Here is a 55959-nt window from a genome sequence, read left to right on the forward strand (position 1 = left end):
TGGTCGGTTTCAAAAACGTCGCTTTCAAAAACGCGGCAGGTCCGCGAACGGCAGCGCGCCGCCGCTCACCCGCATCTTGCCCATCTCGGCGCAGCGCTGGAGCGTCGGCACCGCCTTGTTCGGGTTCAGCAGCATGCCGGGATCGAAGGCGCGCTTGACAGTGAAGAAGGCTTCCAGCTCCTTCGCGCCGAACTGCACGCACATCGAATCGATCTTCTCGACGCCGACGCCATGTTCGCCGGTGATGGTCCCGCCCACTTCCACGCACAGGGCCAGGATGGCGGCGCCGAAGTCCTCGGCGCGCTGCAGCTCGCCCGGCTTGTTGGCGTCGAACATGATCAGCGGGTGCATGTTGCCGTCGCCGGCATGGAACACGTTGGCGCAGCGCAGGCCGTAGGTGTCCTGCATTTCCTCGATGCGGGTCAGCACATGCGCCAGGTGCTTGCGCGGGATGGTGCCGTCCATGCAGTAGTAGTCGGCCGAGATGCGGCCCGCGGCCGGGAAGGCGTTCTTGCGGCCAGACCAGAAGCGCAGGCGCTCGGCCTCGTTCTGCGACACCGCGATGGCGCTGGCGCCGGCCTGCTGCAGCACCTCCGTCATGCGTTCGATTTCCTCGGCCACCTCGAGCGCGGTGCCGTCCGCTTCGCACAGCAGGATCGCGGCGGCGTCGAGATCGTAGCCGGCCTTCACGAAAGGCTCGACCATGCGCGAAGAAGTCCGGTCCATCATCTCGAGGCCGGCGGGAATGATGCCGGCCGCGATCACGCTGGCCACCGCGTTGCCGCCCGTGACCACGTCGTCGAAGGAGGCCATGATCACCTGGGCCAGCGCCGGCTTCGGCACGAGCTTGACCGTGACTTCGGTGACGATGCCGAGCATGCCTTCCGAGCCGATGAAGACGGCCAGCAGGTCCAGGCCCGGCGCGTCGAGCGCTTCGCCGCCCAGTTCGATGACCTCGCCCTCGATCGTGCAGACGCGCACGCGCAGCACGTTGTGCACCGTGAGGCCATACTTCAGGCAGTGCACGCCGCCCGAGTTCTCGGCGACGTTGCCGCCGATGGTGCAGGCGATCTGCGAAGACGGGTCCGGCGCGTAATACAGGCCGAAGGGCGCGGCCGCTTCCGAGATCGCCAGGTTGCGCACGCCGGGCTGGACCACGGCCGTGCGCGCATACGGCTCGACGCGCAGGATGCGGTTCAGGCGGGCGGTCGAAATCACCACGCCATCGGCCAGCGGCTGGGCGCCGCCGGAGAGGCCGGTGCCGGCGCCGCGCGGCACGATCGGCACGTTCAAATCGCGGCAGACTTTCAGGATCGCCAGCACCTGCTCCTCGTTGTCGGGCAGCGTGACGATCATCGGCAGTTGGCGGTAGGCCGCCAGGCCGTCGCATTCGTAGGGCCGGGTGTCCTCGGGATCGTGCAGGACACAGCGCGCAGGCAGGACGGCGCGCAGGGCTGAGGCCACTTGTTGGCGGCGCTGGGGGTCGACGGGAATCGCAGAGATCATAAGCCGATTGTAAGCACTATTGCAGCATTTTGTCGTATGCTCGCGCTATCTTTTTTTATAGGCAGGGCATAGCCATGGGCAATCGACTCTCGAAAATCGCAACGCGTACCGGCGACGACGGCAGCACCGGACTGGGCGACGGCAGCCGCACCGGCAAGGACAGCGCAAGGATTGCCGCGCTGGGCGACGTCGACGAGCTCAACTCCTTCGTCGGCCTGCTGCTGTGCGAGGACATGCCGGCCGAGCTGCGCGAAGAGCTGGTCTCGATCCAGCACGACCTGTTCGACCTGGGCGGAGAGCTGTGCATCCCGGGCTACCAGATGATCAAGGACGAACACGTGGCGCGCCTCGACGGCCTGCTCGAGAAATACAATGCGGACCTGCCGGTCCTGAAGGAGTTCATCCTGCCGGCCGGTTCGCGCGCCGCTTCGCTGTCCCACGTGTGCCGCACCGTGTGCCGGCGCGCCGAGCGCAGCATCGTCGCCCTGTCGAAGTCGGACACGATCAATGCCCAGCCGCGTCAATACGTGAACCGCCTGTCGGACCTGATGTTCGTGCTGGCGCGCGTGCTGAACCGCCATGCCGGCGGCAGCGACGTGCTGTGGAACCACGAGCGCAAGCGCGGCTGAGAATGACGCTGGGTGTCCAGGAAAAGGCCGAGGTGTTCGCGGTCCGCTTTTACCGTGGCGGGCCGAACTGGCCGTCGAATCCCTTCCGCCTCCAGGGCCCGGGGCAGCTGGCGGTCGAGGCCGACTTCCTGCTCCTGCGCGGCAGCATCCACCGCAGCTTCCGCTTTCCGAAGAAGGCGGAGCAGCGCCTGCGCAAGGCCGACGTCGTCAACGTGCGGACCTGGGGCGAGGATGTCATCTTCGACCTGGTGGGTGTGGATGGCGCACAGGAAGTCGGTTTTTCCGCCGCCGGCCGCGAGGCCGCGAAAACCATCGCCGCCGCCCTCCCCAGCCGCCGCACGCCTGCATTCGAAGCGGAAGCGCATGCCGAACGTGTCGCCTTCCATGACCGCATCGACTACTGGAGCCCGTCGACGCCGGTGATCTGGACGCTGCTGGGCGCGAACATCGCGATCTTCGTCCTGATGTGGCTGGAGCGCCAGGGCTATGGTGCGCCCTCGTTCAAGCTGCCGGGCTGGAACTCGGCCGCCGCCATGCAGGGACACCTGCAGCTATGGAAGCAGGGCCTGCTGAACGTGGCCGGCGGCGGGCATTGGAAGCTGCAGCTGGCTTCCTTCACCGGCTGGGGCCCGGAAGTGCATCCCTTCCTGCCCCAGCTGCAGCTGGTGAACTGGGGATCGAACCTTCCGAGCCGGACGCTGCGCGCCGGCGAATGGTGGCGCATCCTGACCTCGGCTTTCCTGCACGGGAACCTGCTGCACCTGGCGATGAACATGTTCACGCTGTGGCAAGTGGGCCAACTGGTCGAGCGCATCTTCGGCAGCCTGCGCTTTGCCGGCCTGTACCTGCTGGCCGCGATCGGCGGCAGCGCGGGCAGCCTGCTGTGGGGCTTGCTGTCGCACCACCCGGTGAACAGCGTCGGCGCCTCGGGCGCGATCTTCGGCATCATCGGCGGCCTGTTCGCCTTCATCGGCCGCGAGCACAGCGGCGTGCCGCCGACCGTGGTGCAGGACCTGCGCGCCTCGATCGGGCCGTTCCTGCTGTTTAACATCGGCGCCGGCTTCCTGTATCCGCACACCGACAACGCGGCCCACATAGGCGGCCTGGTCGGCGGTTGGCTGGCCGGCCACCTGCTGGCGCGCTCGCTGCACGTGCCTGGGCAGCGAGCGGCTTGAGGACAGTCGCTCAGGTCACCAGTTGCTTGCGGTGGCGCTTCGAGGCGTACATGTCCTGGTCGGCCTGGTGCAGCAGCTCGCCGGCGCTGGCGGCGTCGTGCGGGCACAGCGCCGCGCCGATGCTGACCGTCACCCGCAGGTACTGTCCCTGGTAATCGACCGGCTCGGCGATCGCGGCACGCAAGGCGGCGCTCATGCGGCGCACCACCAGGTCGCCGTTGGCGTCGGCCAGCGGGACCGCCACCACGAACTCGTCGCCGCCCAGGCGCGCGGCCAGGTCGGAGGTACGGATCGCACCGCGGATGCGCTCGGCGATCACGGCCAGCATGTGGTCGCCGGCGGCATGGCCGTGGCGGTCGTTGACCGGCTTGAAACCGTCGAGGTCGAGGAACAGCACCGCCACCGCGGCGGCGCCCTGGCGCGCCGCCAGTAATTCATCCAGCCTGCGCAGGAAGCGCACCCGGTTCGGCAGGCCGGTCAGGGGATCGTGCTCGGACCGGTGCTGGCTCTGGCGCTTGGCTTCTTCTTCGAGTTTCAGGTCATGCGCCAGCGCGTTCTTGAGCAGGAAGGCCTGGCGCGAGAAGCGTTCGCGCAGGATCAGGGACATCATCCCGACCAGGTTCGCGCCCGCGAGAAAGAAGCTGTTCTGCACCAGCAGCGGCCATTGCCCGCGCTCGATCATCCCTTGCACGAAGACGGCTTCCGCCACATAGCTGCCGACCACGGCGATGCCGGTCATGGCCGCGTACAGCGGGCGCAGGTAGGTCCAGGCATACAGCGCCATCGACACGATCAGCAGGCCGGCGTAATACGTGCCCCAGGCCAGGTCGGTGGGACTCGACTGCATGATGATGGCCTCGATGCCGAGGCTCCAGCCGATCGCAGTCCCGCACATGGAGAGCGTGTAGTGGCGCAGGAAGACCTGTGGGCGCAAGCGCACGGCGGCCGTAATCGCCAGGGCGGAAAGCACGACGATGGCGCGCGCCGTCCAGGCGCCGGCCACATTGCTCGGCAAGGTGACGGCGTCGAGGCAACCGAAGCACAGCACCAGGACAGAGCACAATATACTGGCGACATACAGCATGCGCACCTTGTCGCCGGCCAGGTCGGCCTGGCAGGCATCTTCGAGCGCCGGCGCAAACCGCGCGGGGATAGCAAATGACTGGATGAACCGGAGCACGGGTAAAGGCATGTCGGCATGAGGGGAATCCCCAAGCGTAACGCATAGCGAACATGCAAGCTATCTCAACCGGCCTGAACGTGACGTTTCCGATACAACACTTATAATTCTTGAAATAATCATGACCGACGACTTCATCGGCATCTACGACCATGCGCTGAGCGCCGAACAGTGCGCCCACATCCTCGCGCGCTTCGAGTCCAGCGACAAGGTCGTGCGCGGGCGCACCGGGAACGGCGTCGACGTGGCGAAAAAAGACAGCTGGGATCTCACTCTCACCCAGCACCCCGAATGGCAGGACGTGGCACAGCTGATGTCGGCCGCCGTGCGCCGTCACCTTGCACAGTACGTGGACCGCTACCGCGCGCTGGTGCTGGGCGCGCTGTCACCGATGGTCGCGCATCCGGAGACCGGCCAGCCGGTTGCGCTCTCGCTCGACAACTTCGACGCATGCGGCCGCCCGCACCTGGACGCGCTGGTGCAGGCGATGTACCGCTGCGGCCCGATCAACCTGCAGAAGTACCTGCGCGCCAGCGGCGGCTACCACCACTGGCATTCCGAGATCTATCCACAGAACGCCAGCTGCGAGACCCTGCACCGCGTGCTGCTGTTCCAGTTTTACCTGAACGACGTGCTCGATGGCGGGGAGACGGAATTCCTGTACCAGGGCAGGAAGCTTGAAGCAAGAGAGGGCCGCCTGATCATCGCGCCGGCCGGTTTTACGCACACGCACAAGGGGCATGTGGCGCTCAGCGGGGACAAGTATGTGGCGACTTCGTGGATTCTTTACCGGCGGGCGGAGGAGCTGTTCAAGTGACGCCGTCCCCGCGCAGGCGGGAACGACGAACTACTCGACTTCCTTCAGCGCCTGCAGCGCCATCGCATAGATCCCCTCATACGACTTGGCAGCGGCAATGAAACGCCCGTTGTGGCAAAAGCCCGCGTCCGCCACGCCGGTGACGGCGGCCAGGTCGGCATCGCGCAAACCGGCCCAGGATGCCGGCAGATCGGCGCGCGCCTCGAAGGTGTCGACCGTGGCCGGCACCGTGTGCAGCATGTAGCGCTGCTCGCCGATGTTGTGGCTGATGACGAACAGGACCTTCGGCATTTCCTTGCGCACCACCGAACTCCAGGGCAGCGCGCCGTTCTTCAGGTACAGCAGGCGCCCGCCTTCCAGCGTCGCGGCGCCGCGCACCTGCTCCAGCGCCAGCATGGCGCCGACGCGGTACTTGACGGCGTTGGCCATCACGTCGGTGAGGAAGTCCATCGCGCGGTGGAACTGGCTCAGGCGGTAGACGTCGGCGGCCTCGCCGTAGCCCAGCCTTTCCTCGTCCATCCAGTTCGGGTTGTAGCCGGAGACCACCGCCGACATGCCGTAGCCGCCGGGCGCGTTCTTGGCCGCGCCGACGTCCGACAGGTCGAGGTACTGCACGATGTCGGCATCGATCGCGTTGGCCATCTGCTGGGCCGCATCCATGCTCAGCTGGTGGCCGGTATGCTTCGCCGCCAGCGCTTCGACGCAGCGGCCGCCGTATTCGCGCCAGACCAGGCCTGCGCTGGCATACGGCACGCCGCTGGTGCGCGCGCCGCTGAAGCCCTTCTGGTGGTGGTCGAAGCGGCCGCTTGCCGGATCCCAGATGCCGCCGACGTCGATCACGATATCGCCGCGGTCGATGATGGCCTGGTCGCGCGTGCGCACCAGTTCGGCCCCGGAATGCAGGACCTTGATGACGGCGACGGCCCAGGCGTCATCCGCATGGAATTTGCCGCCGTGGGTAACAATCAGCATGATCGGCCGCCGCTCTTTGTTGCTCAGTTGTTGACCACGAGGCGCGGCTCGCCGATCCCGAAGCGCTCGCGGATCGATTTGGCGATGCCGTGCGCGTCCAGGCCGACGGAAGCCAGCAGCACGCCCGGGTCGCCCTGGTCGATGAAGGCGTCCGGCAAGCCCAGGATCAGCAGCGGCTTGACGATGCCCTCGGCAGCCAGGGCTTCGGCCACGGCCGAACCGGCGCCGCCCATGGTGCAGCCCTCTTCCACCGTCACCAGGTAGTCGTGCTCCTTCGCCAGGCGTTTCACCAGGTCGACGTCGAGCGGCTTCACGAAGCGCATGTCGGCCACGCTCGCGTTCAGGCCCTCGGCCGCCTTCAGGCTCGGGGCCACCATCGAGCCGAAGGCCAGGATGGCGACGCCCTTGCCTTCGCGTTTCACCAGGCCCTTGCCGATCTCGATCGAGCTCAGTTCCTGCTGCAGGGCTGCGCCGACGCCGGCGCCGCGCGGATAGCGCACCGCTGCCGGCCCCGGGTAGTGGTAGGCGGTGGTCAGCATCAGCCGGCATTCGTTCTCGTCGGACGGCGCCATGACGACCATGTTCGGGATGCAGCGCAGGTAGGCCAGGTCGTAGTTGCCGGCGTGGGTCGCGCCATCGGCGCCGACCAGGCCGGCGCGGTCCAGGGCGAAGGTCACGTCCAGGTTCTGCAGGGCCACGTCGTGGATCAGCTGGTCGTAGCCGCGCTGCAGGAAGGTCGAGTAGATCGCCAGCACCGGCTTGACGCCTTCGGTCGCCATGCCGGCGGCGAAGGTGACGGAGTGCTGCTCGGCGATGCCGACGTCGAAGTAGCGTTCCGGGTATTGCTGGTGGAAGCGCACCATGCCCGAGCCTTCGCGCATCGCCGGCGTGATGCCGATCAGGCGCTTGTCGACGGCCGCCATGTCGCACAGCCAGTTGCCGAACACCTCGGTGTAGGTGATCTTCGAAGGCGCGGTGGCCGGCTTGATGCCTTCGCTCGGATTGAACTTGCCGGTGCCGTGGTACAGGATCGGCTCGGCTTCGGCCAGCTTGTAGCCCTGCCCTTTTTTCGTCACCACGTGCAGGAACTGCGGGCCCTTGAGCTTCTTGATGTTCTGCAGGGTCGGGATCAGCGAGTCGAGGTCGTGGCCGTCGATCGGGCCGACGTAGTTGAAGCCGAATTCCTCGAACATCGTGGCCGGGACCACCATGCCCTTGGCGTGTTCTTCCAGCTTCTTCGCCAGTTCCAGCATCGGCGCCGGCAGCACGCTCTTGCCGACGTTCTTGGCGGCGGCGTAGAACTGGCCCGACATCAGGCGCGCCAGATAGCGGTTCAGCGCGCCCACCGGCGGCGAGATCGACATGTCGTTGTCGTTCAGGACCACCAGCAGGTCGACGTCTTCCTCGACGCCGGCATTGTTCAGGGCTTCGAAGGCCATGCCGGCCGTCATCGAGCCGTCGCCGATCACCGCGATCGCCTTGCGCTTCTCGCCCTTGATCCTGGCCGCCTGCGCCATGCCCAGCGCCGCCGAGATCGAGGTCGACGAGTGGGCGGTGCCGAAGGTGTCGTACTCGCTTTCGTCGCGCTTCGGGAAGCCGGACAGGCCGTGATGCTGGCGCAGCGTCGGCATGCGGCCGCGGCGCCCGGTCAGGATCTTGTGCGAATAGGTCTGGTGGCCGACGTCCCACACGATGCGGTCTTCCGGCGTGTTGAACACGTAGTGCAGCGCGATCGTCAGCTCGACGGTGCCGAGGTTGGACGACAGGTGGCCGCCGGTCTTGGACACCGAATCCAGCAGGAACTGGCGCAGTTCGGTGGCCAGCGGGGTCAGCTGGGTGCGCGGCAGCTTGCGCAGGTCCGCGGGGTCGTTGATGGTATCTAACAGTTTCATTTAGGCCTTCCGCTGCACGATCAGGTCCGCGAGTTCGCGCAGCCGCAGTGCTTGTTCTCCGAACGGCATGAGCGCCTCATGCGCCTGCCGCCGCAGTTGTTCGGCCAGCGCCTTCGACGGCGCCAGCCCCAGAATCGATACGTAAGTCGGTTTGTTCGCCGCGGCGTCCTTGCCCGCGGTCTTGCCGAGGGTCGCGGAATCGGCGGTCGCGTCCAGCACGTCGTCCACCACCTGGAAGGCCAGGCCGATGGCGCGCGAATAGTCCTTCAGTGCGTCCAGCTCCTGCGGCGAGAGGTCCTTCCCGCAGAGGGCGCCCAGCAGCACCGACACGCGCAGCATGGCGCCCGTTTTGAGCTGGTGCATGCGCTCGAGTTCTTCCAGGGTCAGGCTGATGCCGACGCTGTCGAGGTCGATCGCCTGGCCGCCGCACATGCCGGCGGATCCGGCCGCCTCGGCCAGCAGGCGCAGCATCGTCACCAGGCGGGCCGGGGGGACATCGCCGGCGCCGGCCAGCACCTCGAAGGCCTGGGCTTGCAGCGCATCGCCGACCAGCAGCGCGGTCGCTTCGTCGTAGGCCACATGCACGGTCGGCTTGCCGCGGCGGAGCGCGTCGTCGTCCATGCAGGGCATGTCGTCGTGGACCAGCGAATACACGTGGATCATCTCGACCGCGCAGGCGGCGCGCGCGACCGCGTCCTCGCCGGCGCCGAACAGCGCACCGGCCGCATGGACCAGCAGCGGACGCACGCGCTTGCCGCCGCCCAGCGTGGTGTAGCGCATCGCTTCATGCAGCTTGGCGGGGCGCGACGCCGCCGCCGGCAGGAAGCGGCCGAGGGCATCCTCGGTGCGGGCCTGCACGCCCTCCATCCAGGCGCGGAAGTCCGGCTGCGTGCTCACGGTCGTGCTCATTCAGCGTCCTCGGCGTCCGTGCTGAAGGGCTTGAGCATCTCGCCTTCCAGCACCTTGACCTGCGATTCCACCTTTTCCAGCTGGGCCGCGCAATAACGCACCAGTTCGGAGCCGCGCGCATAGGCGGCAACCGACGCTTCCAGCGGCAGTTGGCCGCCTTCCATCTGCGTGACCAGTTGGGCAAGCTCGGCCATCGCCTGCTCGAAAGACTCGGGCGGGAGGCTCGCTGGCGCTACGGCGCTCTCCGCGCTTGTTTTATTTGGCATAATGGTTCGATCGGTTCGGGGCGAGGCGCAATAGTCTAATCGCTTATTGTAAACAATCCTACCCCTGCATGACGCCGCAACGACGTCCGGCATCTTGTAAGCAAAGACACATTTTATCGCAAAGCGCCACCCGATTAATGAAAACGATGCCTTCCAGGCAATTTTTATGCACGCACGCACCACAAGCACGTGCGGGACCGCGCCCCAGCTGAGCCTTTACAGGCTATAATCTCCGGTTCTGTCTCCGAAATACCGTATTCCATCTTTAAGTGGGCGAGAAAAACCGTAGCGAGCGGAAGCAATGGTGGCCGAGAAGCGCAGCCGTACTTGAGTACGGCGAGCATCGCAGGCCGCCAGTGCGACGCGCAGTAGGTTTTTCGACGCCCAAAATACTGGTTCTCGGATTCTTTCTCTTCTTTGGCTGAAATCTGTAAAGGGGGGTTGGGATGTCCGATCTGGCTACCCACGCCAAGCTGGCGCGCTCGTGCGCCCAGCTTCCGGTAAATGTCTACTTCGACCAGGCGCTGTTGCAGCGCGAAATGCAGGAACTGTTCCTGAAGGGGCCCCGCTACGCCGGGCATGAGCTGATGGTGCCCGAAAAGGGCGATTTTTCGACCCTGAAGTCGGAAAACGAAGGCCGCATGCTGGTGCGTAACGCGCAAGGCATCGAACTGATGTCCAACGTCTGCCGCCATCGCCAGGCGCTGATGTTCAATGGCCGCGGCAATGCCAAGAACATCGTCTGCCCCCTGCACCGCTGGACCTACGACCTGAAGGGCGAACTGATCGGCGCGCCGCATTTCGCCGACACGCCCTGCCTGAACCTCTCGAAGACGCCGCTGCAGAACTGGAACGGCCTGCTGTTCGAGCAGAACGGCTACAAGGTCATGGACAAGCTGGCCGGGATGTCGGTGACCAAGGATCTCGATTTTTCGGGTTACATGTTCGACCATGTGGAAGTGCACGAGTGCGACTACAACTGGAAGACCTTCATCGAGGTCTACCTGGAGGACTACCACGTCGAGCCCTTCCACCCGGGCCTGGGCAACTTCATCAGCTGCGACGACCTGCGCTGGGAATTCGGCAGCGACTACAGCGTCCAGACCGTCGGCGTGCACCGCGGCCTGCAGAAGTCCGGCTCGCCCGCGTATAAAAAGTGGCAGGAACAGGTCCTGAAGTTCAACAATGGACAGGCGCCGAAGTATGGCGCGATCTGGCTGACCCTGTACCCGAACATCATGGTCGAGTGGTATCCGAACGTGCTGGTGGTGTCGACGCTGTGGCCGATGGGCCCGCAGAAGACCCGCAACGTGGTCGAGTTCTATTACCCGGAAGAGTTCGTGCTGTTCGAGCGCGAGTTCGTCGATGCCGAGCGCGCGGCCTATATGGAGACCTGCGTCGAGGACGACGAGATCGCCCTGCGCATGGATGCCGGCCGCAAGATCCTGCTGGACCGCGGCGTCAACGAGGTCGGCCCCTACCAGTCGCCGATGGAAGACGGCATGCAGCACTTCCACGAATGGTACCGAAGTAAACTGGACAAACTCGACCTCATCGCACCAGGAATGTAATGCCGCCAGCTTTATGGATGCTGTTTGCCAGCTTCGCGTTCGCCGCCATGGGCGCGGGCGTGAAGCTGGTTTCCCCGTACTACGCCACTTCCGAAATCGTGATGTACAGGGGCCTGGTCGGCACCCTGCTCCTGTTCCTCATGATCCGCCTGCAGGGCGGCAGCCTCAAGACCCTCTTCCCGAAGCAGCACCTGGTGCGCAGCCTGGTCGGCGTGACCTCGCTGTGGATGTGGTTCTACGCGATCGGCAAGCTGCCCCTCGCCACCGCCGTCACCCTCAACTACATGGCGCCGATCTGGCTCGCCGCCTGGATGTTCCTGATGGGCTGGTGGCATGCCAAGGGCCAGACCGAATGGCCGCTGGTGGTGGCGATCGGCATGAGCTTCGTCGGCGTGACCCTGGTGCTGCGCCCTGCCGTCGAGATGAATGCCTGGCTGGGCGGCGCGGTGGGCGTGATGTCCTCGATTATCTCGGCGATGGCCTATATGCAGGTGCGTAACCTGGGCCAGATGGGCGAACCCGAATACCGCGTGGTGTTCTATTTTTCGCTGACCACGACCGTGGCCGGCTTCTTCGGCACCCTGCTCGAGAACGGCGTCGCCGCGCCCTTCCATGCGCATTCCTGGCCTAGCTTCCTGCTGCTGCTGGCGATCGGCATCCCCGCGCTGCTGGCCCAGATGGCGATGACGCGCGCCTACCGCCTCGGCAAGGTGCTGGTGGTGGCCAACCTGCAGTACACCGGCATCATCTTCTCCAGCCTGTGGGGCATGCTGCTGTGGGGCGACGTGTTCGACTGGCACGTGTGGCTGGGGATGGGCGTGATCCTGGCCTCCGGCATCGCCGCGACGTTCTACAATACGAAGAGCACGGCGCGCGGCGCCGTCGTCGAGGATACCGATCCGATCGCCAGCGAACTGTAAGCGAACTTTAAGGAGACCGCCGATGTACACGACCCTGATCGAAGCCGCCGCCCTGGCGCCGCATGTCAATGACGCCGGCTGGGTGATCGTCGACTGCCGCCACGACCTGGTGAACCTGGCCGCCGGGCGCGCGTCCTATGCGGCCGGCCACCTGCCGAACGCGCTGTTCGCGGACATGGAACACGAACTGTCGGGCGCCAAGCGCGATATCAATGGTGCGTTCCGCGGCCGCCATCCGCTGCCGGAAAAGGATGCCTTCATCGAACTGCTGCGCGGCTGGGGCGTGAACGAGGGCACGCAGGTCGTTGCCTACGACGCCCACGGCGGCATGTATGCGGCGCGCCTGTGGTGGATGCTGCGCTGGGTCGGCCACGAAGCCGTGGCGGTGCTGGATGGCGGCCTGCCGGCCTGGCAAGCGGCCGGCCTGCCCTTGTCGACCGATGCGCCCTCTTCACGCGCCCCCGGCACGATCGCGGCGCGCGAAGCGCTGGTGACGACGGTGGACGTGAATACGGTCCTGCACAACGTGGAGCATGGCGGCCGCCAGGTGGTCGACGCGCGCGCGCCGGACCGCTTCCGCGGCGAGAACGAGACCATCGACCCGGCGGGCGGCCATATCCCGGGCGCGAAAAACCGCTTCTTCAAGGATAACCTGCAGGCGGACGGCCGCTTCAAGGCGCCGGCGCAGCTGAAGACGGAACTGGAGGGGGTCGTGGGCGATCCGGAGAAGGCCATCATGCAGTGCGGCTCAGGCGTCACGGCCTGCCATAACCTGCTGGCGCTGGAAGTGGCAGGCCTGCCTGGCGCAGCTTTGTATCCGGGATCGTGGAGCGAGTGGAGCGCGGACTCGGCGCGCCCGCTTGCGACGGGCGCTTAACGGCTCATATCGTAGGGCGCTGGCAGGAAGTCCGCCAGCGTAAATACGAGGACCGACAACACCAGGATACCGAGCACAAAGCCGAACCGCGACGGCTTCTCACGCAGTGCCACAACCACTTGATTGACCAGCCTTGCCATTGCTGCCTCCACATAGCGAACGACTCAGCATAGGCCGGTTCGAATTCCCATGTCAATATGGGAGTGCAACAAACCTCAATGACCGTGTGTCAGGAGCAGCACGATAACCACACCCAATCCGATCAGCAGCACCTGCGGAATCGACTCGCGCACGGTGGCGCGGCGCTGCATCTGCGGCATCAGGTCGCTCACGGCGATGTAGATGAAGCCCGAGGACGCGAACACCAGCACGTAGGGGATCAGGCCGCTCGCCTTGTCGAGGGTGTAGTAGCCGAGCAGGCCGCCGACCACCGCCAGCAGGCTGCACAGCAGGTTGAAGACATAGGCGCGCAGGCGCGAAAAGCCCGCGTTCAGCAGCACGATGAAGTCGCCGATCTCCTGCGGGATCTCGTGCGCGATGATGGCGACGCCGGTCACGATGCCCAGCTGCGGATTGGCGAGGAAGGCGGCGGCGATCAGGATCCCGTCCGTGAAGTTGTGCATGCCGTCGCCGATCAGGATCATCCATCCCGCCTTGCCCGCCTGGTGCGCGTCATGCCCGTGCGCGTGGTGGTGGCCGTCGCCCTCGTGGTGGTGCGAATGGCGCAGCAGCGCCACCTTCTCCAGCAGGAAGAAGGCCAGCAGGCCGCCCAGCAGGGTCGCGAACAGGCCGCGCGGATCGACGCCAGACTCGAAAGCCTCCGGCAGCGCGTGCAGCAGCGAGGTCGCGAGCATGATGCCGACCGACAGGCTGACCATGCGCTCGACGACCTTGGCCAGCAGCGTGAAGGAAAACACCGCGGCAGCCGTGATGCTGACGACGCCCGCCAGGCCGGTTGCCAGCAAAATGGAGATGAGTACAGGATCGATCGTGAAGCCTCTTCTTGTTAGGACCTAGCCAAACCTACTGCGCGTTGCCCTGTCGGTTTGCGATGCTCGCTGTACTCACGTACAGCTGCGCTTCTCAACCAACATGGCCGCCGCTCGCTACGGTTTTGCGAGGTCCTTTTGGTGCGCCGCGTGCGGGCGCCAGCCCGGCATTTTACCGTGCCGGGCCGTAAGCCGTGCGAATCAGGCCACGCCGTGCTGCCTGAACCAGGCCAGCGCACGCGTCCAGCCGTCCTTCGCATCCTTCTCGTTGTAGCTCGGACGGTAATCGGCGTGGAAGGCGTGGCCCGCATCCGGGTACACCACGAATTCCGACTTGCTCGACCCCTTGGCCAGGGCTGCCTTCATCTTCTCGACGGTGTCGAGCGGGATGCCGGTGTCCCTGGCGCCGTACAGGCCGAGCACCGGTACGGTGAGCGCCGGGGCGATGTCGACCGGATGCTTCGGCGTGTTCGCGGTCGTGTCGCCCAGCAGGCGTCCGTACCAGGCCACGCCGGCCTTGACCTTCGGGTTATCGGCCGAGTACATCCAGGTGATGCGCCCGCCCCAGCAAAAGCCGGTGATGCCCAGCTTGTCGACGTTGCCGCCATTGTTCGCGGCCCAGGCCACGCAGGCATCGAGGTCGCCCATCACCTGTGCGTCCGGGGTCTTCGAGATGATGTCCTTCATCAGGGTGGCGATGTCGCCGATCTTCGACGGATCGCCCTGGCGCACGAACAGCTCCGGCGCCAGCGCCAGGTAGCCCTGCTTCGCGAAGCGGCGGGTGACGTCGGCGATATGCTCGTGGACGCCGAAGATCTCGGAAATCACCAGGATGACGGGCAGGTTCGATTTGCCTTCGGGCTGGGCGCGGTAGACCGGGACGGTCTGGCCGTTCACGTTCAGGTTGATGGTGCCGGCGGTAAGGCCCGCGGTATCGGTCTTGATCACGGACTGCGCCGCGACCGGCAGCGTGGCGGCGGCGAAGCCGGTGCCCAGCGCGACTTTCAGGAAGTCGCGGCGGTCAATGACGAGATCGTTCATGGGCAATCCTCCGGTCGGGTTATCAAAGGATTGCAATATTAACGTAGGGCGGCGGATGATGCGTGCGCGTGGGCACGCGGTGCCCACGCGGCATTTAGTGCGCAGTTTCCCAGTTTGGCCCCACCCCAGTCTCCGCCACCAGCGGCACCTTCAAGGTCGCCACCCCCGCCATCAATTCCGGCAGCTTCTGCTTCACCAGGTCCAGCTCCGCTTCCGGCACGTCCAGCACCAGTTCGTCGTGCACCTGCATGATCATGCGGGTGCCGAGCTTTTCCTGCTCGATCCAGTCCTGCACCGCGATCATGGCCAGCTTGATCAGGTCAGCGGCCGTGCCCTGCATCGGCGCGTTGATCGCCGCGCGCTCGGCGCCAGCGCGGCGCGGGCCGTTCGGCGAATTGATCTCCGGGAGCCACAGGCGGCGGCCGAACACGGTCTCGACGTAGCCGCGGGCCTTGGCCTGCAGGCGGGTCTCGTCCATGTACTGCTTGACGCCGGCGAAGCGCTGGAAATAGCGCTCGATGTAGTTGCTGGCGGCGCTGCGCTCGATGCCCAGGTTCTGGGCCAGGCCGAAGGCGCTCATGCCGTAGATCAGGCCGAAGTTGATGACCTTGGCGTAGCGGCGCTGCTCGCTCTCGACGTCTTCCGGCGCGATGCCGAAGATCTCGGCGGCGGTGGCGCGGTGGATGTCCTCACCCTGGGCGAACGCGCGCAGCATCGCTTCGTCGCCCGAGATGTGGGCCATGATGCGCAGCTCGATCTGCGAATAGTCGGCCGACACCAGCACGCTGCCCGGATTCGCGATGAAGGCTTCGCGGATGCGGCGGCCTTCGGCGTTACGCACCGGGATGTTCTGCAGGTTCGGATCGTTCGAAGCCAGGCGGCCGGTGATGGCGACCGCCTGCGCATAATTGGTGTGCACGCGGCCCGTGTTCGGGTTGACCATCTTCGGCAGCTTGTCGGTGTAGGTCGACTTCAGCTTCGACAGCCCGCGGTGCTCGAGCAGGATCTTCGGCAGCGGATAGTCTTCGGCCAGCTTCTGCAGCACCTCTTCGTCGGTCGACGGGGCGCCGGTGGCGGTCTTCTTGATCACCGGAAGCTGGAGCTTGCCGAAGAAGATCTCGCCGATCTGCTTGGGCGAACCGAGGTTGAAGGGGCCGCCGGCCAGTTCGTAGGCCTGCTGCTCGAGTTCCGCGATGCGCACCGCCAGTTGGTTCGATTGGGTTGCCAATTTGTCGGCGTCGATCAGCACGCCGTTGCGCTCGATCTTCTGCAGCACCACGGAGGTCGGCAGCTCGATCTTGCGGTAGATGAAATTCAGGCCCTCGTCGCTCTCCACATGGCCGATCATGGTCTGGTGCAGGCGCAGGGTGATGTCCGAATCCTCGGCCGCGTATTCGGTGGCGCGTCCCAGCTCGACCTGGTCGAAGCAGATCTGGTTCACGCCCTTGCCGCACACGTCGACGAAGGGAATCGTGGTGTAGCCCAGGTGGCGCATGGCCATGGTGTCCATGTCGTGCGGCTTGTGCGATTCGAACACGTAGGATTGCAGCAGGGTGTCGTGGACGATCCCGCGCAGTTTCACGCCGTGGTTCTCGAAGATGTGGGCGTCATACTTCAGGTTCTGGCCCAGCTTCGGCTTGTCCGGGTTTTCCAGCCACGGCTTCATGCGTTCGAGGACTTCCTCGCGGTTCAACTGCTCGGGCACGCCGGCGTAGCGGTGGGCCAGCGGGATGTAGGCGCCCTTGCCCGCTTCGACCGACAGCGAGATGCCGACCATCTCGGCCATCATCGGGTCGAGCGAGGTGGTCTCGGTATCGACCGAGGTCAGGTCGGCCTTGTCGATCAGGTCCAGCCAGCGCTCCAGCGCCTCCGTCGTGGTGACGGTCTCGTACTCGCCCTTGATGACGGCCATGCCGGGCAGCGTGCCGTTCGGGTCGGCCGCGCCTTCCGGCGAATTGAACAGCGGCGCCTGGGCCGGCTGGGTGCCCGGTGTGACGAAGCGTCCCGGGTTGCCGCTGTTCGGCCCCAGTTCCTTCAGCATGGTCTTGAAGCCGTAGCGCTGGAAGAAGTCGCGCAGCGCGTCCTTGTCTTCCGGGCGGCCGATCAGCGATTCCTCGATCGACACCAGGTGATTCGTCAGGTCGCAGTCGCACTTCACGGTGATCAGCTCGCGGCCTTTAGGCAGCCATTCCAGGGCCGCCTGCAAGTTGGCGCCGACCGCGCCGCCGATGGTGTGGGCGTTTTCGATCACGCCGTCCAGCGAACCGTGCAGGGCCAGCCACTTGACCGCGGTCTTCGGGCCGCACTTGCTCACGCCCGGGACGTTGTCGACCGTGTCGCCGATCAGGGTCAGGTAGTCGATGATGCGGTTGGGCGGCACGCCGAATTTCGCGACCACGCCGGCTTCGTCGAGCTTCTCGTTGCTCATCGTATTGATCAGCATGACCTTGTCGTTGACCAGCTGGGCCAGATCCTTGTCGCCGGTCGAGACCACGGTGTTCATGCCGCGCGCCGTGGCCTGGGCGGCCAGGGTGCCGATCACGTCGTCGGCCTCGACGCCTTCGACCATCAGGATCGGCCAGCCCATGTGGCGCACCACTTCGTGGATCGGTTCGATCTGCTTGCCCAGGTCTTCCGGCATCGAGGCGCGCGTGGCCTTGTACTCGGGGTAGAGGTCGTCGCGGAAGGTCTTGCCCTTGGCGTCGAACACGCAGGCGATGTAGGCGGCCGGGAAGTCGGCGCGCAGGCGGCGCAGCATGTTGACCATGCCGTGCATCGCACCGGTCGGGTGGCCGTCGGGGCTGCGCAGGTCGGGCAGCGCGTGGAAAGCGCGGTACAGGTAGCTGGAGCCGTCAACGAGAAGCAGGGTGTTGTCCATGTAGGGTCGAGATGAGCAAAGGTGGGCCATTATCGCAGAATCGGCATCCCCTCCATATGGGGCCGCTTCACACTTTTCACATGCTTTTTACTGGCAGACAGCGCCGTTTGTTACAATGAACCAAACGACAAAGGTGACCATCATGCCACGCATCTCTTCCCGCCTGTCCCTCCTCGCTCTGCTTCTGGCCGCGCAGGCCGCGCTGGTTGGCCCAGCGTCGGCCCAGCAGGCTACGCAGCCAGCGGCTCCGCAATCGAATCAGAACCAGGCCCCGCCCAAGCTCGAGCGCGTCGAACCGGGCAGCGATGTACCGGCCACCAATATCCCCTCGCGCACCCGTACCCAGATCAGGGAAAAGCGCGACGGCGGCCAGGTCACCGAAGTGGAAGTCAACAGCAGCGGCAGCCACTACACCTTAAAGCCGAACAACCCGCCCGGCGCCGTCCCGGCCGGCCCGGGCGCCACTGCAACCCGCGCGCCGCAATGGAAAGTGGGCGAATTCGACCTGTCGGGCAAGCGCAAGGCCGCCAGCGAGACCGGGACCAACACCCCGGCCCCGGCCGATGCACCGCCGCCACCGCCCTTGCCGCCTGGCACCGCGGACAAGAAATAAGGCCCGGCCGCCTTCGCGGCGGCCGCCACAGCACCTCCTACTTTTCGTGAACGATGGCAGTTTTCACCTCGGTCACACTGGACGACCTCAGCCAGTGGATCAAGCAGTTTCCCTTAGGTAAAGCCCTGGCGCTCAAAGGCATCGCCAGCGGCATCGAAAACAGTAATTTCTTCCTGACGACCGAGCGCGGCGAATTCGTCCTGACGATCTTCGAGAACCTCGATTTCGCGCAGCTGCCCTTCTACGTGCAGCTGATGCGTCATCTGGCCGAACGCGGCGTGCCGGTACCGGCGCCCGTGCCGAACGATCGTGGAGAACTGGTGGTGGCGCTGCACGGCAAGCCGGCCACCATCGTCAGCAAGCTCGATGGCAGCTCGCAGATGGATCCGCAGCCCGTGCATTGCGCCGAAGTGGGCGCCACGCTGGCAAAGATGCATTTGGCCGGCCAGGACTTCGCGCTGCGCCAGCCGAACCTGCGCGGCCTGGACTGGTGGATCGAGACCGTTCCCAAGGTCCTGCCCTTCCTCGACGCCGACAAGGCCGCGCTGCTGCAATCGGAGCTGGCCTTCCAGCGCGCGTTCGCGGGCGGCCCCGTCTACGCCGAGCTGGCCCATGGCCCGGTCCACGCCGACCTGTTCCGCAACAACGTGATGTTTGTCGGCGAGCGCCTGAGCGGCTGCTTCGACTTCTATTTTGCGGGCTGGGACAGCTGGCTGTTCGACATCGCCGTCACCGCCAACGACTGGTGCATCGACCTGGACAGCGGCAGGCTGGACCACGACCGCGTGCTGGCCCTGACCCGCGCCTATCACGCCGTGCGTCCGTTCACCGACGCCGAAGCCCAGTCCTGGCAGACCATGCTGCGCGCCGCCGCGCTGCGCTTCTGGCTGTCGCGCCTGTACGACCTGCACCGTCCGCGCGAAGCCGAGATGCTGACGCCGCACGACCCCACTCACTTCGAACGCGTGCTGCGCGAGCGCATCGCGGTTCCCGCGCCGGATCTCACCGCATGAACAATCTGCCCGCACTCACCGGCTGGGCCTGGCTGAAACGGGGCATGGCCCTGTTCCGCAAGCAGCCCGCCGCCCTCATGTCCCTGCTGTTCGCGAACATCCTGCTGGCGATCGGCATCAGCGCCCTGCCCTTCATCGGCCCGATCCTGGTGGTGGTCCTGATTCCCTCCTTCACGATGGCCTTCATGCAGGCCTGCCTGATGATCGACAATGGCGATCGCGTTACCCTGGGCGTGCTGCTGACGGGCTTCCGCAAGCCGGTGCTGGGCGGCCTGTGCAAGATCGGGGTGATCTACCTGGGCGTGTTCCTGATCCTGGCCCTGGCGACGCTGCTGATCGCGCCGGATTCGCTGCGCCAGTTGCCGGCCGACATCAAGATCGGCCCCGGCGACAAGCTGCCCTTCACGGCGTCCGACTTCATGGCCGCCTTCGGCCTGCTGATCCTGGAGACGGTGCTGCTGCTGGCGCTGTGCTTTACCGCCCCGCTCACCTACTGGAAGCAGATGAGCCCCGGCAAGGCCACCTTCTACAGCTTCTTTGCCGTGCTGCGTTCGGCGCGCGTGTTCGGCGTGCTGGTGCTGTGCTGGTTCGGCATCTTCCTCGCCGCCACCTTCCTGGTGGTGAACCTGTTCAGCACGATCATGTTGGCGCAGGTCGTGCTGATGTGGCTGATGTTTTTGTTTATCCTGTTCTGGCAGTGCGCGATTTATGCCGGTTACCGGGATATTTTCGGCAAGCCGGGCGACAAGGATTTGCAGCCGGCGTAAAACGTGGGCACGGGGTGCCCACCCTACGTATACGTCGTCGATGGCACACCGTTTTCATGCCACGTACGTTCGTAGGGTGGGCACCCTGTGCCCACGTCATATCACCTGGCCACTTTCTCCAGCTTGGCCACCGACAGGTCCAGCATCTTCATCCCCGCGCCGCCGAAGTTGATCAGCGCGCGCGGGCTGCCGGCGCCACCCTCGATATTCACGATCACGCCCTCGCCGAAGCGCGCGTGCGCCACCTGCTCGCCGATGCGCCAGCCGATGCCCTTGTCGCTGCTCGACTTTTGCGTGATCTGCCGGGCGATCTGGTTGTCGCTGCCATTCTCGCGGAAGTTGGCGTCGTCCCAGGCCGTGGTCGAGTTGCGGCCGCCGAACCACTTGGTCTGCACCCGCGGCGACAGCCATTTCAGCGACTCTTCCGGCAGCTCGTCGAAGAAGCGCGACTTCATGTTGAAGCGGGTCTGGCCATGCAGCATGCGCTGCTGGGTGAAGCTCATGTACAGACGCTTGCGCGCGCGCGTGATCGCCACGTACATCAGGCGCCGTTCCTCGTCCACGCCATCCAGCTCGCGCGAGCTGCTCTCGTGCGGGAACAGGCCTTCTTCGAGGCCGGTGATGAAGACGGCGTCGAATTCCAGGCCCTTGGCCGAGTGCACCGTCATCAGCTGCATGGCGTCCTGGCCGGCCTGGGCCTGGGCGTCGCCGGCTTCCAGCGAGGCGTGGGACAGGAAAGCCGACAGCGGCGACATCACGGCCGCCAGCGGCGCGTCGGCGTCCAGCAGTTCGATGCCGTCGAGATTGACGATCGCCGCGCCGCTGCTGGCCGCCGCCTGCGGTCCCAGATGCGCCGGCGCCGTCACGCCGAAGCCCTCTTCCTGCACGAAGTGGGTGGCGGCGCTGACCATCTGCTCCAGGTTCTCGATGCGCTCGGCGCCTTCCTTTTCCTTGCCGTAGTGGTCCAGCAGGGTGCTGCGCTCCAGCACCACCTTCACCATCTCCGGCAGCGGCAACTGCTGGGTCTCGAAGCGCGCGCTTTCGATCAGCTTGACGAAGTTGGACAGCACGGTACCGGCCTTGCCGGTCATGTGCGGCACCGCCGCGTACAACGACACGCCGTAGCTGTCGGCCGCCATCTGCAGCTGCTCGATCGAGCGCGCGCCGATGCCGCGGGTCGGGAAGTTCACCACGCGCAGGAAGGCCGAATCGTTGTGCGGATTGTCCATCAGCTGCAGGTAGGCGATCGCGTGCTTGACCTCGGCGCGCTGGAAGTAGCGCAGGCCGCCGTACACGGTGTACGGGATGCCGGCCGCGAACAGCGCGTGCTCGATCACGCGGCTCTGCGCGTTCGACCGGTACAGGATCGCGATCTCGCTGCGCGGCACGCCCTCGCCCATCAGGCTCTTGGCCTCGTCGATGATCCACTGCGCCTCTTCCAGGTCGGAGGAAGCTTCGTAGATGCGGACCGGCTCGCCCTGGCCGGCGTCGGTACGCAGGTTCTTGCCGAGACGCTGCTTGTTGTTGGCGATCAGGAAGTTGGCGGTGTCGAGGATGTGGCCGTGCGAGCGGTAGTTCTGCTCCAGCTTGATCAGGTTCTTCACCTCGAATTCGCGCTCGAAGGCCTGCATGTTGCCGACATTCGCGCCGCGGAAGGCGTAGATGCTCTGGTCGTCGTCGCCCACCGCGAAGATCGCGCCGCCGGCCGGCTCATGGTGTCCCGCCAGCAGCTTCAGCAGGTTGTACTGCAGATCGTTGGTGTCCTGGAACTCGTCGACCAGGATATGGCGGAAGCGCATCTGGTAATGCTGGCGCAGCGGGTGGTTTCGCTGCAGCAGTTCATAGGCGCGCAGCAGCAGCTCGGCGAAATCGACCACGCCTTCGCGCTGGCACTGCTGGTCGTAGGCATCGTACAGCTCGACCATGCGCTTCTGCACGTGGTCGTAGGCCTCGCAATCGGCGGCGCGGCGGCCGTTGTCCTTGGCGTTGTTGATGAAGTACATCAGGTCTTTGGCCGGGTACTTCTCGTCATCGACATTCAGCGCCTTCAGCATGCGCTTGATCATCGACAGCTGGTCCTGCGAATCCAGGATCTGGAAACTCTGCGGCAGCGCGGCGTCGCGGTGATGCGTGCGCAGCAGGCGGTTGCACAGCCCGTGGAAGGTGCCGATCCACATGCCGCGCGTGTTAATCGGCAGCATCGCCGACAGGCGGCTCAGCATTTCCTTCGCCGCCTTGTTGGTGAAGGTCACCGCCATGATGCCGGCCGGCGAGACCTGGCTGGTCTGGATCAGCCAGGCGATCCGGGTCGTCAGCACGCGCGTCTTGCCCGAGCCGGCGCCGGCCAGGATCAGGGCGCTCTGGGACGGCAAGGTGACCGCGGCGAGCTGTTCGGGATTCAGGTTGTCGAGGAGATTCATGCGGGCATTATAAACGTCGGAACGGGCCGGGGACGGCTTTCCGCGCCAAATTTACTGGTTATATATACAGTATCACAACAGTTTCCTGTAGGCTCGCTAGCGCCCTCGAAAGCCGACTTACCGTAACGTGGCTGCAGATGTGTTTTCAATCTTTACTCGTAACAAGGAGGCAATAATGCTGAATCGAGTCGTTACTGTGGCCGCGCTGGCGGTGGGCGGCATGATGCTGTCGAAGAAAATGAAGAACCGCGCTTCGGGCATGGATTCGTCCATCGTCGAAACCATCGAGATCAATGTGCCGGTGCGCACCGCCTACAACCAGTGGACCCAGTTCGAAGACTTCCCGCAGTTCATGGCCAGCGTGAAGGAAATCCGCCAGCTGGACGACAAGCACTTGCACTGGAAGGCCAATGTGGCCGGCGAAGACAAGGAATGGGATGTCGAGATCACCGAGCAGATCCCCGACAAGCGCATCGCCTGGCAGAGCACGACCGGCGTGCCGAACGGCGGCGTCGCCACCTTCCACAAGATTTCCGACGACGTCTGCCGTGTGGCCGTCCAGATGGACTACCAGCCGGAAGGCGCGCTCGAGCAGATCGGCGATGCCTTCGGCGCCGTGCGCATGGAATTGCGCGGCAACCTGCAGAAGTTCAAGGAAATGCTGGAATCGCGCGGCAAGGAAACCGGGGCCTGGCGCGGTAGTATTGCTCAGCACTGATTCTTTCCTGATCGTGCAAACGCCGCCCGCCGAGGCGGTGTTTTTTTTCCGCGCCTAAATGGATCGGCGCTGTTTTCCGCCAAGAGTAGGATGGCATTCCTTTTCAGGAGGAACCCATCATGGACAATGCCGACGATCCGATCCAGATGCTGGTGCGCGACCACGACACGGTACGCAAGCTGGCCGACAAGTATCTCAACAGCAGCGACATGGAAGTCAAGAAACAGGCGGCCACCCAGCTGCTGCAAGCCATCCACACCCATTCACGGCTGGAGGAATCGATCTTCTATCCGAACGTGCGCTGCCTGGACGACAAGCTGGTGCGCCATTTCGAACAGGACCATCTGAAAGTCGACGACCTGCTGGCCACGCTGCAGGGGATGGCGCCGGACGAGCCGCGCGCGGAACCGATGATGCGCGAGATGCTCAAATCGGTGCTGAACCATATCGAGGAAGAGGAAGGCGAGCTGTTCCCGCGGCTGCGGCAGTCGAATGTGGATATGGCGGATATCGGTTTGCAGATGCAGGCTTTCGAGGCGAACCTGGTGCATATGCAGGGGCAGGCCAGCGACCGGGGGTCGCGGCGGCGGTGAGCGGCCACGTGAAGGAGGACACGCACGTGTCAACGTCGCCCCCGCGAAGGCGGGGGCCCAAGTTTGCATGAGTAATCGATACGCACGCAAACTTGGATTCCCGCCTTCGCGGGAACGACGTTCATACGTTTACCAAACGCGGCAACGCTTTTCCTTCACCATCGGCTGCCCGGCCTTGCACTGGAAAGCCTGCTGGAATTGCGGCATGTTCACCACCAGGCCGTTCACGCGGTAGCGGCCCGGCGAGTGGGGGTCGGTCATGGCTTTCACGCGCAGGTTTTCCGGGCGGTCGTTTTCGCAGGCCCATTGGGCGTTGCCGACGAAGAAGCGCTGCTCGGGCGTCAAGCCGTCGCGGAGCTGCTGAGGCTGGGCCTGCTGCGGCATGCTGGCCATCTCTTCCTTCCACGCCATCCAGCCCAGGATCAGGCCGCCCAGGTCGGCGATGTCCTCGCCCAGGGTCAGCTTGCTGTTGATCTTGATGTCGTCCACCACCGTGTACTGCGCGTACTGGTCGACGATGCAGGCGGCGCGTTCTTCGTATTCCTTGGCATCCTTCTTGGTCCACCAGTCCTTCAGGTTGCCTTTGGCGTCGAACTGGCGGCCTTCGTCGTCGAAGGCGTGGGTCAGTTCATGGCCGATGGTGCCGCCGGTGTTGCCGTAGTTCGGCGCGTCATCCATCTTCGGGTCGAACAGCGGCGGCTGCAGGACGCCGGCCGGGAAGTTGATGTCGTTCATCTGCGGATTGAAGTAGGCGTTCACCGTCGGCGGCGTCATGCCCCATTCGCCGCGGTCGAGCGGCTTGCCGATCTTGGCCAGGTCGCGGCGCGTCTCGAAGGCGTTGCCGCGCTCGACGTTGCCGGCAAAGTCGTTCGGCTTCACCACATAGCTGCTGTAGTCGCGCCACTTGTCCGGATAGCCGATCTTGTTGACGATCGCGGCCAGCTTTTCCTGGGCGCGCTTCTTGGTCTCAGGGCTCATCCAGTCCAGCGACTCGATGTCCTTCTGCATCGCCTCTTCGACCTGGCGGGTCATGTGCAGCGACTTTTCCTTCAGCGCCGGCGAGAACGCGCGGCTGACGAATTCCTGGCCCAGCGCTTCGCCCAGCTGGCGGTCGACCAGGGTCACGCAACGCTTCCAGCGCGGCTGCTGTTGCTGCACGCCGCGCAGGGTCTTGCTGAAGAAGTCGAAGTGTTCCTGGTCGAAGTTCGAGGCCAGCGCCGGCGACATGTTGCGCGCCACGTGCCAGCGCAGATAGGTGCGGGTGGCGTCGATGTCGGACGTCTTCCACATCTTGGCCAGCGCCTTGAAGAAGGCCGGTTCGGTGACGTTGAAGCTGGTCTGCTTGCCCTGGCCGATCTCGCCCAGGTAGGCGGGCCAGGAGAAGCCCGGAGTCAGCGCCTGCAGGCCCTTCGCATCGACCTTGTGGAAAAGTTTATAGGGGTCGCGCTTGTCGACGCGCGACAGCGAGGCCTTGGCCAGCCCGGTCTCCATCGCCATGACGCGCTCGGCCTGGCGCTGCGCCTGCTCCGGGCTGTCGCCGAGGAGCTTGAAGGTGTTGGCGATGTGGGCCACGTACTTGGCGCGGATGTCCTTCGACTTCGCGTCTTCCTTCAGATAGGAATCGCGGTCCGGCAGGCCCAGGCCGCCGGCGGTGGCGAAGGCGATCACGCGGGTGGAGTCGCCGAAGTCCTGGCTCGAGCCGAAGCCGAAGAACAGGCCCTGGTCGGCCAGCGCCAAGTGCAGGTGCGCCAGCAGGCGCGGCAAGTCCTTGTTGGATTTCAGCGAGGCGATTTCGTCGAAGTAGGGCTTGAGCGGCCCGGCGCCGCGCGCTTCGATGGTGCGCTCGTCCATGCAGGCGCCGAAGTAATCGCCGATCTTCTGCTGGGTGGCGCTGCGGCCATCCTGGCGCTTGGACAGGTCTTCGAGGATGCCCCACAGGAAGCGCTGGTTGTCCTGGGCCAGCTTGCCGTAGACCGACCAGCGCGCCTGGTCGGCGGGGATCGGATTGTTCTTCATCCAGCCGCCGCAGGCGAACTGGTAGAAGTCGACGCAGGGATCGGCGCTGCGGTCCATCGCGCTCGGGTCCAGGCCCGGGGTGTAAGGGAACTCGGAGGCCGGACGCTCGGCCTTGGCGGCGGGGGCGGAGGCGGAGGCGGGTGCGGGGCTGGTCTGGGCACTCGCCAGCGCGGCCGCGCCGGCGAGGGACAAGAGAACTGCTAAGCGGGCTGGGCGCATATTCAGGCTTTATAAAAGATTAACCTGCGTATGCTGCCACATGGGTGCCCGCCCGGCAATCCTTACGCTGCCGGCTGGGCCACTCAGCCCTGCCCCGGCGCCTGCTGGGCCAGGCCCCTGGCCATCGCATCGCGGATCAGGCCGCGCATGGCCTTGTCGGCGGCCTTGCTCTCGCGGTCCATCTGCTTGCCGAGCACGTCCATCTTCTTGCCCAGCTCGTCCATCGGCTTGCCGGCTTCGTTCATGCGCTTGCCGACCGCATCCATGCTGGCCTGCGCGCGGCGCTGGCCTTCGCTTTCGTGGGCGGCGCGCATCTGCTCGCCCAGCTCGTTCATTTGCCGGCCCAGCTTGTTCATCTGCTCGCTCAGGCGGTCGCGCTCGGCGTCGCTGCCGGCCTTGCCCATCTGCTGGCCCACGCTGCTCATTTGCCGGCTCAGCGCGTTCATCTTGCGTTCGATCTCATGCACCTTCGCTTCGTCGGGCCGCATGCCGGTGGCTGCCTGCTCCATCTCCTTGCCCAGCGATTCCATCGCCTTGCCGTGCGTGTCCATCTCCTTGCCGTAGACCTCCATCTGCTTGCCCAGCTCGTTGACCGGCGCCCAGGCCGCATGCGCCTTCGCCAGGGTGTCCGGGTCCTGCACGATCCAGGACTTGCCGCCGTCGCGGAACCACAGGAACTCGCCCTGGATGCTGCGCTTGAGCTGCTTGATGGACTTCCAGTCGGCGCTGTTGCCGGTCATGTTGAAACTGTCCTTGCCGTCGCCGACCAGGGCGTAGGCATCGCCGCGCTCTTCGCGCAGGGTCACCTGGACCGAGGATTTCGCCTGCGCGGCGGGTTTCGCCTGGGCTGCGGGTTTCGCCTGCGCCGCGGGGACGGCCTGGGCCGCAGGAGCGGCAGGGCTTGCGGGAGCTGCCGGCGCGGTGCCGGCGTGGGCGTGGATGGCCGCGCTCAGGGCCAGGCCGAGTGCCGGCAGGGCCAGCTTCCAGCCGGATGATGAACTGAAGGGTTCCGCTTGCGGGCGAACCAGGCGTTTGATGCGAGACATGAGCTTTCCTTTCTCTCCAATTGCCCCAGGGGCGAGTGGTGGGGATGAGAGCTGGAACAAATCCAGCTCGGATAATGCAAGCGCGAGACGCCGCGGTTCGCCCAGCGCGCTTGCAGCCAGATCGTCGGCAATCAGTTCCCGCTCGACCCGGATGCGGTGCGACAGCCACCACACCACCGGGTGATAGAACAGCAGGATCTCGATCGCACTCTGTATCAGGTTGATCAGGTAGTCGTGGCGCCGCACATGGGCCAGCTCATGCGCCAGCAGCGCCTCCAGCAGCTGCGGCGCCATGCCGGTCGCCAGCGAGGCCGGCACCAGCACCAGCGGCCGCAGGCAACCCGCCGTCACCGGGCTGGCGAGATCGTCCACCAGTCCCAGGATGACCCTGCGCTTGACACCGAGACGCGCCGCCAGGCGGTCCAGCACGGCCTGCCATTCGGGGTCAAGCCGGTAGGCGCCCGGACGGCTGCGCCGGCGCACCCAGGCGAGGCCCAGCAGCAGGCGCAGGGCCATCAGCGCGGCGCCCGCCGACCAGCACAGGATCACCAGCGGCAGGCGCGGCTGCGCCAGCTCGCGCCAGCCCTGCATGCTCCAGGCTGCCGGCAGGGCTGCGCTGTGCACCGGCTCCGGCGCCGCCATGGACGGCAAGACCTGCAGCAGCGCAGGCGGCAGCATCGTCGCGCCTTCAGCAATGCCCTGCCCCATCACGCGCGCCAGCATGCCGGCCATCGGCAGCGCCGCGCACAGCAGCAGCGCGGCGCAGGCGACCAGGTAGCGCCACTGCGGACGCGCCTTGCCGAGCAGGCCCAGCAGCACGGCGGCGACGCAGCCGAGCAGCGCCCCTTGCCAGACGAAGTCCAGCAGCGCCCAGGCCAGGCCGGACATCCAGGCTGCGGCGCTCATCGCGGGTCCTTCCAGTGCAACTTGCTCATGCGGTTTCCTTTCGACGAATCCAGAATAGGCCAGCTAGAAAAATTTGTCTAGAACTTTTTTTCTAGATGCGGGCGAATGATCGATGAAGGCAGGATAGGGATTGCAGGGGACGGGGGCCAGCTTGCTGCGACAGGCTGCGGTTTTGGGGGAGTGGGCGGGAAAAGAACCGATCCGTAGGGTGGGCACCCCGTGCCCACGATTGCATGCGGATCACTGCACATCGTGGGCACGGGGTGCCCACCCTACCGAAATAGGTTATTAGTACACGACGACCGAGCGAATCGATTCGCCCCGCTTCATTAGGTCGAAGCCCTCATTGATTTGATCCAGCGACAAATGATGGGTGATCAGGTCGTCGATGTTGATCTTGTTCTCCATGTACCAGTCGACGATCTTCGGCACGTCGGTACGGCCGCGCGCGCCGCCGAAGGCCGAGCCTTTCCAGACGCGCCCGGTCACCAGCTGGAACGGACGGGTCGCGATTTCCTTGCCGGCTTCCGCCACGCCGATGATGATCGACTGGCCCCAGCCTTTATGGCAGCACTCCAGCGCCTGGCGCATGGTGGTGACGTTGCCGATGCACTCGAAGGAGTAATCGGCGCCGCCGTCGGTCAGCTGGACGATGGCGTCGACCACGTTCTCGACCTGGGTCGGGTTCACGAAATGGGTCATGCCGAACTTGCGCGCCATCTCTTCGCGGCCCGGGTTGATGTCCACGCCGATGATCTTGTCGGCGCCGACCATCTTCGCCGCCTGGATCACGTTCAGGCCGATGCCGCCCAGGCCGAACACCACCACGTTGGCGCCCGCCTCCACCTTGGCGGTGAAGATCACGGCGCCGATGCCGGTGGTGACGCCGCAGCCGATGTAGCAGACCTTGTCGAACGGGGCGTCGCTGCGGATTTTCGCCAGCGCGATTTCCGGCACCACGATGTAGTTCGAGAAGGTCGAGGTGCCCATGTAATGGTAGATCGGCTTGCCGTCCAGCGAAAATCGAGAAGTAGCATCAGGCATCAGGCCGCGGCCTTGCGTGGAACGGATGGCCTGGCACAGGTTGGTCTTCTGCGACAGGCAGAATTTGCACTGGCGGCATTCCGGGGTGTACAGCGGGATGACGTGGTCATCCTTTTTGAGGCTGGTGACGCCGGGGCCGACGTCGACCACCACGCCGGCGCCTTCATGGCCGAGGATGGCCGGGAACAGGCCTTCCGGGTCGGCGCCCGACAGGGTGTACCAGTCGGTGTGGCAGATGCCGGTGGCCTTGATCTCGACCAGCACCTCGCCCGCCTTCGGTCCTTCGAGCTCGACTTCCTCGATGGTCAGCGGCTTCCCCGCCTGCCATGCAATCGCTGCCTTGGTTTTCATGTCGCCTTGTCCTTCCAGTCGCTTGATAAATGGTTTGCCATCATACCAAGCCAGAAGGGATCGCGTGGCGGCCCTACTTCCTTAGCCGCGCGGCAAACGCCCCATGCAGGCCATTGAGCAACTCCTCGGCCGCCACGATCTGCTCGGCCACTTCGTTGACCTTGCGGCGGCTCGAGCGCGCGTGGTCGCGCAGGACTTCGAAGGCGGTGTTGCGGTCGGTCTGGTAGCGCGCCATCAGCAGGCCCACGGCCAGGCTGGTCTCGCGGCCGGCGGCCAGGGCCGCGTTCAGATTGGCCTCGGTGCGGCGCAATTGGCGAATCTCGTCGGCGCGCGCCAGGCCGGCCTCGAAGGCCGGCAGCAGGCGGCTCGCGTCGACGGGCTTGACCACGAAGCCGACCGCGCCATGGCTGGCGGCCTGGCGCGCGGTCTCGGCGTCATCCACCGAGGACAGGAACATGAAAGGCACCTCGGTATGGTCTTTCAGGCGCTGCGCGAGTTCGAGCCCCGACATGCCGGGCATGGTGATGTCGAGCAGGGCCAGGGCGATGTCCGCGCCCCGCTCCTGCACGCGCTGCACGGCTTCGGGCGCGGAGCCGGCGCCGACGGTGTCGTAACCGGCGTGCTGCAACACGGTGGAAATGAAGTCGAGCAGGAGGGGGTCGTCGTCGACCAGCAGGATCAGCCGGCGGGGGGGAACGGGTGCGCTCATGGACTTTTTACTTTCTTCACGAAATCTTCACAACTCCGCTTTCGGCGGCCAAAAATATAGCATGTACATTTGTGACAAATCTAGATTTTCATCAATTGAATCATATGCACAGACGATCACGCAACACTCCCCGCGCACGATTGAAAATGTTTTGCATATGCATAAGTTCCCTTCATAAACTGGCTCGGCTGTTTTTACGGGACGCTGGGCCCGGCCTCCTGCGAGAACAGTGATGTATCGGTCGTTAAGGCAGTAAAACCACAAGGCGCCCGGCCACGAGCCGCGCTCTATAACGATAAGTATTAACGGAGAAAACACCGATGAATCAGAAACACACTCGCGCAGCAAAGAAGTTCGTTCCTGCCCTCACCCTCTGCGCTGCGGCGTTGGCAGTGGTTTTTGCAAGCAGCGCCTCGGCCGCCGCGCCTGACACCACCCGCGTGATCGTCGCCTTCAAGCCGGGCGCCAAAGCGGCCATGAAGTCGGTGGTCGCGGCCGCCAAAGGCTCGGTCAAGCAAGAAATCTTCGGCATGGATGCGATGGCGATCGAAGTGCCGGCCGTCGCCCTGAAGGGCCTGGAAAACAACCCGAACGTCGAGTATATCGAGGAAGATGTGGTTCGCAAGCCGTTCGCGCTGACCACCCCCTCGACCGGCACCCCCTACACCCTGGGCCAGCAGGTCCCCTACGGCATCAAGCTGGTGCAGGCCGACCAGCTGCCGGACACCAACACCAGCAACCGCAAGATCTGCATCATCGACTCGGGCGTCGACTTCAACCATGAAGACCTGAAGGACAACGGCGCCAACGTCACCGGCGAGTACGACGCCGGCACCGGCTGGTGGTACACCGACGAAACCCACCACGGCACCCACGTGTTCGGCACCATCGCCGGCGTCAACAACGGCATGGGCGTGGTCGGCGTGAACCCGAACAAGCACCTCAAGCTGCACATCGTGAAGGTATTCGGCAATGCCGGCGCCTGGACCTATTCGTCGACCCTGGCCTCGGCCGCCAACAAGTGCGGCGCGGCGGGTGCGAACGTCATCACCATGTCGCTGGGCGGCGGCGCCAAGAGCATGACCGAGCAGCGCGCCTTCGACAGCTTGCAGACCAAGGGCGTGCTGAGCATCGCCGCGGCCGGCAACGACGGCAACGCCACCACTTCCTACCCGGCCGGCTACGCCAGCGTGATGTCGGTGGCGGCGGTCGACGAGAACAAGACGGTCGCCAGCTTCTCGCAGTACAACAGCGATGTCGAGATCGCCGGTCCGGGCGTGGCCGTGCTGTCGAGCGTGCCGATGGGCGTGGGCCAGGACCCGGTGCTGTCGGTCGGTTCGTCCACCTACGCGCCGACGGCGATGGAAGGCTCGCCGGTCAAGATCGCGACCGCCCCGCTGGCCGACTTCGGCATCGGCGACACCGTCAACACCGCGGTCTCCGGCAAGGTCTGCCTGATCCAGCGCGGCACCGTCGACTTCGCGACCAAGGTCTCCAACTGCCAGAACAGCGGCGGCGTCGGCGCGGTCGTCTACAACAATGTCGCCGGTCCGCTGGCGGGCACCCTGGGCACCACCGTGATCAGCATCCCGTCGGTCGGCGCGTCGGATACCGAAGGCGCGGCGATGAAGGCGCAGCTGGGCCAGAGCGCCACCGTCGGCGTCAAGGCTTCCAACTATGCCTACTTCGACGGTACCTCGATGGCGACCCCGCACGTGTCGGCCGTGGCTGCCCTGGTGTGGAGCTACTTCCCGACCTGCACCGGCGCCCAGATCCGTACCTCGCTGAACAACAGCGCGCTCGACCTGGGCACCGCCGGCCGCGACACCAAGTACGGCTACGGCCTGGTGCAGGCCAAGGCTGCCTACGACCGTATCAAGTCGCTGGGCTGCGGTAAGTAAAAGGCGCTCGCGCCTTTCGTAGGGTGGGCACCCCGTGCTCACGCGTGACGTTTGTGGCATCTTTAAGTTACGCGTGGGCACGGTGTGCCCACCCTACTTTTTTTCAAACCACCAAAAGAAAACATGGACACCAAGGTCATCGATTCCTGGCACAAGAACGCGGCCCCCTGGGTTACCGCAGTACGCGACAACGAAATCGAAAGCCGTACCCTGGTCACCAACCAGGCCATCGTCGACGCCGTGCGCAGCCTCGCGCCCACGACCGGCCTGGACATCGGCTGCGGCGAAGGCTGGCTGGTGCGGGCCCTGCCCGGCATCGCGATGACCGGCGTCGACGTGGTGCCGGAACTGGTCGATGCCGCGCGGCAGGCCGGCGGCGGCGACTTCCATGTCATGTCCTACGAAGACATCGCGGAGGGGCGGCTGGCGCTCGAGGTCGATGTCGCGGTGTGTAACTTCTCGCTGATCGGCGAGGATGCGGTCGCCGGCCTGTTCCGCGCCGCGCCGAGCTATCTGCGGCCGGGCGGCGCCCTGGTCGTGCAGACCATGCACCCGCTCACGGCCTGCGGCGACGCGCCCTACCAGGACGGCTGGCGCGAAGGCAGCTGGGCCGGTTTCAATGCCGGCTTCACCGATCCGCCGCCCTGGTACTTCCGCACCCTGGGCAGCTGGATCAAGCTGTACGCCGGCCACGGTTTCCGGCTGCTGGAAATGCGCGAGCCCCTGCATCCGCAGACCGGCAAGCCGGCCTCGCTGATCCTGGTGGGCCAGTTGACTTAATATAAATAAGCGTAGGCGATGCCAGGTTTCAGCTGTATATTGATTTCCAGCCTCCTTTCAAACCGCATCATTGCCGGTTTCTTCTCCAGCCTTCGTTCGTCCCAGCGAACCATTCCTGTATGACTTGCCGCCGGCCGCATGCCTGATTGTGCTGCAGTCCGTGCGTCCGCACGGGCTTTCCCGCTAATGACAAGGCCCACGTGCTCACCAAAAACGCCATGCGACTCGCCGACTTCATCCTCGACAACATGGAGCCGATCCTGCAGGCCTGGCAAGACTTTGCCCGTACCATCGAGCCCCCTGCCCTGACCATGGACGATATCGAACTGCGCGATCACGCGCGGCTGATGCTGACGGCCATCGCCATCGACCTGAAGACGCCGCAATCGTCCTTGGAACAGTCGGAAAAGTCGCAGGGAAGAGGCCCGCGCGGCGCCGGCGACACGGCCGCGGAAACCCATGCCGAAACGCGCCTCCTGTCCGGCTACAGCGTCGAGCAGCTGGTGTCCGAATACCGGGCATTGCGATCGAGCGTGCTGCACCTGTGGACCTCACGCACAAAAACCGGCCAGGCGACCGACATGGACGACGTCACCCGTTTCAACGAGGCGATCGACCAGTCGCTGGCCGAATCGGTGGCGCGCTACGCCCTGCTGATCAAGCAGTCGGAAAACATGTTCCTCGCCATCCTCGGGCACGACTTGCGCAACCCGCTCGGCACGGTGCTCACCGGTGCGACCCTCATCATGCGCGCGACCGAGATCCCAAGCAAATACGTGCTTGCGGCGACCCGCATCTTCAACAGCGGCCAACGGATGAACAAGCTGATCGGTGACTTGATCGACTTCACACGCACCCACCTCGGCTCCGGCATCCCGATCAAGCCCAAGCGGATGAACCTTGCCGAAGTCTGCCTGAACGTCGTCGACGAACTGCGCACCTCCCACCCGGAGCGCATCATCGACTATCAGGCGCCGGCGCGCGAAGACGTCCACGGCGACAACGACCGCCTGGCGCAGGTGCTGTCCAACCTGATCGGCAACGCCCTGCAGCATGGCGCGCACGACCATCCGGTCAGCGTACGCGTTTCCGGCACCGGGGAGGATGTCAGCGTGGCCGTGCACAACTTGGGCCCGGCCATCCCGGCCGACAAGATCGGCAGCGTGTTCGATCCGCTGATCCGCTTCGCGGCGCGCGACGCGACGGACGACACACGCGACACCAGCCTGGGCATCGGCATGTTCATCGCGCGCGAGGTCGCCAGTGCGCACGGCGGCGCGATTGCGGTGGCCTCGAGCGCGGACGAGGGCACGACCTTCCGCATGACCCTGCCGCGCCGCCTGCCGCCGCGCTCGCGCGCCGGGGACCGCTGATGGGCGCACCGCTCTTCCGCAAGGTCCTGCTGATCGACGACAACGATGACGCGCGCGAGCTGCTCGGCATGGCGCTCGAGCTGCGCGGGCACAGCGTTGCCACTGCCGGCGACGGGCCCGCCGGGCTGGAACGCGCCGCCGCGTTTTCGCCTGAGGTCGTGTTCCTGGACCTCGGCATGCCGGGCATGGACGGCTACGACACCGCCCGCGCCCTGCGCCGCCTGCCGGGCCTGGCGCTGGTGTGGATCGTCGCCCTGAGCGGCTGGAACGACCAGCAAACCATCGCGCGCACGGTCAGCGCCGGTTTCGACCGTCACCTGAGCAAACCGGCCGACTTCGCGCTCATCGACGCTGTTTTAAGCGCGGATCTGGTCCGTACCGGACTGGCACCGTTGCGGGGGCGGGCCAGTCAACTATAATGGTTCTTTTCGAAAATTCACCTGCCAACACAGCCATCATGGAATTAGCCAAGTCTTTCGAGCCAGCCGATATCGAACAATTCTGGCGCACCGAATGGGAACAGCGCGGTTACTTTGCCGCCACCACGGACCCCGACAAGCCTTCGTTCAGCATCCAGCTGCCGCCGCCGAACGTGACGGGCACCCTGCACATGGGTCACGCCTTCAACCAGACCGTCATGGATGGCCTGACCCGCTACTACCGCATGCGTGGCTTCAACACGGCCTGGATCCCGGGCACCGACCACGCCGGCATCGCGACCCAGATCGTGGTCGAGCGCCAGCTGGACGCCCAGAAGATCTCGCGCCATGACCTCGGCCGCGAAGCCTTCGTCGAGAAGGTCTGGGAGTGGAAGGAAAAGTCGGGCAGCACCATCACCGGCCAGATGCGCCGCCTGGGCGCCTCCGCCGACTGGAACCGCGAATACTTCACGATGGACGAGCCGCGGTCAAGCACCGTGTCAGAAGTCTTCGTGCGCCTGTACGAGCAGGGCCTGATCTACCGCGGCAAGCGCCTGGTCAACTGGGACCCGGTGCTGGGCACCGCCGTCTCCGACCTCGAAGTGGTGTCGGAAGAAGAAGACGGCTCGATGTGGTACATCCAGTACCCGCTGGCGGACGGCAGCGGCCACCTGACGGTCGCCACCACCCGCCCTGAAACCATGCTGGGCGACGTCGCCGTCGCGGTCGATCCGACCGACGAGCGCTATACCCACCTGCACGGCAAGATGATCAAACTGCCGCTGGTCGGCCGCGAAATCCCCGTCATCGCCGACGAATACGTGGATAAAGCCTTCGGCACCGGCTGCGTGAAGATCACCCCGGCCCACGACTTCAACGACTACGCCGTCGGCCAGCGCCACAAGCTGGCGATGCCGAGCATCATGACGCTCGACGCGAAGATCGCCGACGAGGCGCCGGAAGCCTACCGCGGCCTGGACCGCTTCGAAGCGCGCAAGAAGATCGTCGCCGACCTCGAAGTGCAAGGCCTGCTGGAACAGGTCAAGCCGCACAAGCTGATGGTGCCGCGCGGCGACCGCACCGGCGTCATCATCGAGCCGATGCTGACCGACCAGTGGTTCGTCGCCATGAGCAAGCCGGCGCCGGAAGGCACTTTCAACCCGGGCAAGTCGATCACCGAAGTGGCGCTGGAAAAGGTCGCCAGCGGCGAGATCCAGTTCGTGCCCGAAAACTGGACCACCACCTATAACCAGTGGCTGGGCAACATCCAGGACTGGTGCATCTCGCGCCAGCTGTGGTGGGGCCACCGCATTCCGGCCTGGTACGGCCCGAACGGCGAAATCGTGGTCGCGCGCAGCGAAGAAGAAGCGCAGCAGAAGGCCAGGGAGCAAGGCATCGCCGGCGAGATCAAGCGCGACGACGACGTGCTCGACACCTGGTTCTCCTCGGCCCTGGTGCCCTTCTCGACCATGGGCTGGCCGGAACAGACCAGGGACATGGACCTGTTCCTGCCGTCCTCGGTGCTGGTGACCGGCTTCGACATCATCTTCTTCTGGGTTGCGCGCATGGTCATGATGACCGCGCACTTCACCGGCAAGGTGCCGTTCAAGACCGTCTACGTGCACGGCCTGGTGCGCGATTCGGCCGGCCAGAAGATGTCCAAGTCGAAGGGCAACACGCTGGACCCGATCGACCTGATCGACGGCATCGACGTCGAGTCGCTGGTCGCCAAGCGCACCACCGGCCTGATGAACCCGAAGGCCGCCGAGAAAATCGCCAAGGCGACGCGCAAGGAATTCCCGGAAGGGATCGCGGCCTACGGCACCGACGCCGTGCGCTTCACCATGGCCAGCTACGCCTCGCTGGGCCGCAATATCAACTTCGACCTCGGCCGCGCCGAAGGCTACCGCAACTTCTGCAACAAGCTGTGGAACGCGACCCGCTTCGTGCTGATGAACACCGAGGGCAAGGACTGCGGAAAGCCGGAAGCCGCCGACCTGTCGCAGGCCGACCGCTGGATCATCTCGCAGATGAACCGCGTGGAACTGGACGTGGCCAAGGGCTTCGCCGACTACCGCTTCGACAACATCGCCTCCAGCATCTACAGCTTCGTCTGGGACGAGTACTGCGACTGGTACCTGGAACTGGCCAAGGTGCAAGTCCAGCAAGGCACCGAGGCCCAGCAGCGCGCCACCCGCCACACCCTGCTGCGCGTGCTGGAAGTGATCCTGCGCCTGGCGCATCCGATCATTCCGTTCGTGACCGAGCAGCTGTGGCACGCGGTCGCGCCGCTGGCCGGCAAAACGGGCGACACCATCATGCTGCAGCCCTACCCGGTCGCCGACGAATCGCTGATCGACGCCGGCGCCGAGAGCTGGATGGACCAGTTCAAGAAGCTGACCGACGCCACCCGCAACCTGCGCGGCGAGATGAAGCTGTCGCCCTCGGTGCGCGTGCCGCTGATCGTCGAACCGGGTTCGGATGCCGACCGCGCCGCCGCCCAGAGCTTTGCGCCGTATGTGCAGCTGCTCGGCAAGCTGTCGGAAGTGCAGATCGTCGACACCCTGCCGGAATCACCGGCCGCGGTGTCCATCGTCGGCACCACCAAGCTGATGCTGAAGGTCGAGATCGACGTCGCCGCCGAGCGCGAACGCCTGTCGAAGGAGATCGCGCGCCTGCAGGGCGAGATCGCCAAGGCCGAGGGCAAGCTGTCCAGCGAGAGCTTCGTCGCCCGCGCCCCGGCAGCCGTGGTGGCCCAGGAACGCGAGCGCGTCGAGAACTTCGGCGCCACGCTGGCCAAGATGCGGGAGCAGTTGGGCAAGCTGCCGCCGGCCTGATTTTTTGCCGTTTGTAAAAAAAGCCGCGCCCGGGTCTTGCCTGGCGCGGCTTTTTTTCGTCTTCGCGGGCACGTGACAAAGTGCGCGTATTTCGTGTCGTCCGCCCTGCTATCCTCGGACGCATCCCGTCGACCGAGAACTTCGCATGAAAGCTGTCATTCCGCTGGCCCTGACCCAGGCCCTGGCCTGGCATCTGCCGATCCACGCGGCGGACGCGCTGCCATCCCACCTGACCGGCGTCTGGGGCACGGCAGAGTCTTTGGACACTGGCGCCGTCGCGCAGTCCTTCCTGCATCTCGCTGCGGACGGCTATGGCTTCGCAGTCGGCTCGGCCCCGGTGAAGCGCATGGACGGCACCGCGAAGCAGATCGAGGCGGTGCGCTCGCCGCCGGAGTTCAGCCAACCGGGCCGCTAGCGCCGGCGCGCGCGGCGGCCGTGCAGCAGCAGCCCGGCCAGTCCGAGACCCAGCATCGCCACCTGCCCCGGTTCCGGCGCCGGTGAGATGTTCGTCACGAAATTATCGATCTCGCCCCACTGCGGGTCGGGCGTACTCAGGTCGCCGGGGTTGGGCATGAACCAGTCGATGTAAGTCACGTGCTGGAAGGCCGCCGGCATGGTGAAGGTGGCCAGCGGCTGGTCGCCGAGGATGCTGAAGGTGGCGCCGGTATCGCTGACGAACACCGAATCGCCGCCGAAATAATCGAAGGCGACGAAGTCGAAGCTTTCGCCGTCGAGGCGCTGGAAACGGTAGGGTTGCGAGCCCTCGCGGCTGTGCAGCACCAGCGAGTCGGCGCCGGCGTGCAGGTGCGGGCCATTCGGTTCGAGCGAGGTGACGCTGAAGCCCGATTCGGTCCACGAATCCGGGTAGGGCCCGAGCTTGCCGATGTTGTCGAAGGTGAGCGTCACGGTCTGGGCGAAAGCCGGGGCACAGGCCATGCCGAAGGCGCAGCAGAGCGCGACGATGCAGCGTTGGATCCAGCTTGATTGCGTCATGGTAATCCTCAATGCGGTTGAGGGACGACGACCGTCCACCCTCACAGCATAGGGATGGGCCGCAAGGCCATATTGATCAGAGCCAGCCCGCGTTACGCGCCATCCGGTAAGCCTCGATGCGATTTCCCGCATTCAGCTTGCTGATCGCCTCCGACAGGTAGTTGCGCACCGTGCCCTCGGACAAGTGCACCAGCCTGGCGATCTCGCCGCTGGTCTTACCCTCGCCGGCCAGGCGCAGCACCTGGCGCTCGCGCTCGGACAGCGGATCCTGGCCCGCGCTCCAGCTTTCCAGCGCCAGCTCGGGCGCGATCGCCCGGCCGCCGCCGTGCACGACGCGGATCGCCGCCGCCAGGTTCTCGGCCGGCGCATCCTTCAGCAGGTAGCCGCGCACCCCGGCCTCCAGCGCACGGCGCAAATAGCCGCTGCGCGCGAAGGTCGTCACGATCACCACCCTGGCTGGCAGGCCGAGTTCCTGCAGATGGGCCGCCAGTTCTAGGCCGGTCATCTGCGGCATTTCGACGTCGGTGAGGACGATGTCCGGCCGCAGCGCGCGGCACAGCGCCAGCGCATCCTTGCCGTTGCCGGCGGTGCCGACCACGTCGAGGTCGTCCTCGAGTTTCAGGAGCGCCGCCAGTGCGCCCAGCACCAGCGCCTGGTCTTCGGCGATCACGATACGAATCATGCTGCTTCCCCTTCCATGTCTTTTACAGGCAGGCGCAGCTCCAGCCGCAAGCCCTTGTCGACGCTCACCAGGAGCTGGCCGCCGACCGATGAAGCGCGTTCGCGCATGCCCGTCAATCCATTGCCGACGCGGAGCTCGTCGCCGGCGCGCAGGCGGTCGCCGTCGTCCAGCACGCGCAGCACCGCGCTGCCCTGCTCCAATGCGAGAGCGATCGTGCAGCGCGTGGCGCCGGCGTGGCGCACCACGTTGGTCACCGCTTCGCGCAGCGCCAGGGCCAGCACGTGTTCGGGCGCCGGCGCCAGCGCAAACTGCTGGATGTCCTCGCGCAGTTCGACGCCGGCGGCGGCCAGGCTGGCGCGGGCGCTGGCCAGGGCGCCCGGCAGGCCGCTGTCGCGGTAGCCGGTCACCGCCGTCCTCACCTCGGCCAGGGCGCGCCGGGCGCTGGTTTCGATGTCCGCGATCTCGCGCTTGCAGGCCTCGAGGTCGCGCCCGGCCAGCTTGCCCGCCAGTTCGGCCTTCAGGGCGATCAGGGACAGCGAGTGGCCCAATAAATCGTGCAGATCGCGCGAAATACGTTCGCGTTCGGCGATGCGGGCGATGTGCTCGACCTCCTCCTGCTTGCGCAGCAGCTGCTTGCGCGAGGCGCGCAGGCCGCCTTCCATGATCGAGGCCACGCCCACCGACAGCCCGACCAGCCATGGGGCCAGCAGGAAGGACGAGGTGTTCTGCGCCAGCAGGTAGCCGGTGGCGGTGGCCAGCGCCAGCACCAGGGCCAGCATGCGCGGGGCGTTGCGGCCAGGGGCCAGGCGGCCGCACATACCGGCCGCGAAGATGAAGAAGGTGCCGGCGCCCTGGTTGTACGGCGCCCACAGCATGCCGAACAAACAGGCTGCCAGGATGCACAGGACGGCGGTGCGGCCGCCGGACCAGAAGCTGTACAGGTAGAGCGGCAGGAACAGCGCGATGCTAAGCCCCAGCATCGCCAGCTCGAAGGGGCCGACCGTGCTGTAGAAGTACTTGAACAGCAGGAAGGCCAGGGACATCGCCCACAGGTAGGGCAGCTTGCCCAGGTCGGCCGGGACCCAGGGCCCGGCCAGCACGCGTTTGAGTGTCTGCATCGCTCTTTGTGTTTATGCTTATCAGCGGTCGACCAGGCGAACGTCGGCGATCTCGAAGCGGTAGTCGCCGGGTTGCGGTCCTGCGTTAAATCCTATCATGGTCACCGCCGACGGATCGACCCCGGCAAAGTCGCTGAACGGAATCGTCACTTCCTTCCACTCGGCGCCGGTGTCGAAGGCCACGCTGCGCGGGATCGTCATGCCGCTCGAGGCCATCGACACCGTGTACTTGCGGCCGTCGCCGCGCACGCGGAAGCGAACCATCTTGGCGGCGCTCAGGTCCGCGCCCAGCATCGGCTGCGCGCCCGGCAGGAAGGCCGCGCCGGCCCAGGGATAGGCGAAGCCGGGCTTGACCTGGGCGTCGATGGCGATGGCCGCGCCGCCTTCGCTTGCCGATTGCGCGCCCAGGTTCACGGTCGAGACGCCGCCCGCGAATTTGTCCGTGGACGGGAACCAGCCGGTGCCGAAGGGGCTGGCCAGCTTGCCGTCCTTGAGCAGCGAGATCCTGCCGTCGGCCGGCAGCGCCAGCGGCTGCGTGCCCTTGACCGCGTTCTGCTGCGCCACGTGCCTGAGCTGGGCGTCGCGGACCGGCGCCGTGCTCTCGCCGTCCTTCCACACCTCGACGATGCGGCGGGTGGCCGCGATGTCCTGCAGCGGATTGCCCTCGACGAGCACCAGGTCGGCCTTGTAGCCCTTGGCGATCTGGCCGCGCCGGCCCAGGCGGAAGGCCCTGGCCGGGGCGCTGGTGGCGGCCACCAGGGCTTCGCGCGGGCTCAGGCCGGCGTCGACCAGCGCCGCCAGTTCATGGTGCAGGCTGGCGCCGTACTGGGTACCGGCATTGCCGGCGTCGGTGCCCGCCAGCAGCGGCACGCCGGCGCGGCGCATGGCGGCGGTCACCATCTTCGGCGCGGCCAGGATGGCGGGACGCGGCGACGGGCCGTAGCCGGTCTGCAGGGCGCCGCGTTCTTCGCGGTCGAGCAGCGCGGCCACCTGCGGATCCTCGAGCAGCTCGCGCGGCTTCACGCCGGCGATGCTTTCCAGGACCGAGAAGGTCGGCACCACGAAAGCGCCTTTCGCCTGCGCCAGCCGGGCCAGGCTGTCCGCCTGTTCCTGCGAGAGCTTGTCGGCGACGAACAGGTGGGCCAGGCCGTCGGCGCCGGCTTCCAGCGCGGCGCGGGCGTTCTCCAGATTGCTGATGTGGACCACGGCCAGCTTGCCGCGCTTGTGGGCGGCATCGATGACGGCCTTCACGGTGGCGCGGTCGAGGCTGTTGAAATGGTGGTCGCCGAAGCCGTCTTCCATGACCACCTTGATGAAGTGCGAGCCCTCGGCGATGCGGGCGTCGACGAAGGCCTGGGCGTCGCCGCCGTTTTCCAGGGTCGGGATCTTGACCGGGTATTCGGTGCCGTGGCCGCCCGGCGCGGTGACCAGGGTGCCGGCCGAGAACACGTCGGCCTCGCCGCCGTTGCGGCCGGCCGCCATCTGCTTCTGGATGCGCTGCATGACCTCGACGCCGGTGAACATGTCGACCTGGGTCGTCACGCCGAACACCAGCGGCAGTTCGAAATGCTGCCAGGTGTGGACGTGGGCGTCGATCAGGCCCGGCAGCAGGGTGCGGCCCTTGCCATCCACCACGCGGCTGCCTGCCGGCGCCTTGCCGCGGTAATCGCTGTCGGCGATCAGGCCGTCGCGCACCAGCACCGAACGGTGTTCGTGCGCGCTCCTGCCGTCGAAGACGCGCACGTCCTGGACCAGCGTGGTGCCGGCGAAGGCGGTGGAAGAGCAAGCCAGGGCGGCGGCGAGCATGAGGGCGGTCGGTTTCATGTGTGTTCCCCTATTCCTTGTTGGTTGTCGATGGCGATCTGCCATTGACGCCAGTATCGGGAAAGGCCGGCCGCCGCAACAGGCGCGACCGCCATCAGTTTCAGGTGACAAATGTCATCTGCAAGAATTTCCGCCGGGCTTTTTACCGAACGACCGTACTGTTTGCTACACTCAGCTTGCAGACAACCATACTGGAGACCCCATGCGCACCCTCATCAACGCTACTCTGATTGCCGCCGTCCTCGCCTCCCCGCTCGCGTGGGCGCAGGACGGTTCGCCGACCGGCCTGTGGAAGACCATCGACGACAGCTCCGGCAAGCCGAGCGCGCTGATCCGCATCACCGAAAACCATGGCGAGCTGACCGGCAAGATCGAGAAGCTGTTCCGCACTCCGGACGAAGACCAGAACCCGAAGTGCCAGCTGTGCACCGATGCCCGCAAGGACCAGCCCATCGTCGGCATGACCATCGTCTCGGGCCTGAAGAAAACCGGCGACGAATACACCGGCGGCGAGATCCTCGATCCGAAGAACGGCAAGGTCTACAAGAGCAAGCTGACGGTGCGCGACGGCGGCAAGAAGGTCGAGGTGCGCGGCTTCATCGGCATGCCGATGTTCGGCCGCTCGCAGGTCTGGCTGCGCCAGGAATAATCCAGCCTGGCGGCCCCGGCCGGGCGAACCCGGCGCGGGGGTGTGCGGCTTGTGCGCTACACTGCCTCCAGGTAGAACAGGGAGGAAACGATGGCCCAGCCGCCAGGCACGCCACCGGTCGTGCAGCCGCCGCCGCAGGATCTGGCATCCAGCCAGGTCGCGCGCTATCTGGCCGCCGATGCGCCGCCGGTCCCCCTGCATTACCTCACCTATCTGTTCGAACACGTTGCCGACGTCATCTTCTTCCTGGAGGTGCTGGACGGCGAGCGCTACCGCTTTTCCGCGGTCAACGAGCGCTTCACCCTCGCCACCGGCCTGCCGGTCGGCGCGGTGGTCGGCAAGGAAGTCGACGAGATCATCCCGCCCGACTCGCTGGCGCTGGTGAAGTCGAAATACCGGGAAGCGATTGCCACCCGCAATGTGGTGCGCTGGCAGGAGGTGTCGCACTACCCGAGCGGCACCAGGACCGGCGATGTGACCGTCTCGCCGGTGATCGATGCCGACGGCGGCTGCCGCCTGCTGATGGGCGTCGTGCACGACATCACCGAACATGTCCGCAACCGCCACCAGCTCGAGCTCGGTTCGCTGGTGTTCCAGAACAGCCAGGAGGCGATCGCCGTGCTCGATGCGGACGGCCGCGTCGAAGCCATCAACCCCGCCTTCACCGCCATGCGCGGCTACACGCTGGAGGAGATTGCCGGCAAGGCGCCGCGGGTCTACCACGCCGGGCTGGACGAGGCCGATTTCGACGATGCCTTGTGGGCGCAACTGCGCGCCAGCGGGCAATGGCAGGGCGAATTGTGGAGCCGCCACAAGGACGGCCAGGTGCTGGCCGAATACCGGAGCATCAGCGCCGCCTACGGCCCCGACGGGCAAGTGCGCAACTATATCGAGATCGGCACCGACATCAGCGACTCCAAGCGCGCCGAGGAGTTTGCCTGGCGCCAGGGTAACTACGATGCCCTGACCGGCTTGCCGAACCGCCAGATGTTCATGGAGCACGTGGCCGAAGCCATTCGCCGCGCCGACGGCGAGGCCGGCAGCTTCACCCTGCTGGTGATCGACCTCGACCGCTTCAAGGACGTCAACGAAACCCTGGGCCATTCTTCCGGCGACGAGATCCTGAAGGAAGCCGCCCAGCGCCTGCTCGACTGCACGCGCGACGGCGACACCGTGGGCCGCCTCGGCGGCGACGAGTTCACCGTGCTGCTGGCCGCCAGGCCGGAACGGACCGAGCAGGAAGCCTTCGCCGTCGACCGCACGGCCCAGGCCATCATCCAGGCCATGGCCAAGCCTTTCGTGATCGCCGACGAAGACCTGCACCTGTCGGCCAGCATCGGCATCACGCATTACCCGAAGGACGCCGCGGACATGGAAAGCCTGGTCAAGCACGCCGACCAGGCCTTGTACGTGGCCAAGCAGCAGGGGCGCAACCGCTATGCCTACTTCTCGCAGACGATGCAGGAAAGGGCGCAGGCGCGCCGCCGGCTGATCAAGGATTTGCGCAGCGCGCTGAGCGAACGCAAGCTCGAAGTCCATTACCAGCCCATCGTCGATCTCGCGACCGGCGCCCTGGAGAAGGTCGAGTCGCTGGTGCGCTGGACCCATCCGCAACGCGGCATGATCGGCCCGGCCGAATTCATTCCACTGTGCGAAGAGACCGGCATGATCGTGGAATTGGGCGAGCAGGTCTTCGAGACGGTGGTGCGCGACGCCGTCTCCTGGAAAGAGGCGTACGGCGCCTGCCTGCAGCTCGGGATCAACGTCTCGCCGGTCCAGCTGCTGTCCGGGCGCGAGGCCTGCGAGCGCTGCTTTCAACTGGCCAGGCGCGCCGCGCTGCCCGAGCACACCCTGGTCATCGAAGTCACCGAGGGCATGCTGCTCGATAACAATCCCTTCGTCATCCAGCAGCTGCGCCAGATGGACGAGAACGGCATGGACCTGGCGCTGGACGATTTCGGCACCGGCTATTCGTCCCTGTCCTACCTGAAGAAATTCAGCTTCCAGTTCCTCAAGATCGACCGCGCCTTCGTGATGCACCTGGAAGCCGGCACCACCGACTACGCCTTGTGCGAGACCATCATCACGATGGCCCACAAGCTGGGCATGCGGGTCATCGCCGAAGGCATCGAAACGCCGGAACAGCTGGCCCTGCTCAAGCAGGCCGGCTGCGACTACGGCCAGGGTTATCTGTTCTCGAAAGCGGTGCCGCGCGAGACGATCGCGCACTGGCTCGCCCGCGGCGCCATGCCCTGGATGCGCGCCGGCTTTGCCCAGCACGCGTTCAAGCGCGCGACAGGAAAATTATCGCAATGATAATCTCGCGTCAGCTATCTTGAACAATCGAACCAAGCATCAGTAACGAAGGATCCGCCTCAATGATTTTCCTGCGTCTGCTTGCCCTCCTCGCGGGCAGCCTCGTCCTCATCCTGCCGCCCATCGTTGCGGCCGGAGATTCCCATCCCGGCATGCCGGGCTGGATCGCCGTCGGCGGCCTGGCCGGCCTGGTGCTGATTGCGGCCAGCTTCCTCTACATCGCCGCGTTCGGTGACCGCATGCGCCGCTCCACCCCCGCGCGCGCCGTCGGCGGCCTGCTGCTGCTGATCCCGGCCGCCGCCGCCCTCACCATGCTGGCCACGCGCACCGACGAAGCCCTGCTGTGGGCCAGCGGCACCCTGCTGTCGTTCACGGTCCTGATGGTCCTCAGCTTCGTGTTCCCGGTCTCGCACGACCGCCGCCAGCGCCCGATGCGCCAGCGAGAACGGCTTGAACCCGCGCTGGTGCTGGTCAAGCGTCATCCTTCGGCCGGGCGGCGCCGCGCGAGATAGCGGTCGAGGGCATTGCCGAACTGCTGCCGGTCGGCCTGGCTGAAGGCGCTGGGGCCGCCGGTGTCGACGCCGCCGCTGCGCAACTCTTCCATGAAGGCCCGCATCGTCAGCTGCTGGGCGATATTGTCCCTGGTATAAAACTCGCCGCGCGGATTCAGCGCATCCCCACCCTTCTCGAGCACGCGCGCCGCCAGCGGAATGTCGCCGGTGATCACCAGGTCGCCCGGCGCCAGGCGCTCGACGATTTCAGTGTCGGCCACGTCCGGCCCGCTCGGCACCTGGACCGCGCGGATGAAGCGCGAGCCCGGCACCCGGATCAACTGGTTCGCAATCAAGGTCACCTGCAGCTGCAGGCGCTCGGCCACGCGGAACAGGATGTCCTTGATCACACCCGGACAGGCATCGGCATCGACCCAGATTTCCATCTACGCTCCCGCCTTATGCCGGCGGCAGGTTGTCCCACAGATCGCCGGTGGGGCTGATGCGGGGTGCGGCGACGCCGAAATGTTTGTAGGCCAGCGGCGTCGCGATGCGGCCGCGCGGGGTGCGCTGCAGATAGCCCTGCTGGATCAGGTAGGGTTCCAGCACGTCCTCGATGGTGTCGGCGGCCTCGCCGATCGCCGCCGCCAGGTTGCCGATGCCGACCGGGCCGCCGGCAAACTTGAACAGCACCGCCTCCAGCAGCTTGCGGTCCATGACGTCGAAGCCGACGGTGTCGACGTCCAGCATCTTCAGCGCGCGGTCGGCCATGTCCTTGGTGATCTCGCCGTTGCCCTTCACTTCCGCATAGTCGCGCACGCGGCGCAGCAGGCGGTTGGCGATACGCGGCGTGCCGCGCGCGCGCTTCGCGACTTCGCGCGCGCCCTCCTCGTTGATCGGCGCCTCCAGCAGCGCCGCGCTGCGGGTCACGATCCTGGTGAGCTCATCGACGTTGTAGAACTCGAGGCGCGCGACGATGCCGAAGCGGTCGCGCAGCGGATTGGTCAGCATGCCGGCGCGGGTGGTGGCGCCGACCAGCGTGAACGGCTGCAGGTCGAGCTTGACGGAACGCGCCGCCGGGCCTTCGCCGATCATGATGTCGATCTGGTAGTCCTCGAGCGCCGGATACAAAATCTCCTCGACCACCGGCGACAGGCGGTGGATCTCGTCGATGAACAGGACGTCGTTGGCTTCCAGGTTGGTCAGCAGGGCCGCCAGGTCGCCCGGACGCTCCAGCACCGGGCCGGAGGTCTGGCGCAGGTTCACGCCCATCTCGCGCGCGATGATGTGGGCCAGCGTGGTTTTACCCAGGCCCGGCGGTCCGAACAGCAGCGTGTGGTCGAGCGCTTCGCGGCGCTTGCGGGCCGCCGAGATGAAGATCTCGAGCTGGTCGCGGATCTTCGACTGGCCGACGTATTCGTCGAGGTGCTTGGGCCGCAGCGCGCGCTCGATCGCCTCCTCGTTCGGCGAGGCCGGCGCGGCGTCGATGATGCGCTGCTCGGTGAAGTTGTCGGTCTGGATGCTCATGTTTGATTCTATCGTTACGTCGTCCCCGCGAAGGCGGGGATCCAAGTTTTGCCTGAGCTATCGAAACGCATGCAAACTTGGGTTCCCGCCTTCGCGGGAACGACGGTTATGCTTTCGAAAGCGACTTGAGCGCCAGCTTGATGCCGTCGGAAACCGTCGTCCCGGCCGGCATGTTCTTGATCGCGGCCAGCGCTTCCTTGTCAGAATACCCCAAGGCCAGCAGCGCATTGAGCACGTCTGCCTGGGCATCGTCCTGCACGGCGCCGCCGACCGCGCCGATGTCGGCGCCCAGCTTGCCCTTCAGTTCCAGCAGCAGGCGCTCGGCGGTCTTCTTGCCGATGCCCGGCACCTTGACCAGGCGGCCGGCTTCCTGCAAGGTCACGGCCTGGGCCAGGTCGGCCACCGACATGCCGGACAAGATCGACAATGCCGTCCGCGCGCCGACGCCGGTGATCTTGATCAGCTGGCGGAACACGGCGCGCTCGCTGGCGGAGCCGAAGCCGAACAGCAGGTGCGCATCCTCGCGCACCACGTAGTGCGTGAACAGGGTCACTCTCTCGCCGGTATGCGGCAGGTTATAGAAGGTGCCCATCGGCACGTCGACCTCGTAGCCGACGCCCTGGCAATCCACGAGCACTTGCGGGGGATTCTTTTCCAGCAGTACGCCGGACAGACGACCGATCATCGTTGACCTTTCTTTGTTTTATCAGGATGAGACCAGGCGGCCGCGCCGCATGTGCAGGCCCTGCTTGTCCGGCGACAGCGCGCCGATCAGCGCCAGCGCATCCATGCCGTGGGCGTGGCAGATCGCGATGCCGAGGGCGTCGGCGGCGTCCGAGCCAGGCAGGCCGGGCAGCTTCAGCAGGCGCGCCACCATTTCCTGGACCTGGGCTTTCACGGCCTTGCCGCTGCCGACCACGGCCTGCTTGACCTCGGCCGGCGTGTATTCCGCCACCTCCAGGTCGGCCCCGACCAGCGCCGTGATGGCCGCGCCGCGCGCCGCGCCGAGCAGCAGGGTCGACTGCGGGTTCACGTTGACGAAGACGCGTTCGATGGCCGCGCAAGCCGGTTTATAGGTGGCGACGACTTCGCTGATGCCGGCCAGGATGATCTTGAGGCGCGGCGGCAAGGCGCCTTCCGTGCCGGTCTTGATGGTGCCGGACGCGATATAGCGCAGCCGGTGACCGTGTTTTTCAATGACCCCGAATCCCGTCGTGCGCAGGCCCGGGTCGATGCCGAGAATAATCATTATCGAATGTTATACCGGCTGGCTTGTTTCGTGGGAAAAATACTGTGCAAAAACACAGGTCATTAGCAAACGCGCCACGATATCGTAGGGTGGGCTCCCCGAGCCCACCATGCACCGTCGATCAGTGACGGAAGTGGCGCGTACCAGTATAGAGCATCACCACGCCACGCTCATCCGCCGCATCGATCACTTCCTGGTCGCGCATCGAGCCGCCCGGGTGGATCACGCAGGTCGCGCCGGCGTCGACCACCACGTCCAGGCCGTCGCGGAAGGGGAAGAAGGCGTCCGACGCCACCGCCGAACCGACCAGCGACAAGCCGGCGTTATGCGCCTTGATCGAGGCGATGCGGGCCGAGTCGATGCGGCTCATCTGGCCGGCGCCCACGCCCAGGGTCATGCCGCCGGCGCAGAACACGATCGCGTTCGACTTGACGAACTTGGCCACGCGCCAGGCGAACATCAGGTCCTGCATCTGCTGCGGGGTCGGCTGCAGCTTCGAGACGACGCGCAGGTCGGCCGGCAGCACGTTCCTCGCATCCGGCGACTGCACCAGCAGGCCGCCGCCGACGCGCTTGACGTCGAAGGCGTTCTGGCCTTCACCCAATTCGATTTCCAGCAAGCGCACGTTCTGCTTGGCCGCCATGATCTGGCGCGCTTCGGCGGTGAACACCGGGGCGATCACGACTTCGACGAACAGCTTGGCGATCGCTTCCGCGGCGCGGCCGTCGACCGGCACGTTGAAGGCGATGATGCCGCCGAAGGCCGAGGTCGGATCGGTCTTCAGCGCGCGCTGGTAGGCGTCCAGCGCGTCGGCGCCGATCGCCACGCCGCAAGGATTGGCGTGCTTGATGATCACGCAGCCGGCCGGCTGCTCGAAGCCGCCCATGGTCTTGACGCATTCCCAGGCCGCATCGGCGTCGGCGATGTTGTTGTACGACAGTTCCTTGCCCTGCAGCTGGCGGTAATTCGCCAGGCTGCCGGCGCTAGGGGCCAGGTCGCGGTAGAAAGCGGCGCTCTGGTGCGGGTTCTCGCCGTAGCGCATGTCCTGGACCTTCTCGAAGTGCAGGTTCAGGGTTTGCGGATAGGCGGCGCGGGTGGCGTGCTGCTTGTCCTCGCCCAGGCTGGTCAGGTAGTTGGTGATGGCGCTGTCGTATTGCGCGGTGTGTGCGAACACTTTCTTTGCCAGGCGGAACTTGGTGTCGTAGCCGACATCGCCGGCAGCCTGTCCGGTACCTTTCATCTCCGCCAGCACCGGACCGTAGTCGGCCGGGTCGACGATCACGACGACGTCGCGGTGGTTCTTGGCCGCCGAGCGCAGCATGGTCGGGCCGCCGATGTCGATGTTCTCGATCGCGTCCTCCAGCGAGCACTCTTCCTTGGCGACGGTCGCCTGGAAGGGGTAGAGGTTGACCACCACCATGTCGATCTGCGGGATGCCGTGCTCTTCCAGCTTGGCGATATGCTCGGGGAAGTCGCGGCGTGCCAGGATGCCGCCGTGCACTTTCGGGTGCAGGGTCTTGACGCGGCCATCCAGCATTTCCGGGAAACCGGTGTAGTCGGCGACTTCAGTGACGGGCACACCATTGTCCTGCAGCAGCTTGGCGGTGCCGCCGGTCGACAGGATGTTCACGCCGAGCGCGGACAGCGCGCGCGCGAAGTCGAGCACGCCGGTTTTATCGGAAACGGAGATGAGGGCTTGTTTGATCATGGGAGAGGCCTGTTGATAAAAATCGGTACGAGCAGGGAGTTTCCACTACGCCGGACAGGGCCGGCGCACGCTCGCACGCCGGCCCCTCCGCCGGCGCTTACAGCAGCCCGTGCTCCTGCAATTTCTTGCGCAAGGTATTGCGATTGATGCCCAGCATCTGCGCGGCATGCGACTGGTTGCCTTCGGCGCGCGTCATCACCACTTGCAGGATCGGTTTTTCGACGGTCAGCAGCATCATGTCGTAGATATTCGAAGGTTTTTGCTCGCCCAGGTCGTTGAAATAATCTTCGAGGCTTTTCTGAACGACTTCCTGGATACTTTCTTTGCTCATGCTACTTCGCCTTGGTTAATGTGCCGCTTTTGGCAGCCCCGTCTCCGATGATTCTTTTTATTTTGTTATTTTTTACTGATTTATTACGCTGCGATCGCTTCGCTCGACAGCTGCGCGGGCCGGTATTGTAACCGCTCGCCAAACCGGTGTTGCGATTTGAAAAAATCATCCACGGCCGCCAACTGCTCGGCGGTCGATTCCAGCAGATTCATGCGCTGGCGGAATTCTTCGCCGCCAGGCAGGTCTTCGACATACCAGCCGATGTGCTTGCGCGCGGTGCGCACGCCCAGGTATTCGCCGTAGAAGGCATAGTGGGCCGGCAGGTGCTCGTTCATCAGCTCGCGCACTTCGTCGACCAGCGGCGCCGGCAGGTATTCTCCGGTGCGCAGGTAGTGGTCGATCTCGCGGCAGATCCACGGACGGCCCTGCGCCGCGCGCCCGATCATGACGGCGTCGGCGCCCGTGTGGTCGAGCACGAATTTCGCCTTTTCCGGAGTCGTGATGTCGCCGTTCGCCACCACCGGAATCGACACGGCAGCCTTCACCGCGGCGATGGTGTCGTATTCGGCATCGCCCTTGTAGCCGTCGGCACGGGTGCGGCCGTGCAGGGTCAGCATCGCGATGCCAGCCTGCTCGGCCATGCGCGCGATGTTCAGGGCGTTCTTGTTCTGGCGGTCCCAGCCGGTGCGGAATTTCAGGGTCACGGGCACGTCCACCGCGCGCACCACGGCTTCGAGGATGCGCTGGACCAGGTCTTCGTGCTGCAGCAGGGCCGAGCCGCACCAGTTGTTGCAGACCTTCTTGACCGGGCAGCCCATGTTGATGTCGATGATCTGGGCGCCGCGGTCGACGTTGAACTTGGCGCATTCGGCCAGTTCTTCCGGGACCGCGCCGGCGATCTGCACCGCCTTCGGCTCCATCTCGCCGGCATGGTCGGTGCGGCGCGCACTTTTTTCGCTGGCCCACAGGCGCGGGTTCGAGGCCGCCATTTCCGACACCGCATAACCGGCGCCGAGCTTCTTGCACAGCTGACGGAACGGACGGTCGGTCACCCCGGCCATCGGGGCGACGAAGACGTTATTGCGGAGCGCGTAAGGACCAATTTGCACGGGAGAAAAACCAGGAGAAAAACGGGAACTCGCTATTTTACCCGAACCGCTGCTCAATTTATCAGCACACTTTTTGTGTGTTGCAAATCTGACATACCTTGGTGTCGCAGTTTGTCAGCTGAGCTCGTCCAGCACGGCCGGCCGCAGATGCGCCACCTCGCCCCAGCTTTCCAGCGCCAGCCTGCCCTCTTCCAGGCGGAAGCGGTTGATGCTGGCGTTGTAGACCTTGAAGTCGCGCGGGGTTTCCAGCGGCAGGCCCAGCGCCATCCGGTAGGCGCATTCGAGCACGCCGCCGTGGGCGACCATGGCGATGTCCTTGCCCGGATGCGCTGCGGCCAGGGCCAGGATGGCGTCGGTGGAACGGGTATAAAAGGCGCGGAAAGTCTCGCCCCTATTTTTGCCACTTGGCAAAATTGCATCGACATCGCGCGCCTGCCAGGCCGCGAATTCGGCCGGGAAGCGCCGCTCGATCTCGCTGTACAACAGGCCTTCGAAGCCGCCGTAGCAGCGTTCGCGCAAGCCAGGCTCGAGCATCACCGGCATATTGCGCGGCGTGGCCACAGCCTGGGCGGTCTGGCGCGCCCGTCCCAGGTCGCTGGAGACGATCAGGTCGATATGCTCGGGCGCCAGCGCCTCGGCCAGCAGCCGGGCCTGGCGTTCGCCCTCCGCGTTCAATGCGATGTCGAGGTGGCCCTGCAGGCGGCGTTCAGCATTCCATGCGGTTTCCCCATGGCGGATCAGGATGATCTTCAAATTTTCTACTTTTACTTGTCGATGAGGGTGGCGGCGATTTCCGGGTTCAGCGAATACACGCCGAAGATGCGGGCTTCGTCCAGGATGTGGCCCATGATGGCGAGGCTCGCCTCCTTGCCCGTGAACCGCCCTTCCAGCGGCAGGCGCGGGATGTCGAGGGCGTACAGCGTGAACACGTAGGTGTGCACCCGCTCGTCGTTCCAGGGCGGACAGGGTCCGTCGTAGCCATAGTATTCGCCGGCCATGTCCGGATCGTTGGCGAACCAGCCGGTGTAATCGTTGACGCCGTGGCGCAACTGGTGCTCGGTGCCGTTCTTGATCGTAAACGGCACCAGCGGGCCGCTCTTGCCGCCCGGGGTCACCATGTCCGAGAACATGCCCTCGGCAAAGGCATCGAGGACCACCGGGATGTCCACCAGCGACCAGTGATAGAAGTCGGTGCGCGCCAGCGCGTCCGGCACCGTGCGGCCTTCACGGTTGACGTTTTCGCCGTCGGTCGGCACGTCGAGGTCGTGGCACAGCAGCACCAGCGACTCGGCGCCGGCCGGCACCTCGTCCCAGGCGATATGGGGGCTGCGATTGCTCGACAGCTTGATGTGGCTGCCGGGATCGATCTCGGCGAACGCACAGCGCGGCGGTATCGGACCGCCTTCGGTAAAGGAATCGCTCCAGATTTTCATGGCCCCACCTCCATTCTCGCCGAGCGCCGAACAAAGCCGGCATGCCGGCCTTGCAGGCTTTGTTCGACGCTCCTGATTACATTGACCAGCGCAAGGCGCCGCAGTTTCAGCTTGACACCTTGGGTGGATCAATACGAAGCCAGAAAGTGACTGGGCCGTCGTTCGTCAGCGACACCTGCATGTCCGCGCCAAAGCGGCCGGTCTCGACATTACCGTGTCGCTCGCGCGCCTGGCGCACGACATGCTCGAACAGCCGGCGCCCGTCTTCCGGCGCGGCGGCCGGCGAGAACGACGGCCGGGTCCCGGAGCGGGTGTCGGCCGCCAGCGTGAACTGCGGCACCAGCAGCAGGCCGCCTTGCACGTCGGTGACGCTGCGGTTCATCTTGCCGGCCTCGTCCGAAAACACGCGGTAGCCCAGCAGTTTGCTCAGCAGCGCATCGGCTTCGCGCGCGGTATCGCCTTTTTCGGCGCAGACCAGCACCATCAGGCCGTGCCCGATGGCGCCGATGGTTTCGCCATCGACGACCACGCTGGCCTGGGTGACCCGCTGCAGCAGGCCGATCATGCCGCGGTCAGGGTCACGCGGGCGAACTTGCGCTTGCCGACCTGCAGCACGAAGGTGCCGGCCTGGACCTGCAGCGCCTTGTCGGACACCACCGTGCCGTCGATGCGCACACCGCCCTGGTCGATCATGCGCATCGCTTCCGACGACGAGGCGCACAGGTTGGCGGCCTTCAGCAGCTGCGCCAGGCCCAGCGGAGCGCCGGACAGGCTGACTTCCGGCACGTCGTCCGGGATGCCGCCCTTGGAGCGGTTGACGAAGTCGGCCAGGGCGTCCTCGGCCGCCTGCTGCGAGTGGAAGCGCGCCACGATTTCCTGGGCCAGCGCGACCTTGGCGTCGCGCGGGTTGCGGCCGCCTTCGACTTCGGCGCGCAGCGCGGCCAGGTCCTGGATCGAGCGGAAGGACAGCAGCTCGTAGTACTTCCACATCATCACGTCCGAGATGCTCATCAGCTTGGCGAACATGGTGTTGGCCGGCTCGGTGATGCCGATGTAGTTGTTCTTGGACTTCGACATCTTTTCGACGCCGTCCAGGCCTTCGAGCAGCGGCATGGTCAGAATGCACTGCGGCTCTTGCCCGTAGTCTTTCTGTAGCTCGCGGCCAACAAGCAGGTTAAATTTCTGATCCGTTCCACCTAGCTCAAGGTCAGCTTTCAAAGCGACCGAATCATAGCCTTGCATGAGCGGATACAGGAACTCGTGGACCGAGATCGGGGTCCCACTCTTGTAGCGCTTGGTGAAGTCGTCGCGCTCCATCATGCGCGCCACGGTGTAGCGCGAGGCCAGCTGGATCATGCCGCGCGCGCCCAGCGGGTCGCACCACTCGGAGTTGTAGCGGATTTCGGTGCGCGCCGGATCGAGCACCAGCGAGGCCTGCTTGAAATAGGTCTGCGCATTGGTCTCGATCTGCTCGCGGGTCAGCGGCGGACGGGTCACGTTGCGGCCCGACGGGTCGCCGATCATCGAGGTGAAATCGCCGATCAGGAAGATCACCTGGTGGCCCAGGTCCTGCAGCTGGCGCAGCTTGTTCAGCACCACGGTGTGGCCCAGGTGCAGGTCGGGCGCGGTCGGGTCCAGGCCCAGCTTGATGCGCAGCGGCGTGCCGCTCTGCTCGGAGCGCGCCAGCTTCTGCGCGAATTCGCTCTCGATCAGCAGTTCGTCGACGCCGCGTTTGGCGATCGCAAGGGCTTCCTGGACGGCCGCGCTCAAGGGAAGAGGCGCGGCCCCGGCGGAAGTTGCAGTTTTGGCATTACCAGAAAGCTCGGAGGAAGTCATAAAATTCTTGTAGGAATATGGCTAAAACGGTTGTAGGACCCCGTATTTTGATATAATTCGCGATCCCGTCAATCTTGCCGCATGAAAAGTTTCACAGACAACAAGTAAGAAAACAAAAAATAAAAGCGTTCGTCTTGGGACAGTGAAGCGGTAAATTTTAACTGATTGCATGAACCCAATACAGAAAATCACTGGCAAGCGCTGGTTCGGTCTCGCGGAAACGAGCCGTAAAACCCGTATCCTTGCAGGCGGCGCAGCCGCCCTGGCACTGTGTGCCTTCGGTGCGACCGCAGTCGCCCCGATCGCGCCGGACGCCGCCGACATCCCCGTCAAATCCATCGCCCAGGACCTGCAGCTGCCGAACCTGGCGGACCAGATCGCGGCCCTTCAGCAAGACCAGCAGCAATTCATCCACGAAGAACGCATCCGTCCGGGCGACTCCCTCGGCTCCGTCTTCACCCGCCTCGGCATCGACGACCAGCAGGCAGCCGCTTTCGTGCGCAGCGACAAGCTGGCGCGCAGCATCCTGGGCCTCAAGACCGGCAAGCGCATCCAGGCTGAAACCGACGAAAACGGCCTGATGCTGTCGCTGCGCGCGACCATCGCCGTGAACAAGGATGAGTTCAACACCGTCACCGTGATGCGTAAAGGCGACAAATTCGTCGTCAGCAAGGCCCCGGCCGAGCTCGAGCGTCGCGTTGAAATGCGTTCGCGCGAAATCACCTCCTCGCTCTACGCCGCCACCGACGCCAGCGTCGACGGCGGCCAGATCCCGGATTCGGTGGTCAACCAGATCATCGAGATGTTCTCGACCAGCATCGACTTCCGCGGCGACCTGAAGCGCGGCGACCGTTTCAACGTCGTCTACGAAACCTTCTACCAGGATGGCGAACTGGTCCGCACCGGCCGCGTGCTGGCCGGCGAATTCGTCAACCGCGGCGTGGCTTACCAGTCGGTCTGGTACGAAGACCCGCAAACCCACCAGGGCGGCTACTACAGCCTGGACGGCAAGTCGCTGAAGAAAGCCTTCCTGAAGTCGCCGGTCGCCTTCACCCGCATCTCCTCGGGCTTCTCGATGCGCGTGCACCCGGTGTTCAACGTCTGGAAAGCGCACAAGGGCATCGACATGGCGGCCCCGATGGGCACCCCGATCCGCGCCGCGGGCGATGGCACCGTGGACTTTGCCGGCGTGTCGAATGGCTACGGCAACATGGTCGTGCTCAAGCACTGGTCCAACTACAGCACCGCCTACGGCCACATGAGCCGCTTTGCCAGCGGCATGCGCAAGGGCCAGAAGGTCCACCAGGGCGACGTGATCGGCTACGTCGGCGCCACCGGCTGGGCAA

52 protein-coding genes (2 of these 52 running past the window's edge) are annotated in these 55959 nt (G+C 65.4%); 21 read left to right on the forward strand and 31 right to left on the reverse strand.

Features of this window, described 5'->3' with window-relative positions:
* Together glcE and ACFPO9_RS21535 are read right to left on the reverse strand one after the other, a co-directional pair.
* On the reverse strand, position 1 holds a 1-nt sliver of the coding sequence (gene glcE, locus ACFPO9_RS21530) for a glycolate oxidase subunit GlcE (RefSeq protein WP_379774692.1). The gene continues 1070 nt to the left of window position 1, outside the view; only 1 of the gene's 1071 nt is visible here; its start codon straddles the left edge of the window (only 1 of its three bases is visible, at position 1); its stop codon lies beyond the left edge, outside the window.
* 23 nt (positions 2-24) lie between these two features.
* The gene (locus tag ACFPO9_RS21535; protein WP_379774695.1) at positions 25-1506 is read right to left on the reverse strand and encodes an FAD-linked oxidase C-terminal domain-containing protein; all 1482 of its coding nucleotides are present in this window, start codon (positions 1504-1506) and stop codon (positions 25-27) included.
* Between the two features lie 74 nt (positions 1507-1580).
* On the opposite strand from ACFPO9_RS21535, the gene ACFPO9_RS21540 reads away from it, so the two are divergent.
* Entirely contained in the window at positions 1581-2135 is a 555-nt protein-coding gene (locus ACFPO9_RS21540; protein WP_379774697.1) for a cob(I)yrinic acid a,c-diamide adenosyltransferase, read from the forward strand.
* Between the two features lie 2 nt (positions 2136-2137).
* Positions 2138-3310, forward strand: a complete 1173-nt coding sequence (locus ACFPO9_RS21545; protein WP_379774700.1) for a rhomboid family intramembrane serine protease — start codon at positions 2138-2140, stop codon at positions 3308-3310.
* 10 nt (positions 3311-3320) lie between these two features.
* On the opposite strand, the gene ACFPO9_RS21550 is transcribed toward ACFPO9_RS21545, so the two are convergent.
* Complete coding sequence (locus ACFPO9_RS21550; RefSeq protein WP_379774703.1) at positions 3321-4490, reverse strand: diguanylate cyclase domain-containing protein; 1170 nt, start codon at positions 4488-4490, stop codon at positions 3321-3323.
* Between the two features lie 121 nt (positions 4491-4611).
* Between ACFPO9_RS21550 and ACFPO9_RS21555 the strand changes: the two genes are divergently transcribed.
* The gene (locus ACFPO9_RS21555) at positions 4612-5307 is read left to right on the forward strand and encodes a 2OG-Fe(II) oxygenase family protein (RefSeq protein WP_379774706.1); all 696 of its coding nucleotides are present in this window, start codon (positions 4612-4614) and stop codon (positions 5305-5307) included.
* 30 nt (positions 5308-5337) lie between these two features.
* On the opposite strand, the gene ACFPO9_RS21560 is transcribed toward ACFPO9_RS21555, so the two are convergent.
* The 4 genes from ACFPO9_RS21560 to ACFPO9_RS21575 are packed head-to-tail and all read right to left on the reverse strand — an operon-like array spanning position 5338 to position 9346.
* The gene (locus ACFPO9_RS21560) at positions 5338-6279 is read right to left on the reverse strand and encodes an MYG1 family protein (RefSeq protein WP_379774709.1); all 942 of its coding nucleotides are present in this window, start codon (positions 6277-6279) and stop codon (positions 5338-5340) included.
* 23 nt (positions 6280-6302) lie between these two features.
* On the reverse strand, positions 6303-8171 hold the full coding sequence (gene dxs, locus ACFPO9_RS21565) for a 1-deoxy-D-xylulose-5-phosphate synthase (RefSeq protein WP_379774712.1): 1869 nt from the start codon (positions 8169-8171) through the stop codon (positions 6303-6305).
* Positions 8172-9080: a polyprenyl synthetase family protein gene (locus tag ACFPO9_RS21570; protein ID WP_379774715.1), complete on the reverse strand. Its 909-nt coding sequence runs from the start codon at positions 9078-9080 to the stop codon at positions 8172-8174. It lies immediately after the preceding gene.
* A complete protein-coding gene (locus ACFPO9_RS21575; RefSeq protein WP_379774718.1) occupies positions 9077-9346 on the reverse strand; it encodes an exodeoxyribonuclease VII small subunit in 270 nt (89 codons plus the stop codon). The genes ACFPO9_RS21570 and ACFPO9_RS21575 overlap by 4 nt, the downstream gene beginning before the upstream one ends.
* 446 nt (positions 9347-9792) lie before the next feature.
* Between ACFPO9_RS21575 and ACFPO9_RS21580 the strand changes: the two genes are divergently transcribed.
* The 3 genes from ACFPO9_RS21580 to ACFPO9_RS21590 are packed head-to-tail and all read left to right on the forward strand — an operon-like array spanning position 9793 to position 12714.
* Positions 9793-10917: an aromatic ring-hydroxylating oxygenase subunit alpha gene (locus ACFPO9_RS21580; RefSeq protein WP_379774721.1), complete on the forward strand. Its 1125-nt coding sequence runs from the start codon at positions 9793-9795 to the stop codon at positions 10915-10917.
* Complete coding sequence (locus ACFPO9_RS21585; protein WP_379774723.1) at positions 10917-11837, forward strand: DMT family transporter; 921 nt, start codon at positions 10917-10919, stop codon at positions 11835-11837. The genes ACFPO9_RS21580 and ACFPO9_RS21585 overlap by 1 nt, the downstream gene beginning before the upstream one ends.
* A 22-nt stretch (positions 11838-11859) precedes the next feature.
* Positions 11860-12714 (forward strand): sulfurtransferase, encoded by an 855-nt coding sequence (locus tag ACFPO9_RS21590; RefSeq protein ID WP_379774725.1) that lies wholly within the window; start codon positions 11860-11862, stop codon positions 12712-12714.
* Here the strand turns inward: ACFPO9_RS21590 and ACFPO9_RS21595 are convergent.
* The 4 genes from ACFPO9_RS21595 to polA all read right to left on the reverse strand — a co-directional run bounded on the left by ACFPO9_RS21595 (position 12711) and on the right by polA (position 17622).
* Positions 12711-12854 (reverse strand): hypothetical protein, encoded by a 144-nt coding sequence (locus tag ACFPO9_RS21595; protein WP_379774727.1) that lies wholly within the window; start codon positions 12852-12854, stop codon positions 12711-12713. The two genes, ACFPO9_RS21590 and ACFPO9_RS21595, sit on opposite strands and share 4 nt — an antisense overlap.
* 75 nt (positions 12855-12929) lie before the next feature.
* Positions 12930-13679: a ZIP family metal transporter gene (locus tag ACFPO9_RS21600; RefSeq protein WP_379774729.1), complete on the reverse strand. Its 750-nt coding sequence runs from the start codon at positions 13677-13679 to the stop codon at positions 12930-12932.
* Positions 13680-13904: 225 nt separating this feature from the next.
* Entirely contained in the window at positions 13905-14744 is an 840-nt protein-coding gene (locus tag ACFPO9_RS21605; RefSeq protein WP_379774731.1) for a dienelactone hydrolase family protein, read from the reverse strand.
* Between the two features lie 94 nt (positions 14745-14838).
* Complete coding sequence (gene polA, locus ACFPO9_RS21610) at positions 14839-17622, reverse strand: DNA polymerase I (protein WP_379774733.1); 2784 nt, start codon at positions 17620-17622, stop codon at positions 14839-14841.
* 142 nt (positions 17623-17764) lie between these two features.
* Here polA and ACFPO9_RS21615 point away from each other — a divergent pair, with 142 nt between their 5' ends.
* Genes ACFPO9_RS21615 through ACFPO9_RS21625 form a run of 3 tightly spaced genes read left to right on the forward strand, consistent with a single transcriptional unit; the run spans position 17765 to position 20015 of the window.
* On the forward strand, positions 17765-18235 hold the full coding sequence (locus ACFPO9_RS21615) for a hypothetical protein (protein ID WP_379774735.1): 471 nt from the start codon (positions 17765-17767) through the stop codon (positions 18233-18235).
* Positions 18236-18288: 53 nt separating this feature from the next.
* Positions 18289-19248, forward strand: coding sequence for a homoserine kinase (locus tag ACFPO9_RS21620; RefSeq protein WP_379774737.1), 960 nt, complete (start codon positions 18289-18291; stop codon positions 19246-19248).
* On the forward strand, positions 19245-20015 hold the full coding sequence (locus ACFPO9_RS21625) for a BPSS1780 family membrane protein (RefSeq protein ID WP_379774740.1): 771 nt from the start codon (positions 19245-19247) through the stop codon (positions 20013-20015). Before ACFPO9_RS21620 ends, ACFPO9_RS21625 begins: the two co-directional genes overlap by 4 nt.
* A gap of 101 nt (positions 20016-20116) precedes the next feature.
* Here ACFPO9_RS21625 and ACFPO9_RS21630 read toward each other — a convergent pair whose 3' ends face one another.
* Positions 20117-22435 (reverse strand): UvrD-helicase domain-containing protein, encoded by a 2319-nt coding sequence (locus ACFPO9_RS21630; protein ID WP_379774742.1) that lies wholly within the window; start codon positions 22433-22435, stop codon positions 20117-20119.
* Positions 22436-22610: 175 nt separating this feature from the next.
* On the opposite strand from ACFPO9_RS21630, the gene ACFPO9_RS21635 reads away from it, so the two are divergent.
* Together ACFPO9_RS21635 and ACFPO9_RS21640 are read left to right on the forward strand one after the other, a co-directional pair.
* Positions 22611-23153 carry an SRPBCC family protein gene (locus ACFPO9_RS21635; RefSeq protein ID WP_379774744.1) on the forward strand — a complete coding sequence of 181 codons (543 nt, stop codon included), beginning with the start codon at positions 22611-22613 and terminating at the stop codon, positions 23151-23153.
* Positions 23154-23272: 119 nt separating this feature from the next.
* A complete protein-coding gene (locus ACFPO9_RS21640) occupies positions 23273-23746 on the forward strand; it encodes a hemerythrin domain-containing protein (RefSeq protein WP_379774746.1) in 474 nt (157 codons plus the stop codon).
* A gap of 129 nt (positions 23747-23875) precedes the next feature.
* Here ACFPO9_RS21640 and ACFPO9_RS21645 read toward each other — a convergent pair whose 3' ends face one another.
* The 4 genes from ACFPO9_RS21645 to ACFPO9_RS21660 all read right to left on the reverse strand — a co-directional run bounded on the left by ACFPO9_RS21645 (position 23876) and on the right by ACFPO9_RS21660 (position 30037).
* On the reverse strand, positions 23876-25954 hold the full coding sequence (locus tag ACFPO9_RS21645; protein ID WP_379774749.1) for a M13 family metallopeptidase: 2079 nt from the start codon (positions 25952-25954) through the stop codon (positions 23876-23878).
* A gap of 110 nt (positions 25955-26064) precedes the next feature.
* On the reverse strand, positions 26065-27933 hold the full coding sequence (locus ACFPO9_RS21650; RefSeq protein WP_379774752.1) for a M56 family metallopeptidase: 1869 nt from the start codon (positions 27931-27933) through the stop codon (positions 26065-26067).
* A 288-nt stretch (positions 27934-28221) separates the two neighbouring features.
* Positions 28222-29328, reverse strand: a complete 1107-nt coding sequence (locus ACFPO9_RS21655; protein WP_379774755.1) for an S-(hydroxymethyl)glutathione dehydrogenase/class III alcohol dehydrogenase — start codon at positions 29326-29328, stop codon at positions 28222-28224.
* A 73-nt stretch (positions 29329-29401) separates the two neighbouring features.
* Positions 29402-30037 (reverse strand): ANTAR domain-containing response regulator, encoded by a 636-nt coding sequence (locus tag ACFPO9_RS21660; protein WP_379774757.1) that lies wholly within the window; start codon positions 30035-30037, stop codon positions 29402-29404.
* A gap of 392 nt (positions 30038-30429) precedes the next feature.
* On the opposite strand from ACFPO9_RS21660, the gene ACFPO9_RS21665 reads away from it, so the two are divergent.
* The 6 genes from ACFPO9_RS21665 to ACFPO9_RS21690 all read left to right on the forward strand — a co-directional run bounded on the left by ACFPO9_RS21665 (position 30430) and on the right by ACFPO9_RS21690 (position 37762).
* A complete protein-coding gene (locus ACFPO9_RS21665) occupies positions 30430-31938 on the forward strand; it encodes a S8 family serine peptidase (protein ID WP_379774760.1) in 1509 nt (502 codons plus the stop codon).
* Positions 31939-32061: 123 nt separating this feature from the next.
* Entirely contained in the window at positions 32062-32718 is a 657-nt protein-coding gene (locus ACFPO9_RS21670; protein ID WP_379774763.1) for a class I SAM-dependent methyltransferase, read from the forward strand.
* Between the two features lie 200 nt (positions 32719-32918).
* The gene (locus tag ACFPO9_RS21675; protein ID WP_379774765.1) at positions 32919-34091 is read left to right on the forward strand and encodes an ATP-binding protein; all 1173 of its coding nucleotides are present in this window, start codon (positions 32919-32921) and stop codon (positions 34089-34091) included.
* Positions 34091-34510 (forward strand): response regulator, encoded by a 420-nt coding sequence (locus ACFPO9_RS21680; protein WP_379774767.1) that lies wholly within the window; start codon positions 34091-34093, stop codon positions 34508-34510. The genes ACFPO9_RS21675 and ACFPO9_RS21680 overlap by 1 nt, the downstream gene beginning before the upstream one ends.
* Before the next feature lie 38 nt (positions 34511-34548).
* Positions 34549-37347 (forward strand): valine--tRNA ligase, encoded by a 2799-nt coding sequence (locus tag ACFPO9_RS21685; protein WP_379774770.1) that lies wholly within the window; start codon positions 34549-34551, stop codon positions 37345-37347.
* Between the two features lie 145 nt (positions 37348-37492).
* Positions 37493-37762, forward strand: coding sequence for a hypothetical protein (locus ACFPO9_RS21690; RefSeq protein ID WP_379774773.1), 270 nt, complete (start codon positions 37493-37495; stop codon positions 37760-37762).
* On the opposite strand, the gene ACFPO9_RS21695 is transcribed toward ACFPO9_RS21690, so the two are convergent.
* The 4 genes from ACFPO9_RS21695 to ACFPO9_RS21710 form a co-directional block, all read right to left on the reverse strand.
* Positions 37759-38340: a PEP-CTERM sorting domain-containing protein gene (locus ACFPO9_RS21695; protein ID WP_379774775.1), complete on the reverse strand. Its 582-nt coding sequence runs from the start codon at positions 38338-38340 to the stop codon at positions 37759-37761. The genes ACFPO9_RS21690 and ACFPO9_RS21695 overlap by 4 nt on opposite strands.
* Before the next feature lie 76 nt (positions 38341-38416).
* Positions 38417-39022: a response regulator transcription factor gene (locus ACFPO9_RS21700; protein ID WP_379774779.1), complete on the reverse strand. Its 606-nt coding sequence runs from the start codon at positions 39020-39022 to the stop codon at positions 38417-38419.
* Positions 39019-40140: a sensor histidine kinase gene (locus tag ACFPO9_RS21705; RefSeq protein WP_379774781.1), complete on the reverse strand. Its 1122-nt coding sequence runs from the start codon at positions 40138-40140 to the stop codon at positions 39019-39021. Before ACFPO9_RS21705 ends, ACFPO9_RS21700 begins: the two co-directional genes overlap by 4 nt.
* Positions 40141-40161: 21 nt before the next feature.
* Positions 40162-41964: a CIA30 family protein gene (locus ACFPO9_RS21710; protein WP_379774784.1), complete on the reverse strand. Its 1803-nt coding sequence runs from the start codon at positions 41962-41964 to the stop codon at positions 40162-40164.
* A 202-nt stretch (positions 41965-42166) separates the two neighbouring features.
* Between ACFPO9_RS21710 and ACFPO9_RS21715 the strand changes: the two genes are divergently transcribed.
* The 3 genes from ACFPO9_RS21715 to ACFPO9_RS21725 all read left to right on the forward strand — a co-directional run bounded on the left by ACFPO9_RS21715 (position 42167) and on the right by ACFPO9_RS21725 (position 45441).
* On the forward strand, positions 42167-42613 hold the full coding sequence (locus ACFPO9_RS21715) for a DUF2147 domain-containing protein (protein WP_379774787.1): 447 nt from the start codon (positions 42167-42169) through the stop codon (positions 42611-42613).
* Between the two features lie 90 nt (positions 42614-42703).
* Positions 42704-44929 carry a putative bifunctional diguanylate cyclase/phosphodiesterase gene (locus tag ACFPO9_RS21720; RefSeq protein WP_379774790.1) on the forward strand — a complete coding sequence of 742 codons (2226 nt, stop codon included), beginning with the start codon at positions 42704-42706 and terminating at the stop codon, positions 44927-44929.
* 62 nt (positions 44930-44991) lie between these two features.
* Complete coding sequence (locus ACFPO9_RS21725; RefSeq protein WP_379774793.1) at positions 44992-45441, forward strand: hypothetical protein; 450 nt, start codon at positions 44992-44994, stop codon at positions 45439-45441.
* Here the strand turns inward: ACFPO9_RS21725 and ACFPO9_RS21730 are convergent.
* From ACFPO9_RS21730 to tyrS, 11 genes are all read right to left on the reverse strand, one after another.
* On the reverse strand, positions 45408-45866 hold the full coding sequence (locus ACFPO9_RS21730) for a YaiI/YqxD family protein (protein ID WP_379774795.1): 459 nt from the start codon (positions 45864-45866) through the stop codon (positions 45408-45410). The two genes, ACFPO9_RS21725 and ACFPO9_RS21730, sit on opposite strands and share 34 nt — an antisense overlap.
* Positions 45867-45879: 13 nt before the next feature.
* A complete protein-coding gene (gene ruvB / locus ACFPO9_RS21735) occupies positions 45880-46947 on the reverse strand; it encodes a Holliday junction branch migration DNA helicase RuvB (protein ID WP_379774798.1) in 1068 nt (355 codons plus the stop codon).
* A gap of 106 nt (positions 46948-47053) precedes the next feature.
* Entirely contained in the window at positions 47054-47632 is a 579-nt protein-coding gene (ruvA, locus tag ACFPO9_RS21740) for a Holliday junction branch migration protein RuvA (protein ID WP_379774801.1), read from the reverse strand.
* Between the two features lie 21 nt (positions 47633-47653).
* Positions 47654-48196, reverse strand: a complete 543-nt coding sequence (ruvC, locus tag ACFPO9_RS21745) for a crossover junction endodeoxyribonuclease RuvC (protein ID WP_379774803.1) — start codon at positions 48194-48196, stop codon at positions 47654-47656.
* A gap of 121 nt (positions 48197-48317) precedes the next feature.
* A complete protein-coding gene (gene purH, locus ACFPO9_RS21750; RefSeq protein ID WP_379774806.1) occupies positions 48318-49904 on the reverse strand; it encodes a bifunctional phosphoribosylaminoimidazolecarboxamide formyltransferase/IMP cyclohydrolase in 1587 nt (528 codons plus the stop codon).
* 97 nt (positions 49905-50001) lie between these two features.
* Positions 50002-50235, reverse strand: coding sequence for a helix-turn-helix domain-containing protein (locus ACFPO9_RS21755; protein ID WP_056447956.1), 234 nt, complete (start codon positions 50233-50235; stop codon positions 50002-50004).
* 83 nt (positions 50236-50318) lie between these two features.
* On the reverse strand, positions 50319-51344 hold the full coding sequence (dusB, locus tag ACFPO9_RS21760; protein WP_379774809.1) for a tRNA dihydrouridine synthase DusB: 1026 nt from the start codon (positions 51342-51344) through the stop codon (positions 50319-50321).
* Between the two features lie 114 nt (positions 51345-51458).
* Positions 51459-52097: a histidine phosphatase family protein gene (locus tag ACFPO9_RS21765; protein ID WP_379774812.1), complete on the reverse strand. Its 639-nt coding sequence runs from the start codon at positions 52095-52097 to the stop codon at positions 51459-51461.
* 11 nt (positions 52098-52108) lie between these two features.
* Complete coding sequence (locus tag ACFPO9_RS21770) at positions 52109-52777, reverse strand: YbhB/YbcL family Raf kinase inhibitor-like protein (protein WP_379774815.1); 669 nt, start codon at positions 52775-52777, stop codon at positions 52109-52111.
* Between the two features lie 106 nt (positions 52778-52883).
* On the reverse strand, positions 52884-53342 hold the full coding sequence (gene dtd, locus ACFPO9_RS21775; RefSeq protein WP_379774818.1) for a D-aminoacyl-tRNA deacylase: 459 nt from the start codon (positions 53340-53342) through the stop codon (positions 52884-52886).
* Positions 53339-54613 carry a tyrosine--tRNA ligase gene (gene tyrS, locus ACFPO9_RS21780; RefSeq protein ID WP_379774821.1) on the reverse strand — a complete coding sequence of 425 codons (1275 nt, stop codon included), beginning with the start codon at positions 54611-54613 and terminating at the stop codon, positions 53339-53341. The genes dtd and tyrS overlap by 4 nt, the downstream gene beginning before the upstream one ends.
* Before the next feature lie 169 nt (positions 54614-54782).
* Here tyrS and ACFPO9_RS21785 point away from each other — a divergent pair, with 169 nt between their 5' ends.
* On the forward strand, positions 54783-55959 hold the 5' portion of the coding sequence (locus ACFPO9_RS21785) for a M23 family metallopeptidase (RefSeq protein WP_379774823.1). It continues 188 nt past the right edge of the window; 1177 of the gene's 1365 nt are visible here — the first part of the coding sequence; its start codon is at positions 54783-54785; the stop codon falls past the right edge of the window.

The sequence above is a fragment of the Massilia aerilata genome (assembly GCF_042656905.1).
In the GTDB taxonomy this organism is placed as follows: Bacteria; Pseudomonadota; Gammaproteobacteria; order Burkholderiales; family Burkholderiaceae_D; genus Telluria; species Telluria aerilata.

Excerpts from the sequence above, each read along its gene's own strand:
- ACFPO9_RS21535 (WP_379774695.1), bottom strand. The coding sequence starts at position 1,506 with ATGATCTCTGCGATTCCCGTCGACCCCCAGCGCCGCCAACAAGTGGCC.
- ACFPO9_RS21540 (WP_379774697.1), top strand. The coding sequence starts at position 1,581 with ATGGGCAATCGACTCTCGAAAATCGCAACGCGTACCGGCGACGACGGC.
- ACFPO9_RS21545 (WP_379774700.1), top strand. The coding sequence starts at position 2,138 with ATGACGCTGGGTGTCCAGGAAAAGGCCGAGGTGTTCGCGGTCCGCTTT.
- ACFPO9_RS21555 (WP_379774706.1), top strand. The coding sequence starts at position 4,612 with ATGACCGACGACTTCATCGGCATCTACGACCATGCGCTGAGCGCCGAA.
- ACFPO9_RS21560 (WP_379774709.1), bottom strand. The coding sequence starts at position 6,279 with ATGCTGATTGTTACCCACGGCGGCAAATTCCATGCGGATGACGCCTGG.
- dxs (WP_379774712.1), bottom strand. The coding sequence starts at position 8,171 with ATGAAACTGTTAGATACCATCAACGACCCCGCGGACCTGCGCAAGCTG.
- ACFPO9_RS21570 (WP_379774715.1), bottom strand. The coding sequence starts at position 9,080 with ATGAGCACGACCGTGAGCACGCAGCCGGACTTCCGCGCCTGGATGGAG.
- ACFPO9_RS21575 (WP_379774718.1), bottom strand. The coding sequence starts at position 9,346 with ATGCCAAATAAAACAAGCGCGGAGAGCGCCGTAGCGCCAGCGAGCCTC.
- ACFPO9_RS21580 (WP_379774721.1), top strand. The coding sequence starts at position 9,793 with ATGTCCGATCTGGCTACCCACGCCAAGCTGGCGCGCTCGTGCGCCCAG.
- ACFPO9_RS21585 (WP_379774723.1), top strand. The coding sequence starts at position 10,917 with ATGCCGCCAGCTTTATGGATGCTGTTTGCCAGCTTCGCGTTCGCCGCC.
- ACFPO9_RS21590 (WP_379774725.1), top strand. The coding sequence starts at position 11,860 with ATGTACACGACCCTGATCGAAGCCGCCGCCCTGGCGCCGCATGTCAAT.
- ACFPO9_RS21595 (WP_379774727.1), bottom strand. The coding sequence starts at position 12,854 with ATGGCAAGGCTGGTCAATCAAGTGGTTGTGGCACTGCGTGAGAAGCCG.
- ACFPO9_RS21605 (WP_379774731.1), bottom strand. The coding sequence starts at position 14,744 with ATGAACGATCTCGTCATTGACCGCCGCGACTTCCTGAAAGTCGCGCTG.
- polA (WP_379774733.1), bottom strand. The coding sequence starts at position 17,622 with ATGGACAACACCCTGCTTCTCGTTGACGGCTCCAGCTACCTGTACCGC.
- ACFPO9_RS21615 (WP_379774735.1), top strand. The coding sequence starts at position 17,765 with ATGCCACGCATCTCTTCCCGCCTGTCCCTCCTCGCTCTGCTTCTGGCC.
- ACFPO9_RS21620 (WP_379774737.1), top strand. The coding sequence starts at position 18,289 with ATGGCAGTTTTCACCTCGGTCACACTGGACGACCTCAGCCAGTGGATC.
- ACFPO9_RS21625 (WP_379774740.1), top strand. The coding sequence starts at position 19,245 with ATGAACAATCTGCCCGCACTCACCGGCTGGGCCTGGCTGAAACGGGGC.
- ACFPO9_RS21630 (WP_379774742.1), bottom strand. The coding sequence starts at position 22,435 with ATGAATCTCCTCGACAACCTGAATCCCGAACAGCTCGCCGCGGTCACC.
- ACFPO9_RS21635 (WP_379774744.1), top strand. The coding sequence starts at position 22,611 with ATGCTGAATCGAGTCGTTACTGTGGCCGCGCTGGCGGTGGGCGGCATG.
- ACFPO9_RS21640 (WP_379774746.1), top strand. The coding sequence starts at position 23,273 with ATGGACAATGCCGACGATCCGATCCAGATGCTGGTGCGCGACCACGAC.
- ACFPO9_RS21650 (WP_379774752.1), bottom strand. The coding sequence starts at position 27,933 with ATGAGCGCCGCAGCCTGGATGTCCGGCCTGGCCTGGGCGCTGCTGGAC.
- ACFPO9_RS21655 (WP_379774755.1), bottom strand. The coding sequence starts at position 29,328 with ATGAAAACCAAGGCAGCGATTGCATGGCAGGCGGGGAAGCCGCTGACC.
- ACFPO9_RS21660 (WP_379774757.1), bottom strand. The coding sequence starts at position 30,037 with ATGAGCGCACCCGTTCCCCCCCGCCGGCTGATCCTGCTGGTCGACGAC.
- ACFPO9_RS21670 (WP_379774763.1), top strand. The coding sequence starts at position 32,062 with ATGGACACCAAGGTCATCGATTCCTGGCACAAGAACGCGGCCCCCTGG.
- ACFPO9_RS21680 (WP_379774767.1), top strand. The coding sequence starts at position 34,091 with ATGGGCGCACCGCTCTTCCGCAAGGTCCTGCTGATCGACGACAACGAT.
- ACFPO9_RS21685 (WP_379774770.1), top strand. The coding sequence starts at position 34,549 with ATGGAATTAGCCAAGTCTTTCGAGCCAGCCGATATCGAACAATTCTGG.
- ACFPO9_RS21690 (WP_379774773.1), top strand. The coding sequence starts at position 37,493 with ATGAAAGCTGTCATTCCGCTGGCCCTGACCCAGGCCCTGGCCTGGCAT.
- ACFPO9_RS21695 (WP_379774775.1), bottom strand. The coding sequence starts at position 38,340 with ATGACGCAATCAAGCTGGATCCAACGCTGCATCGTCGCGCTCTGCTGC.
- ACFPO9_RS21700 (WP_379774779.1), bottom strand. The coding sequence starts at position 39,022 with ATGATTCGTATCGTGATCGCCGAAGACCAGGCGCTGGTGCTGGGCGCA.
- ACFPO9_RS21705 (WP_379774781.1), bottom strand. The coding sequence starts at position 40,140 with ATGCAGACACTCAAACGCGTGCTGGCCGGGCCCTGGGTCCCGGCCGAC.
- ACFPO9_RS21710 (WP_379774784.1), bottom strand. The coding sequence starts at position 41,964 with ATGAAACCGACCGCCCTCATGCTCGCCGCCGCCCTGGCTTGCTCTTCC.
- ACFPO9_RS21715 (WP_379774787.1), top strand. The coding sequence starts at position 42,167 with ATGCGCACCCTCATCAACGCTACTCTGATTGCCGCCGTCCTCGCCTCC.
- ACFPO9_RS21720 (WP_379774790.1), top strand. The coding sequence starts at position 42,704 with ATGGCCCAGCCGCCAGGCACGCCACCGGTCGTGCAGCCGCCGCCGCAG.
- ACFPO9_RS21725 (WP_379774793.1), top strand. The coding sequence starts at position 44,992 with ATGATTTTCCTGCGTCTGCTTGCCCTCCTCGCGGGCAGCCTCGTCCTC.
- ACFPO9_RS21730 (WP_379774795.1), bottom strand. The coding sequence starts at position 45,866 with ATGGAAATCTGGGTCGATGCCGATGCCTGTCCGGGTGTGATCAAGGAC.
- ruvB (WP_379774798.1), bottom strand. The coding sequence starts at position 46,947 with ATGAGCATCCAGACCGACAACTTCACCGAGCAGCGCATCATCGACGCC.
- ruvA (WP_379774801.1), bottom strand. The coding sequence starts at position 47,632 with ATGATCGGTCGTCTGTCCGGCGTACTGCTGGAAAAGAATCCCCCGCAA.
- ruvC (WP_379774803.1), bottom strand. The coding sequence starts at position 48,196 with ATGATTATTCTCGGCATCGACCCGGGCCTGCGCACGACGGGATTCGGG.
- purH (WP_379774806.1), bottom strand. The coding sequence starts at position 49,904 with ATGATCAAACAAGCCCTCATCTCCGTTTCCGATAAAACCGGCGTGCTC.
- ACFPO9_RS21755 (WP_056447956.1), bottom strand. The coding sequence starts at position 50,235 with ATGAGCAAAGAAAGTATCCAGGAAGTCGTTCAGAAAAGCCTCGAAGAT.
- ACFPO9_RS21770 (WP_379774815.1), bottom strand. The coding sequence starts at position 52,777 with ATGAAAATCTGGAGCGATTCCTTTACCGAAGGCGGTCCGATACCGCCG.
- dtd (WP_379774818.1), bottom strand. The coding sequence starts at position 53,342 with ATGATCGGCCTGCTGCAGCGGGTCACCCAGGCCAGCGTGGTCGTCGAT.
- tyrS (WP_379774821.1), bottom strand. The coding sequence starts at position 54,613 with ATGACTTCCTCCGAGCTTTCTGGTAATGCCAAAACTGCAACTTCCGCC.